The following is a 57,671-nucleotide window of genomic DNA, read 5'->3' as shown; positions in this document are numbered from 1 at the left end:
TTAGATTCCGTAATGAAAGTGGTGTAGTATGATTCAAGTTGAGCATTTATGTAAACAATATACAAACCACCATCATACGGTTCGTGCTGTTGATGATGTATCTTTTTCTGTAGCGGAGAATGAACGGGTAGGTATTGCTGGTGGTAGTGGTTCTGGTAAAAGTACATTGCTTAGGATGATTGCCATGCTAGAAAAACCTACATCTGGCATCTTGCGACTCTTTGGTGAGGAAATCCATTCCATTCAGAATCATACAGAAATATATCGCTCTATGCAGATGATGTTCCAAAATCCCTTGGCGGTGATTCCACTGAGGATGAACTTAGAAGCATTTCTCTTAGAGCCGTATATCAACTATGGGCTTATGGATATAGCCGCTGCAAAGGAAGATATCCGCAAATGGATGCAACGAGTAGACTTGCCAGAAAATATGGTGTATAAATACCCTCACGAAGTCAGCGGTGGTCAGCTACAACGTGTCGTATTGGCACGGATCATGTTGATGAACCCCAAGCTAGTACTCTTTGACGAACCTACATCAGCCCTTGATGCGGTGAATCAAAAACTAGTGTTAGACCTATTACAAAAACTCCATTCGGAACAACCCTTCGGCTACGTATTCGTCAGCCATGACATCGGACTATTACAAGCCGTAACAGACCGAATCATCGTTATGAAAGATGGGCAAATCGTAGAGACTATCGAATCAAAACGACTTAAAGAAGCGGTACACCCATATACAAAAGCACTTGTGGAAGCAAGTTTATAAAGAAATGCCCCTGTTTCAAACAGGGGCTTTTTTGTATAAAAAAGTGGTTATCTACAATGTGTAGATAACCACTCAATAGGTAATATTCTGTTTATAGTATTATACAATTTCTGCTTTCAAATCGATAATTTTTTTACATGCTACGCATGCATCACAGTCACAGAATTCAGCGCCTTCAGCTTTGATGTCTTTAGCGTGTTGTAATAGGTTAGCTGCGCCTTCTTCGCCAAGGCTTTGTATAGCACGTTCAGAGCGTGCATAGTCGATTACTTCGTCGATAAGTGCAATGTTTTGTTCTGCTACGGATACGAGCTGTTTTGTAAGTTCTGCTTGTTTTTCTGTGCCCTCTGCATCGAACCAAGATTGAGCGAATTCTTTTACAGTTGGATTGCTTTTTGGCGCATCTAATAAAGCTTGTACGAGTTGTGATAATTGTGTATGTGTCATGATAATCTCCTTAATATAACTAGTAAATATAAGTTTGAAAAGATGCACTTACTATCATATGAACACCTGTTCATTTTATAAGTTCATTATAGCACCTACAGTTATTTTGAATAGTAGAATGATTTACGATAGATACTATCAAATGTGATAGATTTATGATGATAACTGGTATAAATTTTTTGGGGAATAGAAAAGAGGAATGCTTTCACATTCCTCTTAAGCTTAGTTAGAATAAATCTGAGTGGCTGCCCGTGCGAGTTAAAGATAATACTAATATGTCATCTTTAATTGCATAAATTAGAAGCCAATCTGGCTCGACATGTAACTCTATAAATCCTCAATCATTTCTTTTACATTAGCATATGATTTTGCTTTTATTTTTCCTGCTAATATATCTTTCGTTTCTTGAATAGCAGCTTCTGTTTCTGCATTATAACGAGGTTGTTTAGGTTGAAATGGGAATCCGCCTTCCATTAGTGATGTGTGGAGAAAAATATTAATCGCATCAGTTACGGATATGCCAAAGCTAGCATATAGTGCTTCTAATTGTGCTTTTACAGCTGGCTCGATACGCAAACTGATAGAGGCCGTTTTAGCCATAGTATCACCTCCTGTTACTTATATTGTAATGCAAATGCTATATAATTGCAATCTTATAAGTGCGAATTGCAAGCATAATACATATCTTTTCCTGGACGAAAAATATTTCTGAATATAAGAATATTAGCTTTTTAGGTGATATAATTAATTTACTATATGTTGTTTATGGGCTTTGCATCTATTGGTTCTATATAAGTTTTTATATTGATATCAAGAAACAACGTAAAACTTTTAGCAAGCGATATATATAAAATGGCTCCTTATAAGGGAGCCATTTTATATATATTCTTATGCAATTTCCACTTTCAAATCAATAATATTTTTAGCAGCTACACAGCCAGGGCAGTCGCAGAATTCTGCACCTTCTGCTTTGATATCTTTAGCGTGTTGTAATAGGTTAGCAGCGCCTTCTTTGCCAAGGATTTGTGTAGCAAGTTCAGATCCTGCAAAGCCGATTGTTTCATCGATAAGCGCAATATTTTGTTCTGCTACGGATACGAGTTGTTTTGTAAGTTCCTCTTGTTTAGGTGTACCTTCTGCATTAATCCAAGATTGAGCGAATTCCTTTACTGTCTCATTGCTTGTAGGTGCATCTAATAAAGCTTGTACGAGTTGTGTTAATTGTGTATGTGTCATGATAATCTCCTTGATATAACTACTAAATATGGGTTTGGAAAGATGCACTTAGTATCATATGAGCACCTGTTCCTTTTGTTAAGTTCATTATAGCACCTACAATAATTTTGAATAGTAGAATGATTTGCGATAGATACTATCAAATGTGATAGATTTGTGATAAATGCAGGTGAAAAAATTTGATTTAGTTTATAAACAAATGAAGACTGCTGTTTTAAATAGCAGTCCTCTTGCTTTAAATAGTCGGAGATTTAATTATACTTTTATAAAATAATTTGAACGAGGGGATTCATATAATATATATCGTGATAAGGCTCTGTTATATTAAATGAATTTATTTAACTCGGATGTCCAATTTTTAGGTAACTTCATTTTACGAGTGACTTCAGAAAAAAGACTTGAAGGCAATTCATGTTCTAATTTATTTAATTCATCTAATAGTCGATGGAGTAATTGTTTATAGTCTCTCTTAGTTAGGAATAGTCGTAGGAGTAAGATAATATCAAAAATGCCGCCTTGGAATGCTGGTGTTGAGATGCCTATATAAAAGAAACTCGTTTGAATCGGTTTTCCATTCTTATTTTTAGCATAGTAGTCATAGAGTCGATCTTCATGTGCACAAACATTACGAAATGCTTTTATACAGTTTATTGCACTAATAAAATCTTTTAAATAATTTTGATGAATGATTTTGCTTGCTGCTATATTATTGGAATTGTTTTTGAACTCATAGAGCACTGCTTTTAAAATTTCTATTTGGGTGGATTCTTTTAAATTATAAAGAAGACTACATGTTTGCCCTAGGGTTAGCTTAGTTATTAGTACCCATAAGGGAAGTTCTTTATGTTCATTAAAGTAGTGGTAAAAGGGTCCTGACTTAGTGTTGGAATCAGTGTTTTGCTTAGTTACCGATGATAGCGTTGCAATTAGTGAAGTCGTTTGCTGGTGGTTAGTATCTCTATAATTATTGATATTAAAATAGCTGAATGCTTCTTTTGGATGTTCTGAGGAGAATTGATAGGCAATTTTGGATTTTATAGAGTTTTCTGTCATAAGAATATACTTCATGAGTATATTCCTTAAGTTTCTATCGAATTCATATAGGGCATATATTTGTTCAAAAGTAGTTCCATTTTTATAGTAATCATCTTGCCGTTTCTTGCTTTCGACTGTATCTAAAAATATATGTTTGTAACCATTAATTAATTGGTAGTAGTTTTCTCTAATTAATATGGCCTTTGCTTTACTGCCATTAGTAATAAGAATGTTACGCTTACGGAGCATTTTTAGTTGCTGATTATGAGTTTGGAATGGTTTTGCCATAAAGTTCATCCCCCCAATAAAAAGAGGCGAAGTAATCCGCAGATTGCTTCGCCTCCGTAATGTTCCCTCAGGTCCATTACTAACTCTTTGTATAGTTACTATAACAAATATTGCAATCTGTTGTCAATGTATGTTGTAATCCCTAATTAAAGTGCTGATATCTTATTTGTATTATACTACAAACATATGTACCTAGCTAGAGGGAGCGGTGGTATAGTAGTATTTTTACGGACTTTAATGATAAAATTTAGATGTTAAGTAAAAATTCTAATTTTGTATATGATTAATAGTCAGCTTTGAGATATTTTGAATAAAAGTTAGTAGCTTTTTATTGCTCTTTGATGTATACGTATGGAGGCATTATGAGTTTAAGTAGTCGTGTGAATGAAAAAGCATCCCTGATTTGGGCAATTGCAGATAAGTTAACGGGCGTGTATAAACCACATGAATATGGCGAGGTAATTTTACCGCTTACAGTTCTAAGACGTTTTGACTGTATTTTAGCAGATACAAAAACTGCTGTGCTTGATACATATAATAAATTAAAAGATCAGAATTTAGATTTATTAGATGGTTTGTTGTATGAAGTAGCCGGTCATAAATTCTATAACATCAGTAAATATACATTTAAGACTTTGCTTGATGACCCTGATAATATTGAAAGTAATTTCAGAGATTATATCAATGGTTTTTCTGATAATGTGCAAGATATTATTAGAAAGTTCAAATTTGATAATCATATTACAACGATGGCAGATAAGCATATTTTGTATATGGTAATAAAAGAATTTACTACTGATAAGGCTAATTTGCATCCGGATCATATCAGTAATCTTGAAATGGGTTACGTATTTGAAGAGATTATCCGTCGATTTTCAGAAGCTCACAACGAAGATGCAGGGCAGCATTATACTCCTCGTGAGGTAATCCGTTTAATGGTTAATATCCTCTTCCATGATGATAATGCTGTGCTAAGTGGACAAAATGTGGCTCGTACCATTTATGACTGTGCTTGTGGTACTGGTGGAATGCTTTCAGTAGCAGAAGAATATTTAGCGAATTTGAATAGCACATCTAAACTGATTTCGTTTGGTCAAGAATTGAATGATCAGACCTTTGCGATTTGTAAGGCAGATATGCTCATTAAAGGCAATGATGCTGAACGTATTAAAAGTGGGAATACACTATCTGATGATCAATTTTCAGGCGAAACTTTTGACTATATTATTTCTAATCCGCCATTTGGCCGAGAATGGAAAAATGAAGAAGCCATTGTTAAAAACGAAGCTAAACTAGGTTTTGATGGCCGATTTGGTCCTGGGTTGCCATCAACAGCTGATGGACAAATGCTATTTTTAGAAAATGCTATTAAAAAGATGAACCCTCAAGGCTCTCGCATTGCGATTATTCATAATGGTTCACCATTATTTACTGGTGATGCGGGTAGTGGCCCGTCTGAGATTAGACGATATATTCTAGAAAATGATCTGTTGGAAGCTATTATTGCCTTACCAAATGATATTTTCTACAATACGGGGATTGCCACCTATATCTGGGTGCTTTCAAATAAGAAAGCTGGCACACCTCGAGAAGGGAAAGTGCAACTCATTAATGCTAATGATTTATATGAAAAACGACGTAAGTCATTAGGCAATAAACGGAATGATATTCCTGAAAGCGCTATTAAGGAAATCACTAAGACTTATGGTGAGTTCAGAGAAACTGAAATCAGTAAAATCTTTGATAATGAAGACTTCGGCTATACAAAAATTACGGTAGAACGACCGATGCTCGATGAAGATGGTAAACCTGTACTAGTAAAAGGTAAGCCAAAAGCTGATACTAAACGTCGCGATACTGAAATTGTACCGCTTAAAGAAGATATAGAGACATATTTCAAACGTGAGGTACTACCTTTTGCTCCAGATGCATGGATTGATACTAAGAAGAATAAAATTGGTTATGAAATCCCATTTACACGATATTTTTACAAATATGTAGCGCCACGTCCATCTGATGAAATTATGGCTGAAATTAAGGCTTTAGAGATTGATCTGGATGGTGCTTTGGAAGAGGTGTTTAAATAATGCGAGAAATGAAAGGTAGTGATATTGAATGGCTAGGTTATATACCTGTAAATTGGAATATCCATAGTTTAAAAAGAGTATTATCAACCCCGATTACAGATGGACCACATGAAACCCCCATTTTATATGATGAGGGGATTCCATTTGTTTCGGCTGAGTCAGTTAAAGGTGGAGTTATTAACCTTGATTATAAACGTGGGTATATTTCATTGGAGGATCATAAAAGATTTCAAAGGAAGGTATCCCCTAAGAAGGGGGATATATTTATTGTAAAATCGGGTGCTACAACTGGAAATGTAGGTCTCGCTATTACTGATCAAGTATTTGATATTTGGTCACCTTTGGCTTTAGTGCGTGGTGACTCGAGTGTTGTGGAACAAGAGTTTTTATATTATCTATTACTTTCTAATATATTTAGAGTACAGGTTGAGCAAGGATGGTCATATGGAACACAGCAAAATATTAGTATGAAGACTCTAGGAAATATTAAGATTATAGTTCCTCCACTTGAGGAACAAAAAATTATTATTAAATATCTTCATAACAAATGCACTCAAATTGATACTATTATTGCTAAAGAGCAATCTGTTATTGAAAAGATGCAGGAATATAAGAAGGCTATTATTACTCAGGCTATAACTAGAGGATTAAATTCCAGTGCTAAAATGAAAAAAACTGGATTTGAGTGGATAGGCATGATTCCTAAACATTGGAATGTGAAAAAAATTAAATATTTGACTAGTAAAATAGGGAGTGGCAAGACACCAAAAGGTGGGAGCGATATTTACGTTGATGAGGGTGTTCTTTTTATTCGTAGTCAAAATGTATATGATGGATACTTTGATTTGAGTAGTGCTGTCTTTATTTCTCATGAGATTGATTGCACAATGAGTAATACTCGTGTCTATAGAGATGATGTCTTGTTAAATATAACAGGAGGTTCAATAGGTAGATCTTGTTTATATGAATCTGATGAACTTGCTAACGTTAATCAACATGTTTGCATTATAAGATGTAATAGCCAGATGAGACCTAAGTTTATGCAATACTTTTGGAATTCTAGTATTGGAAAAACATCAATAGATATCTATCAATCAGGTGCTAATAGAGAAGGGTTAAATTTCTTTGGAATAGGGAATACTGTAGTACCAACACCTGAGTTATATGAACAAGATAAAATAATTAGTTACTTAGATGATAAATGTGATTCTATTGATAGAGTGATTTCTCAGAAATTGACTATTATTGATACTCTTGCTGAATATAAACGCTCCCTAATTTATGAAGTAGTAACTGGTAAAAAGGAGGTGCCTCATGTCTGAATTTGACGTAAAAGAAAAGCGTTTTGAAAGTGATATTGAATCATTTTTATGTACTACAGGCGGATATGTAAAAGGCAGTCCAAAGGTATTTAATCGTGAATTGGCTCTTGATACCGAAACACTGTTGTCTTTTATAAAACAAAGCCAACCAAAGAAATGGGAACGGTATACGAAGTTATATGGAGACTCTTGTGAGCAGCAATTTTTAAAGCGTTTTAATGACTCTGTAGAGCATGATGGATTATTATCTATTTTACGTCATGGATTTAAGGATAGAGGTATTACATTCCGAGTTGTGTATTGGAAACCAGAAACCTCTATGAATGAAACTGCTAGAGCACAATATGAGTCCAATATATTCCATTGCACTCGGCAGTTACATTATTCTGTATCGAATAATAATAGTGTAGATATTGTCTTATTCTTAAACGGTATCCCTATTGTTAGTATGGAATTGAAATGTCAGTTCACTGGGCAGAATGCAACTAATGCGATTTCTCAATATAAATTTGATAGATCTAATAAAGATCAAATCTTTAAGTTTAATCGCCGTGTGTTAGTTCATTTTGCAGTAGATTTAACACAAGTGCATATGACAACAAAATTAAATGGCAGTAGCACGTACTTCCTTCCATTTAATCAAGGTTCCAATGGTGCTGGCAATGTCGGAAGTGCTGGCAATTCTACTAATTTGGATACGTATGATACATCCTACTTATGGGAATCTGTTCTTCAACGAGATAGATTGTTAGAAATTTTGCAAAAATATATGCATTTATCCGTTGTGAAAGATAGTGCTGGTAATATTACTGATGAAATATTGATTTTTCCACGCTTTCACCAGTTAGATGTAGTAACAAAATTGTTAGACCATGTAAAAGAGAATGGTGCAGGGCACAATTACTTGATTCAACACTCTGCTGGCTCTGGTAAGTCTAATTCTATTGCTTGGTTAGCTCATCGTTTGTCTAGTTTGCATGACAAGGATGATAAGAAGATTTTTCGGTCTACAATTATTGTAACTGATCGAAAGGTTTTGGATAGTCAACTACAGAATACGGTTTCTCAATTTGACCATACTCCAGGGGTTATACAACGTGTGGATAAGACCTCTAAACAGTTAAAAGAGGCTATTGAAAGTGGTACGCCTATTATCATTACTACATTACAAAAATTCCCTGTTATTTATGAAGAGGTGAAAGCGCAAAGTAGTAACTTTGCTGTAATTGTAGATGAAGCACATTCTTCTCAAACTGGATCCGCTGCACGTAAGTTAAAACAAGCCCTTGCAAATACAGAAAAGGCGCTTCAAGAATATGCTGAGTGGGCTTATGAAGATGAGGAAAATGCTTTAGATGAAGAGGATAAACTCGTTAAGGAGTTAGTTGCACAAGGCCAGCATGATAATCTGTCTTTCTTTGCATTTACTGCCACCCCTAAAGAAAAAACCTTACAGTTATTTGGTACTCGTGATGAAATGGGAGAATACCATCCGTTCCATATCTACTCTATGCAACAAGCTATAGATGAGGGTTTCATTCTTGATGTCTTAAAGAATTACATGACTTATAATACATACTATAAAATAGCGAGTCTTGTTGATGTAGATATTGAATTGGATTCAGCGGCTGGAATGAAAGCTATTCGTAAATTCCAAACCTTGCATCCACATAATATTACGCAAAAAACAGCGGTTATGTTACGCCATTTTATGGATGTTACTAGACATAAGATTGGTGGTCGCGCAAAGGCCATGGTTGTTACACCATCAAGATTACATGCAGTTCGCTATGTTCAAGAGTTTCGTCGTCAGATAGAGCAAATGGAACATCCAGATTTGGAAGTGTTGGTAGCCTTTTCTGGTGAGATTGATGATAATGGGAGAACCTATACGGAAGAGTCTTTGAATATAGATAAAGAAGGCAATCACATTAAGGAAAAAGCCTTACCAGGCACATTCCATAACGATGAATATGGCATGCTCATCGTTGCAGAGAAATATCAGACTGGTTTTGATGAGCCTTTGTTGCATACCATGTTTGTGGATAAAAAGCTTTCAGGGGTAAAAGCTGTTCAGACACTATCTCGCCTTAATAGAACTATGAAAGGCAAACAAGATACATTTGTATTAGACTTTGTTAATAGTGAAGATGATATTTTGAGCTCCTTCGCACCATTCTATCAAGAAACTAAGTTAGATAAAGAGACCGATCCTAATACGTTATATGATGTTAAGTCAACTTTAGATAAGTTCAATGTTTATGATGTACATGATATAGAACAATTTGGAGAATTATTCTATCAAAGCCAAAATCAAACGATGGGAGATTTAGGGAAGCTTCAATCGTATATTATGCCAGCGATTAAACGCTTTGAAGCATTAGAGGAAACTGATCGAGATATTTTTAAAGGGACTCTACAACACTTCAATCGTTTATACTCTTTCATCACACAAGTTTGCCGACTATTTGATAAGGAACTTCATACTTTCAGTATCTATGCTAAGTTCCTTGCTATTCAACTGCCAAAAGAACACCAAGACCATGTTGATTTAGATGATAAAATAATGCTCGAGTACTATCGTTTGGAAAAAGGCTCACATGGATCAATTGATTTGGTTCCAGAAGTAACTGGGTTACAACCTATTACAGGTAAAGTAGGTCGTAAAAATAGCTTGATTGCAACGATTAACGAGATCATTGAAGAGTTTAATAAGCGCTACGGTACTGAGTTTACAGAAATGGATAAAGTAATATTGCAAATAGAACAAGATATTGCAAAAGATCCTAAATGGCGTGACTATATCAATAATAATGGGTATAAAACATTTAAAATACTGTTTGATCAAGAATTCATAAGTATCGTTGCTAAAAGATTTAGAGCTAATGAAGAGTTCTTTAAGGCGTTGTTAAAAGATAAAAAACTATTTGAGGAAATTCGTGATGCTCTAGGAAGTGCTATTTATAGTCGTGTAGAAAATAATGTCATGAATTATGGCTTACCGGATAAGGTGATGCATGGGGTGTTTGATTTAGTACAACCAGAAACTACACAGCTAGTAGCAGATAAGAATATTGAAAAATAGTACTGTAAGGGGATAGTTATGAAAAAGGTTGTATGTGCATTAGCTACGCTAGCTTTTATAGGTTCCATTAATGTTGTGTCTGCAGATGATTTGATGAGATTCCGTCTTAATGGTAATTCGGTTTATGACAAACCCTATGGTGATCGGAATGAGTTTCCTTGTCCAGATAGACTTGGAAGTTGCACTATGACTGATGAGGATTATAGAAGCACTCGTAAAGGTCAATCGCTAGAGGTGTTTGATACTGTATTTGAGGCTAAGCAATATTTGAACTTTAAACCACAGTTGCCAAGTGGTTTAGAGGGATTACGTCCTGTACATGTATCCATTGTGGATCACGATGCACTACAAGTTGTGTATGCCTATCATGAGTTTTTAAAAGGAACATATTTTGACCGTGTAGATGATATGCCGCAGTATATTAAGTATCGTGTATCTACAGTATCGGGTAATATCGCAGGCGACTATAAGGATTACTTACCTCAGAAGACGGATGTTATAAATGGGATGATGGTAACCTATCGAATGGTGGATGACGCCGTTTACTTAGCATCTTGGGAACATGCGGGACAGAACCATGTGTTCTTATTTAATGACCCAGTTTCTGTTATGTGGGCTAGAGAAATGATTAATAGTGTTGTACTATCTTTTTAAGTAAGGTTAGCTTATTATATACATATAAAGAGAGCACATTAACGTGATTAGGGCATTAGGCTCATCTAAAACTGAACAAAATTATGATGGCGCCTAACGTGTTAGAGGACTGCACTCCTCTATACGTTAGGCGTTTATCGTTGTACTACTTAATTAGTGCAATGATAGTGACTACTGATAACAGAACTATGATAATTACATAGCTAACCTTTGTTGTGATTTATATTAAAAATAACGGAGTTTTTATGAACCTAAAAAATTACAAGATTTCAACATTGCCATATATAGAAAATGCTAGCAATGAGATAATGGAAAAGTACAATATAAAAGCACAATATGAAACAGAACCGCCTCATGGAGATGCTATATACTCTATTTCTATAAAGGGGAAAGCATTGCCATTTTGGATTTATGGTAGGGATGTTACTTTTATAGGGAGTAGTATGGTTATGGTGGAGTCTGTAAGATGCAAAACTTGGGATCCTATTGAAACCATGATTATTGATCTAGAGAATGAAGTGTATGCTAGTTTAAAGGAATGGTATACAGATATTTCATTTGTTAGTAATCAAATAGAGCTTACTAATCAAGTTATAAAAATGGATAAACGCGTTCTAAAAAATTTTGAGAATTTAGAGTGGATAAGCTTTTAAGATTGATTGTGTTAGTTACTAAAGATAATATATCATATTCATCTTATTTTAATTGACATGAGTCTATAGAATACAGTACAATACCCTTATATCTTAAAACAAGCTATGAATGGGTATAAAGGTTTACAGATCCTGCTTTCAGAGAGTTGCCGGTTGGTGCGAGGCAATAGAGGTTGTACGCTGACACTCTCCCGTGAGCTTTGGTGGCGAATGCAGCAGTAGTCATCGACGGTGGTTCCGTTATACCCGCAACGAGTCCCAATTAGGGTGGTACCGTGTTATGAATATAACGCCCCTTTGAGCAACAACAGTTGTTCTGAGGGGCTTTTTTTATTGTAAAAGTCTAGTAAAATTACTGATTTGATGTATCTACGTTGGCATCAGCCGGATAGTATTGAAATCGGCGGTTTTACTAAACTTTCACAATGGATAGATATAATACAGTGTTATGATTTATTAGTATAGAAAAGGTGAAGATTATGGATCAAAATCGCGTATATTTCTTCGATACAACCCTTCGTGATGGGGAACAAACACCAGGTGTATCTTTACAAACTCCTGAAAAAATTGAAATTGCGAAAGGCCTAGTACGTCTAGGCATCGACGTAATCGAGGCTGGCTTCCCAGCGGCATCCCCTGGAGATTTTGAAGCGGTACAAACGATTGCACGCGAAGTCAAAGGTGCAACAATTTGTGCGTTGGCTCGTGCCAATGAAAAGGACGTACAAAAAGCGATTGATGCGTTGAAAGATGCGGAACGTAGCCGTTTACATGTATTCATTGCTATTTCCGAACTTCATATGGAATATAAATTAAAAATGACTCGCCAAGAGGTATTGGATAAGGTTAAATCCGTATTAGCATATGCAAAAGGTAAGGTTGATGAAATCGAGTTCTCCGGTGAAGATGCGGCACGCTCTGATTTAGATTTCGCATGCCAAGTATTTGGTGTTGCAATTGCTGGTGGCGCTACAATTATTAACGTACCAGATACAGTAGGTTATATGAACCCTAATGAGTTCGGTGATAAAATTCGCTACATTAAAGAACATACACCAGGCATTGAAAATGCCATAATCTCCGTTCACTGTCATGACGACTTAGGTCTTGCTAATGCAAATACGTTAGCTGCTATTAAAGCAGGTGCACGCCAAGTAGAAGGCACAATTAATGGCCTAGGCGAACGGGCTGGTAACGTAGCGATTGAAGAAGTGGTAATGGCTCTTAAAACACGCCATGATTACTTCGGCGACCTTCAAGTGAACATCGATACAAAACAATTTACGAAAGTATCTAAACTTGTGAGCCGTTTAACAGGTGTTGTAGTTCCTCCAAATAAACCAATCGTTGGCTCTAATGCCTTTGCTCATGAGTCTGGTATTCACCAACATGGCATGATGAGCAACCCTGAAACGTATGAAATCATGACTCCTGAGTCCGTAGGGGCTGAAAAAACAGACCTCGTATTAGGTAAACACTCTGGCCGTCATGCCTTTGCTGATCATTTGGCAAAGCTTGGTTTCCAATCTTTTACAGAAGAGAAAATCAACGATCTCTTCGCTAAATTCAAAGAATTGGCAGACCGTAAAAAACAAGTATACGATGATGATATTATCGCTCTTGTAGTAGATAACTTACATCATAAAAAAGCATTCGAGCTCGTGGCTCAATATTACAAATTGGGCGAGAAAGGTTATGCCTATGCTGACGTTCGTCTCATGACCCCAGAAGGTGAAAAAGCTGATGCTGCCGTAGGTGACGGTCCAGTAGACGCGTCCCTTAAAGCGGTTGAACGTGTTGTGGGCTTGCCAATCAGCTTAAAAGACTATCAAATCCGTGCTATTACAGCCGGTAAAGATGCCCTTGGGGAAGCAACCCTTAAGGTAGAATACAACGGTCGTTTGTACCATGGTCGTGGTATCAGCACCGATATCGTTAAATCAAGTGTGAACGCATATATTAATGCAGTTAACTCAGTATTCCTAGCTATGGAGCTAGAACAACAGGAGGAAGAATAATATGGGTATGACCATTACTGAAAAGAATATGGCTCGCCACGCGGGTCTTGATGTTGTAAAACCAGGCCAAATCATCGAATGTCATTTGAACGCGGTATTGATGAACGACATCACATTCCCACCAGCGCGTAAAGAGTTCTTGAAAATCGGCAAACCTGTATTTGACCGTCATAAAATCTACTTAGTGCCGGATCATTTCACGCCAAACAAAGATATTCAATCCGCTACACAAGCGAAAGTAATGCGTGACTTCGTACGTGAACATGGCATTACAAATTACTTTGAAGTCGGTAGAATGGGTATTGAGCACGTTATTTTACCAGAAAAAGGTCTTATTGGCCCTGGGGAAATGATGATCGGTGCTGACTCCCACACTTGTACATATGGTGCGGTGAATGCATTCTCCACAGGCGTAGGTTCCACTGATGCGGGCGTTGCTATGGCAGAAGGTAAAACTTGGTTCAAAGTGCCTGAAACAATTAAGGTTGAGCTTATCGGCAAACCTAACAAATGGGTAACTGGTAAAGACGTAATCCTCGATTTAATCGGTCAAATCGGCGTAGACGGCGCTCGTTACATGGCTCTTGAATTCGCTGGCGACGGCGTACAACACATGACTATGGCTGATCGTCTTACAATCTGTAACATGGCTATCGAAGCTGGCGGTAAATGTGGTGTATTCCCTTACGATGAAATTACTGAAGCATACATTAAAGGCCGCGTAAATCGTCCTGTAGAACCTATTAATCCTGATCCTGATGCAGTATATGCTCAAACTGTGACTATCGATTTGTCTAAATTGCAACCAGTGGTAGCATTCCCTCATTTGCCATCCAACACACATTACATTAACGAGATTGACAAAGATATTAAAATCGACCAAGTTATCATCGGTTCTTGTACAAATGGCCGTTACGAAGACTTGGTGGCAGCTGCGGAAATCTTCAAAGGCCGCAAGGTAGCTCCATTCGTTCGTTGTATCGTAATCCCTGGTTCCCAAGATGTATATGATCAAGCTATGAAAGATGGTCTATTGGATATTTTCATTCAAGCTGACTGCGCTGTGTCCACGCCAACATGTGGTCCATGCCTTGGCGGTTACATGGGTATCATGGCTGAAGGGGAACGTACAGTTTCCACAACAAACCGTAACTTCCGTGGTCGTATGGGTCACGTTGATTCTGAAGTATATTTGGCAAGCCCTTACGTGGCGGCAGCAAGTGCTGTATTAGGCCGCATTGCAGGCCCTGAGGAGGTTTAATATGGATTTTGAAAGCAAAAAAATCTGGCGCTACGGCGACGATGTAGATACAGACGTAATCATTCCAGCTCGTTACTTGGCCATTGCTGACTGGAATGAATTGGCTGAACATGCGATGGAGGACATTGATACTACTTTCGCACCAAATGTGAAAGCTGGCGAAATCATGGTAGCTGGCAAAAACTTTGGTTGTGGTTCCTCTCGTGAACACGCACCAGGCGTTATCAAAGCAAAAGGTGTGCCCGTTATCATAGCACACTCCTTTGCACGTATCTTCTTCCGTAATGCTATCAACATCGGTTTACCAGTAGTTGAAATCGGTGAACAAGTTGATCGCATTGAAGCAGGCGATGCTATCGGCGTAGACTTGTCTAAAGGTATCGTGTACAACTTGACTAAAAACGAACAATACCAAGGGACTGAGTTGCCACAATTCATTCAAGATATTGCGGCAGCTGGTGGTCTTGTGAACTTTGCGAAAAACCGTAAGTAATAAGTACGTTGCCGATCCTCGGTGATGCGCTGCCGCTCCAGCTAGCTTAACGGTCTGCGGCATAGCCTTGACCTACTAAAGTCGCGTTAGCGCATGCACCTCGGATCTACGTGTTTATCTTTTACGGTTTTGAGCAAAATTAAAATCCCTTTAGTTAGCAATATGTTGAATGATTTGTGGCTGAGGGAAATTACATATATTGGAGAGGTAATATGAGCGAAAAGAATATCGTATTGATTCCTGGTGATGGTATCGGTACTGAGATTATTGCTGCAGCGAAGGCTGTGTGTGATGTGGCTTTTGAGAAAGCCGGTGTAAAGGTTAATTGGATTGATAAAAAAGCGGGCGGTGCGTCTATTGATGCATACGGTGTGCCTTTGACTGAGGATACTATCGAGGCTTGTAAAGCAGCTGATGCTGTTTTACTTGGCGCTGTAGGCGGTCCTAAGTGGGATAATGTAGATCCTGCTATCCGTCCTGAGAAAGCAATCCTTGGCCTTCGAAAGGAGCTTGGTTTATTCTGTAACTTGCGTCCTGTAAAAATCTATCCATCCTTGCAAGAGTATTCCCCTCTTAAAAAGGAACTCGTACAAGATGTAGATTTCGTTATCGTTCGTGAGTTGACTGGCGGTATTTATTTCGGCGAACGCGAAGAGGCACAAGGTGAAGGTGCTAACGAGTTCGCATGGGATAAAGAAACATACAGCCGTTACGAAGTAGAGCGCATCATGGACATCGCTATGGAAACAGCTCGTAAACGTAACAAAAAGGTTGTATCCGTAGATAAAGCAAATGTATTGGCTTCTTCTCGTTTGTGGCGTAAAATCGCTCAAGAGAAAGCGGCAGCTAATCCAGACATCGCAACAGATTACTTCTACGTAGATAACACAGCGATGCAACTCGTTGTAAATCCTGCACAATTTGACGTTATCGTCACAACAAACTTGTTCGGCGATATCTTGTCTGACGAAGGCGCTGTAATCTCTGGTTCCATTGGGCTTTTACCATCTGCATCCATGGGTACTGGCACGGCGTTGTACGAACCAATCCACGGTTCTGCACCAGACATTATGGGCCAAAACTTGGCGAACCCATTGGGCACAATCTTGTCCGCAGCTATGATGTGCCGTCACTCCCTTGATTTACCTCAAGTGGCTGATGCAATTGAAAAAGCTGTTGAACAAGTGCTTGTTGATGGTTATCGCACAGGCGATATCTACCGTGAAGGCTTAAAACGTGTAGGTACCACAGAAATGGCACAAGCTGTAATCGAACGTTTATAATAGGTGCGATTGAGTGCGTACTTATGTATTGAAGAGAGGGTAGTAAGGCCCTCTCTTTTTTGTAGGAGGCGTTATGTTATCTTATTTTTTACTTGCCTTATCTATAGGGCTTGAGCTATTTGCTACAACCATGTTGAAAGCCTCTGACGGCTTTACGAGGCCGTTACAGACTGTTGCTTGTGTGCTTGGCTATGTAGGATCTTTCTATACATTGACGCATGTACTGAAATATATTCCACTCAGTATTACCTATGCTACCTGGTCCGGCGTAGGCCTCGTGATGACAGCACTCATTTCTGTCTTTATCTTTAGTGAGGGCTATAATATTTACACTATATTAGGTATTGCTCTTATTGTAGTGGGTGTTGTCATCCTTAACTTGTGGGGTAGTGTAGGAAATTAAAGATATTTGTAGTCTGTATCTAATATATTAAAAATTTATGCATTAGAATATTGTAGATGTAATCAGTGGGCAAAACATTTCCAAGGAGGCCTTTATGAATTCTTCCATGTATCGAAATTTAACCATTACTGCTTTGTTGATGGCATTAGCTATCATGATTCCTATTATGATGCCTCTGAAAGTCGTCATTCCACCGGCTTCGTATACATTGGCTAGTCATGTACCTATATTCCTAGCTATGTTCTTGTCTCGTAAGATGGCTGCTTGCGTTGTTATCGGCTCTACGCTAGGTTTCTTTGTAGCTGGCTTCCCTATCGTTATCGTTATGCGCGCTGCCTCTCATATCATCTTTGCCTTGATGGGTGCTTATTATATAAAACATCATCCAGGTGTCTTAACAGGAGCCTTATCCTTTGCTGCTTTCAACCTTGCTTGTGCTATCGTTCACGCTATTGGTGAAGTGCTTGCGTGCCTATTATTCTATACGACAACTACGATACCAAATATCGATCTTATCTATGTCGTATTTGTCCTTGTTGGTGGCGGGACCATCATTCATAGTATAGTTGATGGATATATTGCGTTATATATCTATAAAGCTATCCCAGGATTATCTAAGCCTGAGAATAAATAATCGGACGTTATCCTAGCTTATCTAAGCTAGATAATAAACAACCCGCTATTAAAACTACATATGCTCGTAACCACTCTTAGGAAATCTATTGTACGCTAATGTATAGAATTTGATTATCTATGAGTGGTTTTTTAGAATAATTATCAAATCTGTACCTACAGATACAGACTTAATTATGCGATATGGTTATAATAAAACCATAGTTAATGACCGAGTTGTGATATATGCATAGGTATATAGATAGATACATATACACAAATACCACATAGGCCATACATATTGTTAATTGTGAAAGACTTTCACAAGAATTATGGAGGTTATTATGAGAAAGCATATAAAAAATAACGTATCTTGGGTTGGTAAAATTGATTGGGAATTGCAAGAATTCCACGGTTCTGATTACAGCATTAATAATGGATCTAGTCAAAATGCGTACTTGATTGAAGAGGAGAAAACCGTCCTCATCGATACCGTATGGAAACCTCATTCCTCAGAGTTTATCGATAATTTGGAATCTGAAATTGATCTAAACAAGATTGATTTCATCGTATGTAATCACGGCGAAGTCGATCACAGCGGTTCCTTGCCAGCTTTGATGGAAAAAATCCCTAATACGCCAATTTACTGTACAGAAAATGCCGTTAAGTCCTTGGTTGGTCAATATCATCATCCAGAATGGAACTTTAAAACTGTGAAGACAGGGGATTCCGTAGATATCGGCAACGGTAAGTCCTTGGTATTCGTAGAAATGCGCATGCTCCATTGGCCTGACTCTATGGCAACGTACATGACTGGCGACAATATTTTGTTCTCTAACGATGCGTTTGGACAACATTTCGCCGTAGAAGAATTGTGGGCCGATAAGGCTGATCAATGTCGTCTATGGGCAGAGGCGATGAAATATTACGCTAATATTTTGAATCCATTTTCTCCATTGGTAAAAGCTAAGGTTGAAGAAATTCAAAAGCTCAACTTGCCAATTGATATTATCGCTACAAGCCATGGTGCTATTTGGCGTGAAAACCCATTGCAAATCGTAGAGAAATACTATGAATGGTCCCAAGCATACCAAGAAAATCAAATTACAGTCGTATATGACACTATGTGGGATGGCACGAAGAAATTGGCCCATAAAATTGCCGATGAAATTGCGAGACAATCTCCTGATACACGAGTTAAGATCTTCAACATTAGTAAAACCAATAAAAATGATATTATGACAGAGGTATTCAAGTCTAAAGCCATTGCTGTTGGTTCCCCAACTGTAGGTAATAGTGTATTATCTGCCGTAGCTGGATGGCTTGACTTCTTACGTGAGTTGAAGTTTAAAAACAAAAAAGCTGCTGTATTCGGTACCTATGGTTGGTCGGGTGAATCTACAAAGGTACTTCGTGAAGAATTAACTAAATATGGATTCTCTGTTGTTGAACCAGAAATCAAATGTAACTGGAACCCAGATGCAGATGATTTTGGCAAAGCAGAAGAACTTGTAAAAGCCTTGCTAGCTTAATATATAAAAAGCTCCTAACGTTCATAGAACATAGGAGCTTTTTGGTTTTTATGATCCCTTTGGAATTATATGAGTATTATATATAGATTAAGTCTTATTATGTAAGCTTATACAAATATATGTAGTGATATGTATATACTAATCTTAAGTATTTACGTAGATGTGTTATGCTATTAAGCATAAAAATAAAAATAGTATAAAATTTATAAAAATGATTAAATATTCTATTTTATAAAAATTCAGAAAGTATTCATGAAATTAATGTGAATAAGGAATATCTGAAAAGCTCAGATATTTGTTTAACTTATTAAAGTAATAATTATTTATAAGCTATACAATATATATTCTGTAGAATCCTAAAAAAGGTGTGATTTTTTTACTCATAAGTAAAATCGATGAGCATATTAATACAACGAAGAATAGCAGTAATTACGCTATTATTTTGACATTATGAAGAGTTGTTAATGAACTTCGTATGGGAAAAGTCTTGTATGTATCGTAAAACTTTGATATTCTAGGCTAGTAATCAACAATATAAATTTTTCTTAAATTGAATTGAATATATTTCTTATGTGAGAAGTGAGGAGTATATTTTTCAGCCCGTGGAGAGAGGCGGAACTTAGAGAGGTTGAAAAATTGTATTGTGTTTGGTTAAGAATTTTAATTAAGTGAGGGTGTAAGATGAGAGAAAACAAACATTCCAAAAAATTAGTATTTGCTGTATTAGCTGCAGCTGCTGCGGTAGGTGCTACTGTTGCTCCTGTAAGTGCTGCTAATCCTGTAACTGAAGCTAATGGTTTCGTTACTGCTGCTGTAGGTGATCAAGCAAATCAAACTCCGGCTGCACACAATGCTGTAAACTATGGTTTTGTTGCAAATAATTCAGCTACAAGCATCGCCGTAGGTCAAGATAATAAAATTACAAGTGTTACTGGTTCTAGCAGTGCCTATGGTAACCAAAATACAGTTAATGGAGACCAAGCTAATGCATTTGGTGATGGGAATACTGTAGAAGGTGCTTACGCACAAGCATTTGGTGATAGCAATGTTATTAATGGTACACATGCTATCGGCTATGGTTATAAAAATACTGTGGGTGAATCTACTTCTAATTTCCGTGATCGTGATTATGATAATGAACCAGATGATGCTACATTACGTCCAGGAGATTGGAAAACTAATTCTGTAGCTATTGGTTCTGAAAATACTGCATTAGGTAGTTCCGCATTAGCCGTAGGTAATGGATCTCAAGCTAAAATGAGCGAAGCTATTGCTATCGGTCATGCTGCTACTGCTGAACGTACTTGGTCTACTGCAATTGGTACGCGTGCTAACGCATCTGAGGTTCGCGCTCAAGCTATAGGTTACGAAGCAGCGGCTGCTGGATATAAAGCTAATGCTATTGGTTCTGGTGCAAAAGCGACCGGAGCACATACTAATGCAATTGGCTCTTCCGCTATTGCTTCTGGTGATCATGCTCAAGCTTATGGTGCTGGTGCACAAGCTGAAGGTGTACGAGCTAATGCTTTTGGTTCTGATGCACATGCAAAAGCTAATTATGCCATGGCAATTGGAGATCATTCTGTGGTGACTGACGCAAACTCAGTTGCTATTGGATATCAATCCCAATCTGCTCCAGCAACAGCTGTAAATAGTGCTTCTGTTATGACCACTAGTATCACAAGTGGCGCTCCAATTGCAACTCATACATATGGTGGTTTTGCTGGTGTAGGTTCTTCTACAAAAGGTTCTGTATCTGTAGGTCAAGTTGGTCAAGAACGTCAAATTAAGAATGTAGCCGCTGGTGAAATTTCTGCTACATCTACAGATGCTGTAAATGGTAGCCAATTATTCTCTGTGGCAAAAGATTTACAAAATCAAATAGATAACTCCACACCTGGTCAAATTAATAACAATATCAATAACTTGAATAACCGTGTTGGTAATGTTGAAAAACGCGTTAATAAAGTAGGTGCAGGTTCTGCTGCATTGGCTGCATTACATCCATTGGACTTCAACCCAGATGACAAATGGACAATCGCTGCTGGTTATGGTCACTACCACAATGCTAACTCCGCTGCATTGGGTGCTTTCTACCGTCCTAACGAAGACACAATGTTCTCCGTTGGTGGTACTGTAGGTACTGGCGAAACTCAATTAAACGCTGGCGTATCTATCCGTCTTGGTAAACGTTCCCCTGAGTCCCGCTCTCGTGTAGCTATGGGTCGTGAAATTGCTGAATTGAATGCACGTCTTCAAGATATGGAAAACAAATACAACAACTTGTTACAAATCTTGACTCCACATGCAATTGATCCTAGCAAAACTGCTGAATTCCCAGATGTTCCTCGTAACCATTGGGCTTACCAATATATTAGTCAATTGGCTGGTAATGGTATCCTTGTTGGCTACCCTGATGGCACATTCAAAGGCGACGTTAAGATGACTCGTTACGAATTCGCTACTATGTTGTACCGTGCACTTCAAAATGGTGCTCCTATCGATGACAACATGAAACGTGCTATGAACGAATTTGGTCCTGAATTACAAAATATTCGTCTTAACCACTTCCGTGTTGACCGTATTTCTGGTGCTGACAATGATCGTCATAAAACAGAACGTGTTCGCGTTAACAACGAACCTAAAACTCAACGCGACGTATACGGTTCCCGTATTAATTAATAGTATATTGATAACTTCCCTTCGAGCTTGTGAAAGCTCAAAAACAGGATGTATCTCAGCGATACATCCTGTTTTTTGTGCTTATATAGATATTAATCTACTGGGTCTAAAATATTAATATTTATACAGCTTATGCATATTAGATAACTTTTATAATAGAGAGGTATTAGTGTTGTAATATATGATAGTATTACAATATATCATCTTCTATTTTCTTATTGGGTATCAAAACTTCATGCAATATTTATGTAAATATATTGAAACTTAATACATATAGGTGTATAATAACCCTCATAAGTAATAAATATACATAAGTTGCGAATAAAAAATAGATATGAGGGAAAGACCATGAAAGAATTTAGACAATTAACAGTAGCGGATACAGCGGAATACCATAAGGTATTAATTGACGGCTATGCTGCTATTAAAGACTATCCAATCACATTCGATGCTATCGATTTTACAGAAGAAGAATCCAAGGAGTGGATTGAAAACTATCCTGTATATGGCTTGTATATTGATGGGCAACTTGTTAGCTCCATTACATTGTGCATGCCTTGGGTGAAATATTCAACACCAGATAAGTTTCCGCATATTGCTCACTTTGTAACTGCTCCTCAGTTTAAAGGTAAAGGCTATGCTCGGGAAACATTAGGCTATGCGGAAGAGTTGTTGACTAATCTATTTAAAACTCCTGCCGTTACATTAGGTACTGCACAAGAACATCCGTGGTTACCTAAAATGTATGAATCCTTTGGCTTTAAAGCATATGATAAAGTTCATTTTAGAGGCAAACAACATACTACCATACTTTTCAAAAAAGATTTATTATAGAAAGCAAACCTTATACACTACTTACCTTTGATTTTGAATGTCTTTATAATGCGACATAATAACAGAATCAAATGTAATTGATGTATAAGGTTTATTTGTTTATGCAAAAAATATATGTTTGGGTATATAATGTAAACATATGTAGTATGTCTATGGACTATAGGGTAGGATCATAGATGTTTTTTTGAAAGGATGTGAGACTATGTTAGTCTTATCTGGTATTTTAGTGATGGTCATCGGTCTGATGCTGCGCTTTAATGCCTTGTTAGTTGTCGTAGCCGCAGGTTTTGTAACGGGCCTTGCAGGTGGTCTCAGTATCAACGATATCGTTGGTGCCATTGGTGAGGCCTTTGTTAAAAATCGTTATATGTCATTATTTATCTTGATTTTACCTGTTATTGGTCTTATGGAACGTCACGGCTTGCGTGAACGGGCAGAAATTTTGATAGGTAAGATCAACGCAGCTACTGCTGGTCGTATCTTTATGATTTACTTATTTGTACGCCAAGTAACAGTTGCCTTTGGTATTAACATGTCCGGTATGGTTGCCATGGTTCGTCCACTGATCGCTCCTATGAGTGAAGCTGCGGTAGCACAAGGTCGTCCAGTATCTCAACGTACACTTGATAAGGTGCGCGGTATAGCTGCTTCTGCTGATAATACAGGTAACTTCTTCGGTCAAAACTTATTCCTTGCTGCTGGTGGTTTATTACTCATCAAAGGCGTTATGGAACAATTAGGCTATTCTGTGGAATTAACAGATATGGTATTGTACGGATTGCCAACTGCTGTTTGTGCCTATATCGTTAACTTCATTCGCTTTATTATCTTCGACAAAACAATTCAAGCCTATGTAGCTCGTGACGAAGCAGATATGAAAGCTGGTAAATTAGTACCTAATGAATTTAATATCCTTGTTACACCAGAAGAATTAGCGAAAGGGGGCAAATAATATGTTAGAACTACTCTATAAAATGCAGCCCTTAGATTATGTATATCTTCTCGTAGGGATTATTCTATTTATCTTTGCCATTCAATCATTTTTAGATAAAGAACATAAATATCGCATTGGTACAGGCCTATTCTGGTTATTGTACAGCGTGTCCTTTATCTTTGGTTCTTATCTCTCCAAGGAAATCAATGGTTGGCTCGTAATTGCTATGGCAGTCATCGTGTTGGTAAAACAACTTGGCAAAGGCAATTACTTTGAATCTCCTATCGAATTCAAAAAGGGCGAAGCTGTTCGGATTGGCAATGTTATCTTTGTTCCAGCTTTGCTTGTTGGTATCATTACCTTCGTAATCGGCTTCTTTACTAAACTAGGTGCTCTTGTAGGTCTTGGTATTGCCGCAATTATCGCGATGTGTGCTGCTCTTTACATCACTAAGGGTTCACTTAACCAAGGTTTCCATGAAGGTCGTCGCCTTATCGATGCGATCGGTTGGACTGCTATTTTGTCCCAATTATTGGCGGCTCTCGGCTATCTATTTAATTTGGCTGGCGTTGGTAAAATTATCTCCAGTGCCGTCGCAAGTGTAGTACCAGCTGACAATGTATTCCTCGTTGTTGTAGCATACTGTATCGGTATGGTTATCTTCACCATGATCATGGGTAACGCCTTCGCTGCATTTGCCATGATTACAAGTGCCATCGGTATTCCAATGCTCGTCGTAGCTCATGGTGCGAACCCAGCTGCTGTCGGTGCTATTGCAATGCTTGCTGGCTATTGCGGTACATTGATGACTCCTATGGCTGCCAACTTCAACATCGTACCGGTAGCGCTCCTTGAAATGCGCGACCAATACGGCGTTATTAAAGCACAACTTCCAATTGCATTAATTATGCTCGTGTTGAACATTCTATTAATGTATTACTTTATTTAACCCTTTTCTGTGAAAGAACGATATTCTTATGAGAGCGGATGTTATATACAATCTGCTGTGATATGGTTTTAGTGTATGATTGTCCTTATGAAAACATGTGCTTATTGATATAAATCATAGAATATCGTTATGAGGTAATATGATGAAAACAATTTTGATTACCGGTTTTGATCCATTCGGCGGTGAACCTATTAACCCAGCTTGGGAAGCGGTAAAAACAATGGATGGTTATACCGATGGTGACTATAAGGTAGTGACTCAAATGGTTCCTACTGTACGTTATACATCTGTTGATACTGTGAAAGCAGCGGCTGAAGAGTGTCAACCAGATTTCATTCTATGTGTTGGTCAAGCAGGCGGTCGCCCGGATATTACAGTAGAACGTGTTGCTATTAACTGTGATGATTTCCGCATCCCAGATAATGGGGGCAACCAACCGGAAGATGAACCTGTTGTAGCCGATGGCCCTAGTGCATACTTTGCGACATTGCCTATTAAAAACATCGTTAACGCATTGCATCAAAATGGTATTCCAGCTAAGGTTTCTAATACAGCGGGTACCTTCGTATGTAATCACTTGATGTATGGTGTATGTCATTATGCAGCGCAAAAGGGCAACATCAAAGCGGGCTTCATGCATATTCCGTACTTGCCATCCCAAGTAGTGGATAAACCAAATCAACCAAGCATGGCTGTTCAAACTGTACGTGCCACATTAGAAACCATCGTTCACGTATTAGCTCATGGTGAAAGCTACAAGGCACAAGATATTAACTATACAACACCGCACGAATAAAAATCTCAGAAGTACTAGTGTTTACTTCTGGGGAGTGTGTAGTGATAGATTTAGCTTTCAATCGCTATATAATGTAAGATTTAGTTCTTGATTACTATGTTATTTCGGTATGTACTTGAGTACATAAAATAAATTTAATATATGAGATATTGTGTGATATCTATATGAGAGAAGGTCTTTTTAATGAATAAAAAGTTGGTAGCAAGTTTAGTTTCCTGTATGGTATTGGGTTCTGTAAGTGTGTATGCAGCCAATCCATTTTCCGATGTAGATGCTTCTAGTTGGGCGTACCAATCTGTTGAGCAATTAGCGAATGCAGGTATTATTAATGGGTACCCAGATGGAACTTTCAAAGGGAACAATCCTATTACGCGATACGAAATGGCTCAAATGGTAGCGAAGGCTATGGCAAATCAAGACCGTGCGAATGCGGAACAACAAGCTATGATTAATCGCTTGGCTGATGAATTTAGCAATGAACTCAACACATTGGGCGTGCGTGTAGCAAAATTAGAAGATCAAGTGGGCAATGTGAAGGTAACGGGTAATTACCGTTTACGTTATCGCGGCAGCCAATTGAAAGATGATACCTATGCGTATGGTACACATTCCTCCTTTGATTATCGGGCTCGTGTAATCTTTAATGCAAAGGTAAATGATAAAACCGATGCTGTTGTTCGTGTACAAGGTGCTGGTGAGCTCGGCAATAGCAATGCCAATGTCGCTAAGGTAAACCTTGCCTATGTAGACCATCATTTTGGTAAAGATACAACATTGCGCGTAGGTCGTCAATTATATACGCCTGCACTAGGTCTTATGTATGATGACCTTATTGATGGGGCACGCCTCATGTACAAACATGGTAAGTTGGACGTATCCGCAAGCTATGGTTATTGGTGGGGTGGAGCAGGCACATACCAAGATAAACAAAATACCATTACAGCAGCTATGCTTGAAGTAAAAGGTAAACTTAATAAACATGTTACCCTTGGCGGTATGTACGGCCGATTCCATAATGGTAAATTGTACCAAGGTCAAGATATTGATGCGGCTACAGGTAAACAAGTTAAATCCTTTATCGATTCCCCATATAAAAATATTTGGGGCCTTAACGCGAATATGAACTTTAACCGTTGGAACGTATTCGGTGAATGGCTTACAGCTCCAGGCATTTCCGATTCTCATGCTTGGATGGCTAGCCTTGGCTATGGTAACTATGACATTAAGAAAGCTCATACCTATAGCGTACGCGGTCAATACTACTACCAAGAAGGAAACTCTCCAATCTTCAGTAGTGCCTTTGCGCCTGCCTATAGCTTCTATAATCAACATTATGTAGATAATAAGGGCGTAGCTCATGTACGCAATGGGTTCAAAGGCTTCGTAGCGAATGTAAACTACGTACCATTCCAAAACGTATCTATCGGTGCTTACTATGGCTTCGGTAATAAAGATATGGACGGTAATAAATTAGGCGATTACTGGCGTACAGATGTAAACTTCATGTTCTAATATATGTAGTTTGCATATCACAAAAGGGTTATATAAGATACATAGTATTATACAACGGATCATGAACGCATCATGGCTATATAGCATGTAATATTTATATAACACATAATCTAAATAAAGCTCGAGTTATATCTAGAAAAGATATGACTCGTGCTTTTTTGTTTTCAATAATCATTATATTATTTAAATACCTACTATTGACATAGGTATTTAAATAATATATTATAAATACATAATCATATTAAGTTAGTAGGAATAAGTGAGGGATATCACAGTAGCTTTCAAAATAAGAATTGTAAAGCCAATAGAGATGACCTCCATAAGGAGTATAGAATGAGTGAACACGTAGATGTAAGCGACATCAAGGATCCTAGTATAGCGGCAGCTCGAAAAGAGGTTGAGTTCCAACGTGCTATGAATCCTTGTCCCATCGATTTTTCTGAGTTTCAATCTAGTAACCCTCGTTCTCAAGGGGAACAAAAGGAGTATGAAGGTAAAGATGCTTCGAATTTTAACCGTCGTCAAAAATATTCTGATAGCGAAGAACCTCAATTCACAACACCTTTTGGCAGTGAACCAGGGTTTTTACCTGTAGAAAAAGACCGTTACCGTCTAGTATGGTCTAAACATTGTCCTTGGGCTCACCGCATTGCGATTGCCATCGATTTACTTGGCCTAGATAAAGTAATCTCCAAAGGCACAGTCGATCCATTGCGTCCAGCAGGTGTTATTGCAGACTGGTTCTTCACCCTTGATAAAGACGAAAAGGACCCAGTACTCGGCATTCACTCCTTAGGTGAAGCGTACCGCAAAGGTGACCCTAACTACGATGCACGTTCCACAGTGCCAGCTATCGTAGATGTTACAACTGGTGCAGTAGTAAACAATGACTACCATGCGTTGACTACAGAATTAGCATTGGGCTTCAAAGATTTCATCTTCTCTGATGCTCCAGATATTTACCCAGAAGAATTACGTGCCGATATTGATGCATTGAACGTTATCATCTACGCTGACTTCAACTTGGCTGTAAACTTAGCGGCTCTTGTAACAAACCAAAAAGATTATGAATACTACTACGACCGTATCTTTGCTCGCTTAGACTGGCTCGAAGAACGCCTTAGCAAGCAACGTTACTTGATGGGCGATACTATTACAGATCCAGATATTCGTATCTTCCCAACATTGGCACGTTTTGACCTCGTATTCTACCAAAAATACTTGGTTAACAAAAAACGCCTCGTAGACTATCCAAACCTTGGGAATTACGCGAAAGACTTGTACTCCAATCCAGCATTCGGTGGTACCACAGACTTCGACTCCATGCGTAAACGTTTCTACTATGTAGACCATACGCCATTTGAAGATCTACCACGCCTTGTTCCAAAAGGTCCAGACGACTCCATTTGGTTAGAACCAAATGACCGTGCTGAAAAATTTGGTAAATAATTAGATAAATAAATATATCATTGTTAAATACTTGATAGATTACCTATTCAATTATAAATAGCTCAAAGGAGGACCCATGGATTTAGTAACACAGACGATTGTGAACTATATAGAACAAACGGATGTGACGAACCGTGAGGACCTCCTGTCAGTGGCTCGCATTGCTTTTCTAGATTATTTAGCATCCTTAGCCTCTGCTGAGGAGGAGCAAGCCGTTCAGGACTTAGCTCGCTTTATAGGGGCTAATCAAAATATAACTGTTAATCAGGATACATCTACTAATCAGAATAAAACAGCTCATGTAGATGGTTATGAGAGCAGTTCGACCGTTAGACGAGCCGATAAGGCTATGTATTATGGTTTTGCCTCCCATTATCTAGATTTTGATGATGCCCAGGCAAATTTGGCGGGTCACTTCAGTACTGTTTTATACTCTGCTTTACTGGCAGTGCTCGAGCCGAATGATACGTGGCGCGATTTCCTTCGTGCTTATATCATTGGTGCCGAGCTAGAGGGGATCATTGGTTCCCTCATCAATCCTGCCCATCGGACCCAAGGATGGCATTCTACGGGCACCGTTGGTGTTATTGGGGCAGCGGCCGCTATAGGCGCTTTGCGAGGCCTTCATGGTGAAAGCTTGGCTCAGCTCCTGTCTCTGGCTGCTACTCAATCGGCGGGCATGTTCTTTCAAAGTGGTACAGATGGTAAGCCTCTCCATGCGGGACTAGCAGCACGCAATGGCGTATGGGCTTACGAACTGTTACAACATACATCACTTCAAACAAGTACAAAATCATTTGATCCTGAACGGGGTTGGTTTAAGACCATCGGTAATATTACTGTTACATCAAATGACATCGCTAGTCGTTGGCTAGCGCCAGGGCAACTCATTGATCCTGGTTTATGGATGAAAGTCCACCCGTATTGCTCAGCAGCCATTTGTGGCGCTGAAGCAGCAGAAATCGTGGCACATAGAATATTTACTACATCTTCTTCGTATGTGTCTAAGCACTACAACGTTTCACCAGATGCAGAGGAGCAAGGTAAACGTAGACTATGTGCCACCCTCGTTTCTTCCCTTTGGGATGATATAGATAGAGTTACTGTTCATTTCCCACCTGGCGCTGATGCGGCATTGCGCTATACATCTCCAACAACAGGTCGAGAAGGGCAGTTTTCCATAGAGTATGTTGTGTACCAAGTCCTCGCGTATGGGGCCGTACAGGATGAACTATTTAAGATAGATACCATAGACCAATCAGTACGGGACTATATGTCGCGTATAGAGCGTGTCTATGACTTACCGAAGGTATCCCAAACGGAGCGGATTACGAAAGTAACCGTTACCTTGAAAAATGGTGATACTTTCACAGAAACGGTGAACAATCCGAAAGGATCGCCGAATAATCCTCTTACCTTGGAGGATATACGCATTAAATTAGGCCTTACATTAAAGGCTGATCAAATAGATAGAATGATTGAGGCTTTAACCCATACCAATGAGGTGGAACCATTCCTGCAAACATTGCGAAAAGAAGGAGTTTTACATGTTTAATACAAAGAAATTGACGAAATTATTCGCCATCGGCGCATTGGCACTAGGCGTGCTCGTTGTTGCTGGTTGTGGCGATGATACATCTAAGGACGCAAAGGTAAATCCTGATGCGAAAGTGATTAACGTAGCTACACGCGGTACAGTTCGCCCGTATTCCTACACAGATGATAACGGCAACCTTACAGGCTTTGACGTAGAATTGTTGAAAGAAATTGAACGTCGTAATCCAGACCTTCACTTCACCTTCAAACCGATGGCCGTTGATGCTGCTTTCGTAGCGATGGATGCAGGCCAAGTGGATATGATCGCTAACCAAATGCGTCGTAACCCAACTCGTGAAGCAAAATACTACTACACAAATGAACCGAACAACTACTCTACACGTAAATTAGTAGTTAAAAACGACCGCAATGACATTTCTAAATTAGATGATTTGAAAGGCAAAAAAATTGCCGTTACTACATCCTCTGAGTTCAACGAATTAGTAAAACAATTCAATGAAACAGCAAATCCACCAATCGACATTATCTATACAGATAAAGCGGGTGCTGAAACATTGAACCTCGTTGCTACAGGCCGTGCCGATGCAGCTGGTGAGTACGAATACGTTATTAACTCTGCTATTAAAGACCGTGGCTTGCCACTCAAAGCCGTAGGCGATGTATTGGCAGTAGTACCAACGTACTTCTTGTCTAAACGTACAGATGACATGAAACAAGTAAACGAAAAAATCGATAAAACAATGAAAGAAATGCGTGCTGATGGTACGTTGAAAAAACTTTCTGAACAATATCTTGGTGGGGATTACACATTCGATCCAACACAAAAATAACGAATAGGCCGCCTTGGCGGCCTTATTCTATTATGTCTAGAAGCGAGGTGCTATTGTGGGCAAGTATTTTGATGTGTCCTACATGATCCAAGCGTTTCCACAGCTCTTGAATTATGTGCACGTAACGGTGCTCATTACCGTTATTTCTGCCATCTTAGGTGTTATTTTGGGCTCTATTATAGCCATCATTCGCCTCAAGAAGGTTCCAGTATTAAACCAATTATTTATCGTATTTATCTCCTTTATGCGCGGTACGCCGTTCTTGGTACAGCTCTTCCTCATTTACTTTGGGGTACCAGAAATCATGTCCCATATGGGGCTTAACATGAAAAATGTGTCAGGCCTCGTATTCGTATACGCCGTATTTACCTTACATATCGCAGCGTATAGCGCTGAAATTATGCGCTCCAGTATCGATGCGGTGGCTCCTGGTGAGAAGGAAGCCGCTAAAAGTCTTGGTATGACCGAGCTCCAAAGCTATGTGCGCATCATCTTGCCGCAGGCTTTCACCATGAGCATTCCACCGTTGACGAACCTCGTTATCGGCATGTTGAAAGGGACAGCGCTCATCTTTAACGTCGGCGTTGTGGATATGATGCGTAAGGCGGACCTCATGGGCGGTAATAGTCAGCGCTACCTTGAATTATTCGTTGATGCAGCCATCATTTATGGCATTCTAATTATTATCGTGTCCCTCTTGGGCCGATTGCTTGAAAAACGTTTTACCGTTGCGGGCAAGGAAACGCAACGCATTTTGATCAGTGAGGAGTAGGGGCGTATGGGACATATAATTGATTCAACCTATATTTATGGCACCTTCTTTGCTGTCATTCCTTATGTGAAAGTAACCCTCATGATTACCTTCCTCAGCGTTGGTTTGGGTACAATCCTAGGATTATTAAGTTGCGTGCTACAACAAAACAAAGTACCTGTGCTCAGTCAGCTCAGCTACTTGTACGTATTATTGTGCCGTAGTATTCCAAACATGGTTCTCTTATACCTCGTGTACTATGGCTTGCCAATTCTATTCCTCGCCGTAGAGGATCAAACGGGCGTGCATGTGCCTTTTGAAAAGGTGCCTGCTACCTTCGTAGCCGTTGTAGGCTTAACCTTACACACAGGGGCGTATTTGAGTGAAATCTTCCGGGCTGCTTTACAATCTGTACCGAAAGGGCAAATGGAAGCGGCTCAAGCCATCGGCATGACTTGGTTCCAAGCGTTCCGTCGCATTGTATTGCCACAAGCGACAGTCTTTGCGTTGCCCCTATTTACTAACCAGTTCCTTAATACCATGAAGAGTACTAGTATTGTATTCGTTATTACCGTTATTGAACTATTTGGTGCTGCAAAGTTATATACAGAGGAAAATTCACAATATTTTGAGGCCTACATCGTGGTAGCCGGTCTATTCTGGGCGATGGGGATTGTCTTTGAGTTTATCTTCCATCGTTTAGAAATCTATGCAAGCAAATATAAACGAGGTAATGCATTATGATAGATATTAAACAAGTTCACAAATCCTTCGGGAACCGTGAAATTTTAAAGGGCATTGACCTACATGTGCCAACGGGATCTGTAACAGTTATCCTTGGCCCATCCGGCAGTGGTAAGACGACGTTCCTTAGAACGCTTAACTTCCTTGAAAAGGCCGATGCAGGGACCATGCAGTTAAATGATATTTCTGTAGATTTACATAAAGCATCTAATAAGGAAATCTTAAACGTCCGCCGTAACACATCCATGGTATTCCAATCTTATAACTTGTTCTCTAATAAAACAGTTATTGAAAACATCATGGAAGGCCTTGTAACGGTTAAAAAGATGAAAAAATCTCAAGCCCGTGAAATCGCTCAACGCTTCCTCAAGGAAGTAGGCATGGAAGGCTATGATGATTATTATCCAGTACAACTTTCCGGTGGTCAACAACAACGTATCGGTATCGCTCGTGCCCTTGCGATGGACCCAGAGGTTATCCTCTTTGACGAACCTACATCTGCTCTCGATCCAGAGCTGGTAGGTGAAGTATTAGCCGTTATTCGCAAGATTGCTAAAGAGCTCAAGGTTACGATGATTATCGTAACTCACGAAATTGGCTTTGCCAAAGAAGTCGCAGATCAAGTCGTATTCATGGAAGGCGGCGTCATCGTAGAACAAGGGGACCCTAAGGTTGTCCTTGAACATCCAACAGAAGAACGTACACGCAAATTCTTGAGCCGTTACCTTACACTAGATAGCGAACAACCTCTAGATAGCGCAGCGTTATAAACGAGGTACATAATGAAAGAATTTAGACAATTAACCGTAGATGATGCGGCGGAGTACCACGAGGTGTTGATTGCGGGCTATGCAGAGAATAAGAACTATCCTATATCCTTTGATGCTATCAACTTTAGCCAAGAAGAGTCGCGTGCGTGGATCATAAAATATCCTGTATTTGGTCTCTACGTAGATGGCTCCTTGGTATGTTCTATTTCATTCCGTATGCCTTGGATCCCAAAGGCTACACCAGACGTATATCCGCACATTGCACACTTCGTGACAGCCCCTGAACACAAGGGGAAGGGCTATGCTCGTGAGGTCCTTGCTGAAGCAGAAGACCTGTTGCGCAACGTATATAAAACACCAGCCGTAACACTAGGCACTGCTGCAGAACACCCATGGCTTGCCAAAATGTATGAAGGCTTTGGCTTTAAAGAATATAAACGAACACAACTACCTGGGAAGGTACATACGACCATATTCTTTAAGAAAATATTGTAAATACCAACGTTTATTGGGTTCTTCAAAGCATTTTTGGAACGAGAGCCGAAATAAAAAGAGTCGCGTCTTTAAGATGCGACTCTTTTTCTGTACCCAGTTTCTATATACAATTATTTTTTAACAACTTTAAGATCTACAGGGATTTTAGCTTCTACAGCTTCGCCTTTGATAACTTTTTGAGCTGTATCGATAGCGATTTTACCCATTTGGTCTGGTTGTTGAGCAATTGTTGCAGCCAATGTGCCGTCTTGAACAGCTTTGTCTGCGTCAGCAGTACCGTCGAAGCCTACGATAAAGATTGTTTTGCCTGCGGATTTAGCTGCTTGGATAGCGCCCAATGCCATTTCGTCGTTATGAGCGAAGATAGCTTGTACGTCTGGATTAGCTTGCAAGATATTTGTTGCTACGTTCAAACCTTTTGTGCGGTCGAAGTCAGCGCTTTGTTTTGCTACTACTGTTAAATCTTTGTCAGCTACGTTATGGAAACCTTGGCCGCGTTCACGAGTTGCGGAAGCACCAGGGATACCTTCGATTTCAGCTACTTTTGCAGCTTTGCCTACTTTGTCAGCAATCAATTGAGCTGCCATTTCGCCACCTTTTACGTTATCGGAAGCGATGTGAGCAACTACTTTGCCTTTATCAGCAGAACGGTCAACAGTGATTACAGGAATGTTTTTAGCATTTGCTGCTTCTACGGAAGTAGAGATAGCTGCAGAGTCTACAGGGTTGATGATCAATACAGAAACGCCGCTTTCAAGCAAGTCGGAAATATCGTTTGCTTGTTTTGCAGGGTCGTTTTGAGCATCAACGATTTTAACTTTAAGACCAAGTGCTTTAGCTTGAGCCTCAACGCCTTCCTTCATAGTTACGAAGAATGGGTTGTTCAATGTGGAAACAGAGAAGCCGATAGTGCCGGATTTTTTGTCGCCGCCGTTATCAGCGCTTTTACCACAGCCTGCTACAAGACCGATAACCATAACGGCCATCGCCAACAGTAACAATAGTTTTTTCATAGGAACCTCCTAGGCTTTCTTACGGTCTGCAAGAACAGCCAGTAAAATAACAATACCTTTTACAACTTGTTGATAGAAACTGGAAACGTCGAGAATATTTAACCCATTGTTGAGGGTACCGATAATTAGGGCACCAATTAATGTGCCAACGATATGACCACGACCACCAGCAAGGCTTGTACCGCCAAGAACTACCGCTGCGATAGCGTCAAGTTCGTAGCCTGCACCTGCTGTAGGTTGTGCAGAGTTAAGACGGGAAGTGATGATTGCACCAGCGATACCACAGAGCATACCAGTCAAGGCATACACGAAGATTTTAACGCGGTCAATCTTGATACCAGCAATGTAACTAACCTTTTCACTGCCACCTACGGCGTATGTTTTACGGCCTAAGGATGTGCGGCTCAATACGAACCAGAGGGCGATGAAAGCTAGGAACATTGTGATGGCTGGAACTGGAAGGCCTGCAATATCCCCTTGGCCAAAGCCGTGGAATAGAGGATCTTGTGTAAGGCCGGAGATTGGGTTACCGTCTGTGAATACTAGCGTCGCACCACGGTAGATTGTCATGGTCGCCAAGGTAGCGATAAATGGAGCTACGCGGCCATAGGTAATAACGAGACCGTTAATACCGCCCAATACAAGACCAGCACCGGCTGCTAATACGATAGCCAATACAGGGTCAGTACCAGTTACGATGAGGTTGGCCATAACTGCACTAGAGAGGGCGAGGATGGAACCAACGGATAAGTCGATACCGCCTGTTAAGATGACGAAGGTCATACCAAAGGCGATGATTGCATTGATGGATACTTGGCGCAATAAGTTACGCAAGTTAGAGAATTCTAGGAAACTGTCGTTCATGACAGAGATAATGATAAATAATAGGATGAGGCCGATGAGGGGGCCTAATTTTTTTACATATTGTAGCGCTTTGCTGTCCATTATTGTCCTCCTGTGGCTAATGTCATAATCGATTCCGGTGTTGCATCGCTGCGATCCAAGATACCTGCTACGCGACCTTCATGAATGACCATAACGCGGTCGCTCATGCCTAGCACCTCAGGTAACTCAGAGGACACCATGATAATGGACACACCATCGTTCGTTAATTCGTTCATTAAATCATAAATATCACGTTTTGCGCCGATGTCGATACCGCGCGTCGGTTCGTCCATGATGATAATAGATGGCTTTTTACCAACCCATTTCGCGATAACCACCTTTTGTTGGTTACCACCAGAGAGGGACGATGCCGGTTCGTGAATAGATTGTGTTTTAACGCCTAGCTTTTTAGACAATTCGTCAGCAAAGGAATTGAGCTTGCCGCTATCAAGTACATGAGATGGACAAATTTCGCCAAGGTTCGGCAATGTAATATTGGAACCAATGGAGAAATCGAGGATCAAGCCTTCGCTCTTTCTATTTTCTGTGATGAAAGCAATGCCAGCTTTGATGGCATCTTCTGGTTTTTTACAGTTCAGAACGGAGCCGTTAACAGTTACGGTACCGCCATTGTGTTTATCTACACCAAAGATGGCGCGCATGATTTCTGTACGGCCAGCGCCCATAAGGCCTGCTACGCCGAGGATTTCGCCTTTGCGCAAGGAGAAGGAAATTTCGTTGTCGAAGCCTTCTGGTTTAAGGTTATCAACACTCATCACAACTTCGCCTGGCGTTGTAGTACGAGCAGGGTAGAACTCGTCGATAGAACGACCTACCATGTGGCGTACTACTTCGTCTACAGAAATCTCAGCCGTTGGTTTTGTAATGATGGTATGACCATCACGCATAACCGTGATGGTATCGCATTCGCTAAATACCTCTTCCATACGGTGAGAGATATATACGATAGCCACGCCGCGGGCTTTCATTTTGCGCATCATTTTGAACAATGTCGCCGTTTCACGCTCTGTGAGGGCTGCTGTCGGTTCGTCCATGATGACAACCTTGGCATCTAACATCAAGATACGAAGGATTTCCGTCATCTGTTGGTGACCGACGGAGCAAAGGCCTGCTTCCGTTGTGAGCGGCAATTCGATGCCTAGTTCGTGGCATGTATTTTCTGCCTCAGCGAGCATCGCTTTTTTATCGAGCATACCGAATTTATTGCGCTTGGGTCTCATTAAATATAGATTTTCTAACAATGTTAGATTTGGCCAAATGTTGAGCTCTTGGTGGATGAACGCCACACCGTTTAGTTCAGCCTCTCTCGGGTTCGGGAAGGTCCGCTCTACGCCGTCGATGGTGATTTTACCAGCGTCTGCCTTGTGAATGCCCGTAAGGATATTCATGAGGGTGGACTTGCCGGCGCCATTTTCGCCCATCAAGGCGTGAACCTCGCCCTCCTTAAGGGTAATACTTACATCGCGCAGTACTTGGTTCGTACCAAATGCCTTTGCAATGCCTGACATAACAATTTCCATAACTACTCCTATATGATTGGTGAAAGTATCTCTAATGTATGTAATAGATTTAAGGGTCAGTTAATCTATTGCTCTAGGGACGATCGCTGAAAATACAATCGGCGCGCAAGATAATGTTCGCATACGGAGATGCTTCACCAGTTCTAATAATGCATTTGCATTGTTTTGTTGCTTCTTTGAAAGCTTCATGGCTCGTTTCAATCCATTCATATTGATTGGATGGGAAGGTAGACTCCAAGAAGTCATAAGCTTCAGGATTATTTTCCTTAATTTCTTTTGCCACATGAACTGCTTCGGATTTCATATGCTTAGCGATGATGGAAACTACTTGCTCGAAGCTTGGTACACCAAAATCTAAGGCTAAATCAATCTTTTGAACTCCTTCAGGTACTGGTAAACCGCAGTCGGATATACAAATTGTATCTGTGTGACCTAAATCAGCAAGCACCTTAGCGATATGACTATTTAAAATGCCGTGTCGTTGCATGGTAAACTCCTTATCTGTTCAATATGTTAATTCTCAGCCAAGAATGCAGCAACCTCGTTCTTTGTAGGCATACCGCCTTGAGCGCCCAAACGTTGGATGGAGAGGGCTGCTGCTGCATTGCCGTAGTGCAATGCGTCGGCTAAGCTTTTACCATTGACGATTGCTGTTGCAAAGGCCCCGTTGAAGGTATCGCCTGCGCCTGTTGTATCTACTGGTTCGACCTTGAAGCCTGATACAGTGTGAATTTCGCCATTATCTGCATAACCTACGCCCTTGCTACCAAGGGTAACGATGATTTTATTTTCGTTAGCTAACAATGTTTCCTCAGTAGATTGACTAGGGTAGAGGGCAGATAGCTCATGCTCGTTTGGCGTAATATAGGTTGCCAATTCTAACCACTCTGGATTTAGATCCGCCGCTGGAGCTGGATTTAAGAGGACTTTCACATTAGCCTCGTGGCAACGACGAACGATGTATTCGATGGTTGGAATAGGAATTTCGTTTTGCACCATTACGAGATCCGCTTGCTCGATAGCAGACCAAGCGTTATCTACAACGTTTTTGTCTACCTTAGCATTGGCGCCTGCAATGACTATGATGCTGTTATCGCCTTCAGCTAATGTAATGTGGGCTGTACTCGTTGTAGTATTCGGCACGGTAACGATGTAATCTGTATTGATGAAATTTTCTTTTAGATTATCTAAGATCATTTGGCCGTATGCATCTTCGCCGATGCAACCTACCATAGTAACCTCTGCACCGAGGCGAGCGGCAGCTACCGCTTGGTTTGCACCTTTACCGCCGTGGGCGATGTGCAATTCGTTGCCCATGATTGTTTCGCCTGCCGCCGGACGTTTATCCGCGAGCACTACAATATCCATGTTGCAACTACCAATAACAACAATGTGATTCATAATAACTCCTTAATCAGCCTCAGCCCTAAGTGGGACTAAAAATGGATATCGTTAATTTTTATACATATATTTCCTGATATTTTATGCGGAGAAATGTATATATAAATGGTATCGATAACCGCATAGGCGTTTACTTTCACATATCTATTAGTATAACTTAATCATTTATTAGTATAGCGTAAATAAGCAACTTTATCTATATAAATAACTATAAAATATGGGAATAAGAAAAGGTATACCCAAAATCTATGTTACATGAGTAAAAATGTACCGATTAGATTTTGGATATACCTTATTATTTAAGAATTAATATAGTTATATATTAGTGAAAGCTTGGTTTGTCGTAGTGTGTGCCTGGTTCGCCAATACCGATGCTTGCGCGGTGGAATGGGGTTTCATCATCTACATGTAAGATGTCGAAGATGGCTTTTACTACAGCTTCCCGTGTAACTTGGGCATCGTTAAATTGAACGCCTTCAGGGATGAGTTCATAATTTGTGTTTTCCGGATCATTGTAGAGCCATGTGAGGCGTAAGATTGTGTAGTTTAAGTTAGATTCGCGCAACACATTGCGTGCTTGACGTTCGCCTTGAACATAGCTAATAGGCAAGCTGTCGAAGGTCCATTTTTCAAGTGCTGCAGGGAATTCGCCAGAAAGACCAGCCATAGAAAGGCCGATAACACGGCGTACGTTTTTACGGCTCAATGCTTTCACAATAGCCGCCATATCGCTGCCAGATTCCATAGCGCCTACAAATACGATCTCTGCATTTGTTACCGCTTCCTCTAATTTAGCAGGGTTTTGGAAGGAACCTTCGATGACAGTAACCCGTTCATGCTCTAAAATCTCTGGATGCAAACGAGTACTCAATTGGCGACCATATAATGTAAGGTGCATATCTGTATATGTTAATAATGTAGCAGTCAACTTTTGTGCAATTTGGCCTGCGGCCCCTAAAATTGTAATATATTTGTACATATAGACCTCCGATGTCCTAGGCATAAGTATTTGTATGCATTATATCACAACTATATGACGAGAAAGTGAGAATATAAATTTAATTATAGAGAAGGCTAGTTTTATGAGCTGTAAAATAAAATTAGATGTGGTATAATACAAAACAAGAAGAGCCAATTAACGTTCTGGAATGCGTTAGGCTCATCTCCTGAAAAATTGGAAAATGAGAAATGGCCTAACGTCCCATTTGGGGTGTTAGGTCATTCTTATTTTACAATAAGAACGACTAATGTTGCGAACGCAATCATCAATGATATGGCTTCAAATACAGTCATATCACCATCTCCTTTCAATGTACGAAGGAGATGAACCAACACACGTTAATTGGCTCCTAGTAGTATCGTATATTAATTGTATTATAAAGAAAAGTGACTAATAGTCACCTAGGTGACCAATAGAGTCATTAGAAGTTTTGAACGTTATACAATCTGCTAGTGCGTGCAAAAGTCCTCGAAGAATGTTACAATAAACACTATATATTCATTTTTAGAAAAGAGGCTATTTATGGAACGGATTCAAGATCTTGTGTACACGCATGTGCAGGGTGGCCAGTTTAGATGGGTTACTGTCAGCACATTGATGCTCGCATTGGGCACGATATTGCATTTGGTGAGCCCTAGTGTGGCTGGGGTAACGCCGAACTGGACAATTGCTACGTACTGCGTAGCTATTTTATTGACACGTCCTAGTTTGAGCCAAACATTGGGGATTGGCCTTGTAGCGGCCCTCATTAACGTATTGACGTCTAAGTCAGCATTTCCTTATGGTAACTTGTTGTCTGAACCAGGTGGTGCGTTGACAGCGGCTCTCGTAACACGTGCAATGTTGTCTATGAAGTTCCGTAAGATCGGTGGTTTCGATTTAACACCAATCGTATCTGGTTTCTTAGCGACTGTTGTATCTGGTGGTATCTTCGTTACCCTCTTATGGCAAGTGCTTGGTTTGCCTAATAATGTATACATGTACGGCATGTGGCCATTGGTACTTATCGTAGGTGCTTTGAATGGCGCTATTACGCCAATTTTATACATTCCGGCGCAACGTTTATTCTCTAAACGCGGCATGTTGCCAAGTGCGGATCAATTGACGTCTGACCATAGTCATATGACAATCTTGCCTGAGCGCCAAGCTAAAATTTCTATTGAGCACGTAAATTACTACCATCCAAAGGCGACTACACCGTCTCTTGAAAACATCAATCTCGACGTACATGATGGGGACTTCCTCGTTGTGACTGGTCCTGCTGGTTGTGGTAAAAGTACTCTTTGCATGGCTATGGTAGGGGCTGTGCCTAAATTCTACGGCGGTCGCCTTGAAGGCATGGTGTTCGTAGATGGTAAAGCGACTACGCAAATGGAAATTCCTGAATTGGCTAATCACATCGGTGTAGTTCTTGCCGATTACGATACACAACTCGTAACGATGACTGTTCGTGAAGAAGTGGCCTTTGCCATGGAAAATCGCGGTTATGACCGTGAAACCATCAAAGCACGTTCTGAAGAGGTGTTTGCACAAGTTGGTCTTATCGGCTTAGAAGATCGCAAAATTACTAGTCTATCCGGTGGTCAACGCCAACGTTTGGCGATTGCTTCCGTATTGGCTACGAACCCAACTGTTCTTGTTCTCGATGAACCAACGAGCTCCCTTGACCCAGATGGGACTGCCGAATTATATCGCCTCGTAGGTGATTTGAACAAGAAACACGGTATTACCGTTGTCGTTATCGACCATGACTTACACGCTGTATTGCCGTATGCAAACCGCATGGCTCTCATGGTGGATGGCTCTATTGCATGTGACGACGATGTACCAACTACGCTTCGTTACATGTACGAACACAATATTCACGTTGATGCGTTGCCATCCGTGTTCACTACGTATATGGAACTTGAACAAGCGGGCTTCCACAGCGATGAGCCTTGGCTTAGCATCGAGTCTGCTATCAAGGGCTTGCACCAAATTGAAATGGCTCACGCCATCCAAACTGAGGTGCATGGTGAAAGCAACTCTAGAGTAAATCAATCTAAAACAGTAGAAAATTCTACTAATCAATCCAATACAGTAGTAAATAAACAACCAATTCAACGCGTTGATGATGTACAAGGAAAGGACGGTGGCGCTCATGCTTAAGGTTGAAAATATCCGCTTTGGCTATGTGCCATCCGTAGACATCTTCCGAGATGTGACTTTCACCATCGAAGGTGGCGAATATATTGCCATCGGTGGTCGTAATGGTTGTGGTAAAACGACGATTACTCGTTTGCTCGTAGGCCTTGAAAAGGCTAGCGAAGGCCGCATGTACTATAACGGCACAGATATTACGTCTATGCCACCATCTAAACGTGGTCAATTCATCGGTTATGTATTCCAACAACCGGATCGCCAAATGTTCAGACCTACTGTAGCGACAGAGGTTGCTTTTGGCCCTGAGTCTTTGGGCCGTAGTAAATCCGAAGTGAAACAAATCGTCGACGAAGTGTTGGAACGCACAGGTATTGCTCACTTGCGTGATGCGTATCCTCCAACATTGCGCCGCGGCGAAAAGCAACGCGTTGCTATCGCTTCTGCATTAGCGATGCAATCTAAAATCCTCATCCTCGACGAACCAACAAGTGGTCAAGATGGTAAGGAAACTAAAGAGTTGTTAGCGTTATTGCGCCAACTCAATCAAGAAGGCATTACGATCCTTCTCATTACACATGATATGGAAATCATGGCTAGCGAATGTAGCCGTGCGCTTATCATGGGTAACCAAACAGTTGCCTTCGATGGCAATCCAGAAGAATTATTCAAGAAATCTACAGATGAACTGCAAGACCTAGGCCTTACAAAACCGCCAAGTGTGGAACTTTCACTAGCGGTACCATCTCTAGGCTATTGCAAATCCATGGATGAATTGAAATCTAAGTTAGTGGCTCAGTTGAGCGGGAAATAGGAGGGACATATGGAACGTTTAGTACCGTTAACAAAAATCTTGATGACCCTCGCTGTATCCGTGTGGGCCATTCTATTACGCGACTGGCAATCTCTATTGGCCTTAGTCGTTGTAGAACTTGTCGTGTTATTTGTAGCAGGTTTATTGATCAAACAACGTAAGGCCGTAGTGGCATTGACTAGCTTTGCCGTATTCCTTGGCATTGTTCAATTCCTCGGCAGTGGCGATGTAACATCCGCTATCGTATCTGGCTTGCGTATGCTCGCCATGACACTTGTATTCATCTGCTTATTAGCAACTACAAAATTGCAAGATCTTACAGCGGCTCTCGTAACACAATGCAAAATTCCTTATGAATATGCATTTATGTTCACTGCTGCACTTCGCTTCGTACCTGACTTCATTGCTGAAAGCCATGCTGTACAAGAGGCACAAGCGTGCCGTGGTTTATCCTTAGAAGGCAACTTCATTAAACGCATCAAATCCTATGCATCTGTTATTCAACCATTGCTCTTAAAATCCTTGGGCCGCTCCGAAACAATGGCGCTCTCTCTAGAACTACGTGGCTTTGGTGGTCCAACACATAGCTTTGCTGCATCTGTAGGATTGAAAACTATGGACTACGCAGTAATTGGTGCTTTGATTGTTATTACAATACTACTATTTGTTATTGTGTAATGAATAAATTAGACAAATTTATAGAGTTAATTGTGTTATAATTAACTTGAAGAGTATGGGGTGCCTCAATTGGTACACCTGAAAAGACACCTGGAAATGGCCAAATTTCTAGGTGTCTTTTGTTTATCTTTTGTACATTTATTTATGGTATACTACTAATTGGTAGTAAAGCGTACAAAATATTGCCTACAATATAACAAAAGGACGAGTTGCAGCTCGTCCTTTTTCTTGCGTATTAGCGTTATTTTTATATATTATGTTATATAGATATAATATATAAATAATTTTAGTTTCGGATACCGGATTTTGGATACCCACAATTTTGAGGAATTCTTATGAGTGAATTAGTAATTCGACCAATTACAAAGGATGATATCGCAGCTTGTTTAGATATTTATAACTACGAGGTTGTGAACGGTGTAGCAACGCTTGATCTTGAGGCGCGTACGTTGTTAGAGTGGCAGGAGTGGTATGAGGCTCATCAAACTTCAGAGCATTGCATTTTTGTAGGTCTTATAGATGATGTAGTTGTAGGCTATGCATCGCTTTCACCATATAGAACAAAGGATGCTTTCAAAAGTACTGTCGAATTATCTATCTACATTCATCAAGAATATAGAGGCAGAGGTGTGGCATCTAAGTTGATGGCCCATATTTTAGACCACGCAAAAGAAACGGATACATTGCATACGGTGGTGTCTGTTATTACTGCAGGGAATGCAGCGAGCACGGCATTACACGAGCGTTTTGGATTTACTTATTGTGGGCTAACACCTCAGGTTGGTTTCAAACATGGTAAATATCAGGATACCGAAACATACGCATTATTGGTATAATAAAACGTAGATATTAAAGTAAAGACTAATAATGTACAGATGATAGATAAGGGTTCGTCATGGGTTAGGGCGAATAGGGTGATTGAATGAACATGAAAGATGAACGGCAGTTCGTTGGATACAGCAAGTATCGCAGCCGTCTTGTAGATGGTCATGTGCATACAGAATTGTGTCCCCATGGTAGTGGGGATCGAACTGCATTGATGATTGAAAAGGCCATCGAGTTGCGCATTGAAAAGGTATGCCTTACAGAGCACGCGCCGTTGCCAAAGGCTTTTGCAGCTGAATACGGTGGTGACCAAAAGGCTTATGACACAGCGTCTTTGAAATTGAACCAAGTAGATACCTACTTAGAATTAGGTCGTCAATTGCAACGTGCTTACGGCACGCATATCGATATCTCCCTCGGCTTTGAGGTGGATTACATTCCAGGCTTTGAGACAGATATTCAAGAGTTCCTCGACCGTTATGGTCCATTAACAGATGACAATATTTTGTCTGTTCACTTCATGGAAGGCGTTAATAATGCCTTTTATTGCTTAGACTATAGCCCTGAAGAATTTGAAAAGGGCTTTGGTCCATGGATTCAAAAGCAATATGAGTTATATTACAAATATTACTCCACCGTGCGCCAAGCAGTGCGTGCTGACCTTGGCGAATATACGCCAAAACGAATTGGTCACTTTGATTTGATTAAGAAATACCAACACCACTTTGGCTTTGAGCGTCACTTGGATCGCCGCAATGCGCAGGTAGTGAGCGATATTTTGCATATCATGCGCGTACAAGGGCGCGAACTAGACTACAACATGAGTGGCTTCTTTAAACCAGACTGCCGTGAAATGTACCCAAGCCGCTTTATTCAAGGCATGGCTGCTATCATTGGGGTACCATTTGTACTAGGCTCTGATGCGCATAGCATAGCAGACATAGGACGAATTTGGGGCTAGATTAATGAGAAAATTATTATTTTATCTGATCATTTTGATTACCCTGATAACAGCTTTTGTAGCTTATATGTTTTATCATGAACCATCATCAGATGAGCTGGTTGGCCGTAGTGTAGTTTTAGAGTTTGGGCCTAAGAATGAAATTCATATTAGCAAATTGGGTAGCCAATTTATTGTATCTGATACTAGTTTCTCTAACTCTAAATTTCCTTATTTCTTTGATGCCTTTGTAGAGAAAGATAAGGCTGGCAGCTCGTATCTATACTTATTATGTAAGGATAATATGATTGTCTTTGATAATAATATGAATTGTGTTCTATTTCTCTCCAAACAAAACCAAGAGTCTAATGCTTTATTGGATCATGTTCGGAAGTATTATCATTTTAGTGATACTAAAACGAAGTATAAAATTGAAGACTTAGATGAAGCTGATAAGTCTATATATCTATCGTTACAAAGTCAAAACTAATCCTTAAATATATGTATGTAACTATCATCTATAAAAGAATATAAACTATAGGCGGATTATCTTTATATTAATAACGTGAAATCATAACGGTTCTATTGACAATTCTATAGAACCGTTATATTATAATTTCATACTTTAGTTAGATAAAGCGATAAAATAGAAAAGTATCGATATAGGTAAATTTTTTCTCATAGATAAATGAAAGCCATTCAACTCGTTTGAAACTGATTATATGATGCTTTCACAGATATGAGAAATGAAATGATAGAAAGGATGTTTACGATGATACAGCAGCAATTACCTACGGGGTTCCGTGATGATATAGGGGCCGTAGCGGAGCGCAAGGATGATGTGAGCCAATATGTGCTCGGTCTATGTCGTAGCCGCCAATACACAAAGATCTCTACACCTCTTGTGGAGTACAAGGATGTATTTAATGGCTATGCAATGGGGCGCGGTCAGCATATGTACGAGTTCATGGATAGTTCTGATGAGTCCGTCGTAATTCGTCCTGATTTGACCATGCCAATCGGTCGTTTCTTGGCGACTACCAATATTGAATTGCCTCGTACGTTCTACTATTTAGGCGATGTGTTCATGAAAAATAAAAAGCACCGCGGTGATGTGAACCAAGTAACACAAGGCGGCATTGAGCTGGTCGGCTATGAAGGCATTGAAGCCGAGCAAGAGTGCTTTGCCATCATTAAAGAGGTAAACGAAACGCAGCTCGGTAACAATTTGCTATTAGAAATTGGGGATGCTCGTTTCTCTCGCGCTATTACTGATGCACTTGGTCTTAGTGATAAAGAAAAATCTGAGCTCCTCGATGCTTTGTTTACTAAATACTTGCCACGTTATAACGAGTTGATTTCCGACTTTAAAAATAGTGCGTTATATCCATTCTTGACTGTATGGCCTCGTTTATTTGGTACGGTACAAGATATCAAGGATGAGCTCAACAAAATCATCTTGCCTGCAGCGGCGCAACGTATTTTAGATAATCTCGTAGATATGGCGAACCAAGTGGCTCAAACAGGCCAGCAGGTTCGCATCGACGTCTCTACTGAGCCGCTTCAATCCTACTATACAGGCCTCACATTTAGAGGCTATGTGGATGGCGTGTCCCAATACATCGTCAGCGGCGGTCGTTATGACGGCTTGTTATCTAGCTTTGATGGTACACCAATGCCTGCGGTTGGGATGGCTTTCAACATCGACGTGTTGACCGATGTAACTTTGAATGGTGAAAGCAACAATCAAGATAATGGTAAATTGCGTATCGCTCTTACAAAGGGCCGCGTAGAGAAAGATTTTATTCCTCTCTTGGAGTCCTGTGGCGTAGATTATGAGCCATTACGGAACAAGGCGCGTAAGCTTATCATTCCGTTGGGCGATGCTATTGAGGTTATCCTCGCTAAAGGCCCAGATGTAACGACATACTTGAAAAACGGTGTGGTAGACCTCGGTATCGTTGGTAGTGATGTACTAGATGAACAAGACGATACAAGCTATGAAATGCTAGATTTACAAACTGGTAAATGCCAATTTATCTTGGCCTCTCTTGCAGGCTATGATCCTAAAGAAGGTCGTCGTCAGCGTATCGGTACAAAATATCCAACCATTACAAAACAGTATTTTGGTGCCCAAGATGTAGAAATCATCAAAATTGAAGGCTCCGTTGAGTTGGCACCTCTCGTAGGACTCGCTGATGCCATCGTAGATATTACAGAAACAGGCACAACCTTACGGGAAAATAACTTAGAAATCTTCGACTGGTTACAAAAGATTTCTACTCGTTTAGTAGCTAATCCATTAGCGCTAAAACAAAAGAGAAATACTATTTTTAAACTTATAGACCAGCTTTCAGAAGCCATTAATAAATAAGAGATAGAACTAATAGTGCGAAGAGCATAGATAGGAAGAAGGATAAAACATGAAAATTTATAAGGAATCATTAGATACGATGCTTAGTATCGTTCGAAATTACACTCAACAAACTACAGACATGGAAATTGAGCGTCGCGTGTACGATATCATCGACGATGTTCGCACCAATGGTGATGCGGCTTTAAAGGCATACTCTGAAAAATTTGATGGTGTATCCATCGAAGATTTCAAGGTGCCTCAAGAGGAAATCGATGCTGCTTATGAGTCCTTATCTGATGATTTGAAGGCTGCCTTGTTAAAGGCAAAGGCTAATATTACTGAGTTCCACAGTCGTGAAATTGAACAAGGTTTTGTGGATATGGATACACCGGGCATCATCCGCGGTCAAAAGGTTATTCCATTGGCTTGCGTTGGCCTTTATGTTCCTGGTGGTACAGCAGCGTATCCTTCTACTATTATCATGACTGCGTTGCCAGCTAAAATTGCAGGCGTTAAAGAAATCGTTATGGTTACACCTCCTCAAAAGGATGGCATTAACCCTGCTGTACTAGGTGCTGCAAAACTTGCTGGCGTTGATGCAGTATACCAAGTTGGTGGTGCTCAAGGTGTAGCGGCTCTTGCGTATGGTACGGAAAGCATTCCAAAGGTTGATAAGATCGTAGGCCCTGGCAACATTTACGTTGCCACAGCAAAACGCCAAGTGTTCGGCCAAGTTGATATCGACATGATTGCAGGCCCTAGTGAAATCGGCGTTATCGCTGACGATAGTGCTAATCCAGTACACCTTGCAGCAGATCTTTTGTCTCAAGCAGAACATGATCCTCGGGCGCGCGCTATTATGGTTACTACTAGTGAAAGCTTAGCAAATGCGGTATCCGATGAGGTTGAACGTCAATTAAAATTATTGCCTCGTGAAAGCATCGCTCGCCCAGCTATTGAAAATAACAGTTATATTGCTGTTATGGATAGCGTTGAAGACATGTTTACGGTCATGAACGAAGTAGCGCCAGAGCATTTGGAAATCCAATTGCCAGACCCAATGGGTTACATGAGTCTCGTTCAAAATGCGGGCTCCGTATTCCTTGGTGCCTATGCATCTGAGCCATTGGGAGACTACGTAGGCGGTACAAATCACGTATTGCCTACCAGTGGTACAGCACGCTTCTCATCTCCACTTGGTGTGTATGATTTCGTAAAACGTACATCCTTTACACAATTTACAAAAGAACGATTAGAAGACGTGGCAACACACATTACTACATTAGCTCGTACAGAAGGTCTTGAAGCACATGCTCGCGCCATCGAAGTACGTTTTGAGAAATAGATTTGAGGTATAGAGGTCGTTATGATACGCACAGGTACGGTGCAACGCACCACTCAAGAAACAGATATTAAAGTAGAACTTACCCTTGATGGGGCGCAAACGAGCTCCATCTCCACAGGCATTGGCTTTTTTGACCACATGTTGACGCTGCTGGCTAAACACGGACGCTTTGGCCTTGTAGTAGAGGCAAAGTGCGATACCTATGTAGATGCTCACCACACTGTGGAGGACATCGGCCTGGCATTAGGGCAGGCCTTGGTGAAAGCTTTAGGCGATAAGGCTGGCATTGAGCGTTACGGTGATGCGTGGGTTCCTATGGATGAAGCTTTAACACAAGTTGTAATCGATTTGAGCGGCCGTCCATACCTCGTATTCCAAGGCGAATGGAGCACTCCTGTTCTAGGTGGAAACTTTGAAACTGAGCTAGTAGAGGACTTCTTCCAAGCCCTTGCTATGAGTGCTGCTATGAATTTACATGTTCGCAATTTATATGGTCGCAATACGCACCACATCATTGAAAGCATGTTTAAGGCTACAGGCCGTGCTTTGCGCAAGGCCGTTACGATTAACCCAGATATTCAAGGGGTAAACTCTACAAAGGGCGTTATTTAATATAGTCATTTAATAAAGGAGAATCTATGATTTTTCCAGCTATAGATTTACAAGATGGTCGCAGCGTTCGTCTCTATAAAGGTGACTTCGCACAGGAAACGGTTATCAATCCTGATCCAGTAGACCAAGCAAAACAATATGAAGCAGCCAAGGTGGGGGCGCTACACCTCGTCGATTTAGACGGTGCTAAGGAGGGCAAACCTGTTAACGTAGACATTGTAAAAGCAGTGCGTGCAGCTTTCACAGGCATTCTTGAAATCGGTGGAGGCATTCGCGATAAAGAGGCCGTTGACCTCTATTTAGGCTTAGGCGTTGACCGTGTTATCCTCGGCTCTGTGGCCCTCAAAAATCCAGAGCTTACCAAACAAGTGATTGCTGAATATGGTGCAGAGCGCATCGTCATCGGTGTAGACGGTAAAAATGGCAAGGTCGCTGCTGAAGGTTGGCTCGATCAATCTGATGTACCTATGACCGATTTGATTGGCGCCATGGTTGAAGGCGGCGCAAAGTACTTCATCGTTACCGATGTGGACCGCGATGGTACCATGCAAGGCGCTAACGAGGACTTGCTTGGTAATTTGCAAAAAGAATTCCCTACAGCGCGCATTGTTGCGTCTGGGGGCGTTCGTAATTTAGAAGATATTAAATCCCTTGAAGCCAAAGGCGTTATGGATAGCATCGTTGGTAAGGCTTTGTATGAAGGAACGATTACATTAGAGGAAATTGCCGGGTACAATCAACGGTAACTTGAACACTTAGTGGGGAGTAGAATTATGTTAGCGAAACGGATCATTCCGTGCCTTGATGTGGATGATGGGCGCGTTAAAAAAGGGGTTAACTTTGTTAACCTCATTGATGTAGGTAGTCCCGTAGATATTGCGGCGTCCTATGAACAGCAACAGGCTGACGAATTAGTATTCTTAGATATTACGGCTACTGTCGATGCACGGACCACCATGCGCGACGTGGTGCAAGAGATTTCTTCCCAGGTATTTATGCCGCTCACCGTTGGTGGTGGTATTAAGAGCGTTGATAATATGACGGCTTTGTTGAAAGCTGGCGCCGACAAGGTATCTTTGAATTCGGCAGCTCTTGCAAATCCTGAACTCATCACAGAAGGAGCTCAAAAGTTTGGTAACCAATGTATGGTAGTGGCTATCGATGTAAAAACAGACGAAGAGACTGGCGAATGGTACGCTTATACGCATGGTGGTCGTAAGCGCACCGAATGGAAAGCCCTCGATTGGGCTAAGGAAGCTGTCTCTCGTGGAGCAGGGGAATTGCTTGTAACGAGCATGGATAAGGACGGCACTAAATCTGGCTTTGATATCGAACTATATAAGGCCATTGAAGCCTTTGTAGATGTACCTATTATCGCATCTGGCGGAGCCGGCAAGGTTCAAGATTTTATAGACCTCTTCGAGCAAACTGGCGTTACTGGTGCACTAGCTGCATCTATCTTCCACTTTGGAGAAATTAAAATTCCTGATCTTAAAAACGAATTACGAGCTCGAGGAATTACCGTACGATAAAAGTAATTTACATAATTAGAGTATGGTAAACGGCTTAAATGCCTCCACTATGGTAAAGGTACTAAACAAAACATTGAATTTTGAAAAGATTACTTGTATTAAAGGATTACTATATGAAACCGGATTTTGAAAAAGGAAATGGCTTATTGCCAACGGTTGTGCAAGACGCAGACACAAAAGACGTGCTCATGGTGGCGTGGATGAACGAAGAAAGCTTTCACAAAACCCTAGAAACAAAGGAAACGTGGTTTTGGTCTCGTTCTCGCCAAGAACTATGGCACAAGGGCGGCACGAGTGGCAATGTGCAGCATGTGGTGAGTATGGCCCTCGATTGCGACGGAGATACATTGCTCATTCAAGTTAAGCCAGAAGGCCCTGCGTGTCACACAGGAAGCACAAGCTGTTTCTTTAATGATGTAGATTGGAGTTAGTTATGGCACAACAAACATTGAACGAATTATACGAAATTATTAAGAACCGCAAAGCGCAACCTAAGGAAGGTTCTTATACGAATTATTTATTTGATAAAGGTCTCGATAAAATCTTGAAAAAGGTAGGCGAAGAGGCGACAGAGGTTGTCATCGCTGCAAAGAACGAAGACCCTCAAGAGTTGATTTACGAAACAGCAGATGTGTTGTATCACTTGCTCGTATTATTAGCAGAGAAAAATATTCCTTACGAAGCCATTGAGGCAGAACTTGCGAGCCGTGAAGGCGTAGTGAGCAAGACTACAGATCGCCCAGAGATTACGAATTTATAATGCACGCTATTGTATGAGCTTACATCAGTTCATATGAGTTTTAATAAATGTATTTGCATTGAAATACGTACATATGAGTTTAGACGAGTATATAAACAAAAAATGAGTTTGAACGCGTGTATATACGTTAAGAAAATAGTTAGAAAGGATAGCCTATGAAAGAGATAATTCGCACATTGAAACCCTATATACCAGAGGAGCCTGCTACAGCGGTAAAGGAACGCCTTGGGGTAGACCGATTAGTGCGCTTGTCAGCCAACGAAAACCCATATGGTACATCTCCATTAGTGCGTGAGGCTATCCTTAGCTATGTCACACATAATGATGCTAACTATTATCCTGATGGTAACGCCACTGATTTGCGTATGAAATTAGCTGCGTATTGGAATGTACAACCGGAGCAACTCGTTATCGGTGTAGGCCTTGATGAGGTTATCGCCATGGTCAATAAAACCTTGATCAGCGTGGGTGACTCCATTGTGGTAAGCGTACCAGCCTTCTCCGAGTATGCTTTAAATGGTCTCGTTGAGGGCGCTGAAATTCGCGAGGTCCAAGCTGATTTTGAAACAGGTCACTATGATTTCGCCGCATTGTTGAAAGCTGTAGATGACACAACACGCCTCGTATGGATTTGTAATCCTAATAACCCTACAGGTACCTATGAGACTGTTGAAGATATCCGTAACTTTATTGCAAAAGTACCAAAAGAAACATTAGTTATCATCGATGAGGCCTATATTGACTTCGTTACGTCCGTAGATGTTCCTACAGCACGTGCATTGCTAGATGAGTTCCCAAATGTAGCTATTATGCGAACTTTCTCCAAAGCGTATGGTCTTGCAAATTACCGTGTAGGCTATATGATGACGCCTTTAGAGCTTGCTAACTATATGCAAACTATCCGCTTGCCATATAATCTCAATACTTTATCCCAAGTAGCAGCAGAAGCAGCCTTTGATGATCAAGCATTCTTAACAAGAACGATATCTCAAAATGCAGAAGAGCGGGCTAAATGGGAAAACTTATTTGATGAATTAGGCATTCACTACTACAAGAGTGAAGCAAACTTTATTTTCTTTGCTGTACCTGATGCAGAAGGCTTAGCCGATGCATGGCTAAAAGAAGGATATCAAGTGCGCCGTGGACAACGAGAAGGTTGGTTGAGACTTACTATTCCAATGGCTCAAGATGGAGCTGTTATGCGCGGTATATTAAAACAATTCATGAATTAATCAATATGGGATATATCATATATACTAATGATTCGCGCCTTATGATATCAACTTTCATTCTATAGAATGGAGTTTAGCTTTTACCTAATTGAATGGCAGGAGTTTGTATCCTGTTTAGAGAATATATATAACGAAAACGACGTGAACGACGAGCCCTAGTAATGACTGGGGCTCATTAAGGCTGTTGAAAGGAGTATATTATGATTGCCATTATAGATTATGATGCGGGCAATACATTTAATGTCCAGAAAGCGTTGGCCTACATCGGACTTGATGCAGTGCTAACAGCAGATCCTGAGGTTATACTAAATGCTGATGGCGTTCTCTTGCCAGGTGTAGGCGCCTATGCATCGGCAGTAGCCGTTCTTAAGGCGCGTGGTCTCGTCGATGTCATTCATGAAGTGGTAAAACGAGAAATACCATTATTAGGTATTTGTTTAGGTATGCAGCTATTATTTGAAGAGTCCGAAGAATATGGTCCAACACTAGGTTTAGGACTTATTCCAGGCAAGGTAAAAGAAATCCCTCGTGACCTTGGCCTCAGTGTACCTCACATGGGGTGGAACAAAAATACAGTGCACCATCCAGACAGTGCTTTCAGCAATGTAGACAATCAATATACCTATTTCGTTCATTCCTATTATGTAGATACAGACCCTGAATTTATTACATCCACTGCAAATTATGGCATCGATGTACCTGGCGTTGTGGAGCGCGGTAGGGTGTATGGAATGCAATTCCATCCTGAAAAAAGTGGTGTAGTAGGCCTAAACTTGTTGCGTACATTTGGCAATATTACAGAAGCCTACGCAGCGGTGAAATAATAGGAGGGCTATTCTATGTTAGCGAAACGTATTATTCCTTGCCTTGGCGTAGCAAATGGTCGCGTTCAGAATGGTGTGCAATTCCGTGATATGGTTGATGCTGGCGATCCCGTTGAATGTGCGGAACGTTATGAGATACAAGGGGCGGACGAACTTGTATTATTAGATATAACGGCTACAACAGAAGCCCGTAAAACCTTTACTGATATAGTACTCAATGCATCGGATAAGGTATTTATGCCGTTAACTGTAGGTGGTGGCATTACGTCTGTGGAGGATATGACGCAGCTTATGAAAGCTGGTGCCGATAAGGTTTCTATTAATACAGCGGCACTATCTAATCCATCCCTTATCACAGAAGGGGCAAAGAAGTTTGGCAATCAAGGCATAGTCGTGTGCTTAGACGTAAAATATAATCCTTTTGAAAAAATGTGGTATGCTTATGGACATGGCACATCCAATGATCCGGGGGCACAATGCAAAAATGCTTTAGAATGGGCGAAAGAAGCGGTTGACCGTGGTGCAGGTGAGTTATTGGTAACGAGTATCGATAGACACGGTACAGGTCTCGGCTTTGATATCGAATTATATCAAGCCTTGGCAGAGGTTGTAGATGTGCCTGTAACAGCCTTTGGCGGAGCTGGGAATATACAGCATTTTGTGGATTTATTTACAAAAACAAATGTAACTGGAGCCCTCGCTAGTGCCTTGCTACATAATAAAGTATTAACAATAAAAGATATTAAAAAAGCACTTCACGCAGCAGGCATCGTGGTAAGACAATAGATAATTACTATCAAAATAAAACGCTAAAAGCATTCTCTTATTAACGGAGAATGCTTTTTAATTATGCTTTTAACTCATAATGTACATTCAAAATGAGAAATCGATAATTGACACTTTTATGTTTAGATATACAATAATTATTGTAAGTACTAAAAGTTTAGAGAGCCAATGTGGCATGGATGTGCAAAAGATTTATCAGATATTTTTATATAACACCATGTCACACAAGACAATTGGAGGTGTTTATATGGTTATGAATGGTATTTACTTAGTTATAGCCTCCGCGTGTATTCTAATTTTAGCGTACCGCTTTTATGGGGCTTTCATAGCGGCTAAGGTGTTGACCTTGGACCAATATCGTCCGACGCCGGCTATGGTTCACAACGATGGTCACGATTACGTGCCAACTAACAAATGGGTAACCTTTGGTCATCACTTTGCAGCCATTGCAGGTGCAGGCCCTCTCGTAGGTCCTGTTATTGCAGCCCAGTTCGGGTATTTGCCTGGTGCCTTATGGATCCTAATCGGTTCTGTATTGGCTGGTGCTGTACATGATATGGTTATCTTATTCGCTTCAGTTCGCTATGACGGTAAGTCAATCGCGGATATTGCGCGCGAAGAAATCAGTAAATTAGCTGGTTTCGGTGCGATGCTTGCTACATTGTTCTTATTGATTATCACCCTTGCGGGTATGGCTGTAGTAGTAGCTAACGCATTGCATAACTCCCCATGGGGGTTCTTCTCCGTATTTGCTACAATTCCAATTGCAATTTTCATTGGTATTTATTTGAAATGGTTGCGTCCTGGTAAAATCCAAGAGGCTACTATCATTGGTGTAGCGTTAATCTTCGTAGGCATTATCTACGGTCCTAACATCGCAGCTAGCGAATATGCTTCTTGGTTCACATACGACTTGCAAACTATTGAAATTATGCTTGCCGTGTATGGTTTCTTTGCAGCAGCATTGCCAGTATGGTTATTGCTCGCTCCTCGTGATTATTTGTCTACATACCTTAAAATCGGTACAATTGGCGCCTTGGCTCTCGGTATTATCATCGTAATGCCTGAAATCCAAATGCCAGCTGTTACTCCTTATATCTGGGGTGGCGGTCCTGTATTGAAAGGTTCTGTATTCCCTTACATCTTCATTACTATTGCATGTGGTGCGTTATCTGGTTTCCATACTGTTATTGCAACTGGTACAACACCTAAAATGCTTACTAATGAAAGAGAAATCTTACCTATCGGTTATGGCGCAATGTTAACAGAAGGCTTCATCGCTATGATGGCGTTGATCGCAGCGACTGCATTGCATCCAGACGATTACTTTGCTATTAACTCCACAGTAGAATCCTTCAAAGCGTTAGGACTTCAAGTTCATGAATTGCCAGCGTTGTCCGCAATGGTTGGTGAAGACTTGATGCACCGTCCTGGTGGCGCCGTATCCTTAGCAGTAGGTATGGCTCATATCTTCTCCAGATTGCCTAACATGGATCACTTGATGGGTTACTGGTATCACTTCTGTATCATGTTCGAAGCCTTGTTCATCATGACTTTGATCGATGCTGGTACTCGCGTAGGTCGTTACTTACTTCAAGAATTATTAGGTCATTTCCATCCTAAATTCAACGACCAACATTGGGCTCCTGGCGTATATGGTTGTGCAGCTTTAATTTGTATCTTGTGGGGCTACCTAGTTCTACAAGGTAACATCGGTATTATTTGGCCTCTATTCGGCGTATCTAACCAATTATTAGGTACTATGACATTGGCTGTAAGTACTACAGTTATTATGCGACTTGGCCGCAAACGCTATGCATGGGTTACAGGTATTCCATGTATCCTAATGGCTATCGTTGCTATTGCTGCAGACTTTGAAAACGTATTTAACAGCTATATCCCAGCTGGTAAATGGATCCTAGTAGCATTCAGTGCTGCCATGTTCCTCATGATCCTTATCGTATTAGTAGAAGCAGTTCGCAGCTGGATTCGTTTGTCTGACATTCCTCAAGACTATCGCACTCAAGAAGAAATTGAAGCTGAAAGCCTTGTAAAATACGGTAAACAAGCAAAAGCATAACATCTTAAAGATTAAATAGAAAAGACGAGGTTTAACCTCGTCTTTTCTATTTCTTTTTTCTAGATAATGCTTTATAGCCTTATTATTTTTAAAGATTAGTGGAGCTATTTTATTTTAATGGGACACTCCTTTCAATATTCAGGCCGATATGTTTTGGGGCCCCATTAAAATAAAAATATAAATGCATCATGATATAATAATGCTATGAAATATTACATACGTTCCTATTGGACAAAATATAAACAATTGTATAAGAAAGGCCTAAAAGGCATTGCTGCTTTTCTTGCCATTGGAGCGATTATTTTCTTTGTATTGGCTACAATAGCGAGTCGTGGGATGGGTGTTATCTTCAACGAGGTTATGGCGCGACAAACGATGATGCGTGGTTCTGTAACCGTAGAGAGTTTAACTGCAACGCCGTGGGGGACATTATCCTTTACCGATTTGGTGTGGAAGGACCCTGAAGGTCGTGAATTGCTCACCGTTCCCAGTGGTAAGATACGCGTTAATATGTGGGACGTAGTCACTCGTAACTTTAAGGCTTCTGCCATAAACGGAATCGAGCTAAATGATGCGACCATTGTAGTCGATTTAGATGATAACAACCGGCTCGACTTCGTGCCTGCCTCACCTGATGTGAATAAGCCTCTTGATGAGGTGGAGCCGCGACCTAAGCCGCCTAAAAAGACGACGCAAGATCGGCAAGAGGAATTGGCTAAAAAGGTTCGTAATTTTAATTGGGAAGGTCAACATTTGGACCTTACCATTACACTTAGAAATAATCAGCTAGAAATCTTTCAGAAAAATCGTCACTATGTGATGAAGAATGTAGAGGCTAAAATCCATCTTGATAGTAAGCGCGCTATTCGCATTGATATGGAAACCGGTAAGTTTGGTGGAACCGCTATTGGTGATGGAATGACACTAAAAGGTCGCGTTGATTTAAAGGATGTGTTAAAGCATCGCATGCCTCAGTTAGATTTACAGTTTGATGTGAAAGGTGTGGACCCCGCCTCTCTTGGTTTTGGCGATGATATTCACGATGCTATGACCTTGCTGACGCGAGTAACTGGTGATTTTAATCGACCGTTGGCTAAAGGCCGTGTAACGATGCCTATTTTACGTATTCCTGCGCTTACCTTTGAAAACGTAGTGGGTGATGTGACGTACCAAGATGGCATTTTAAATTTTGAAAATGTTAATGCTAATGTATATAGTGGCAAATTAGAGGCAAAAGGTGTATATAATCTAGATACAAGAGCCTATACGATTACAGGGATAGCAAAGGACCTTGATAGTAGTGAGGCTCTTAAAACACCTGAATTTGTTGTACCGGTGTCGGCTAATTTGAACTTTAAAAGCGAAGGCTTGCCTCGTGATATGGAGGTGTGGGGTAATTTCTGGTCTGGAGAAGGCCACTATATGCT

General features: G+C 40.4%; 57 protein-coding genes and 1 other annotated feature (2 of these 58 cut by a window edge). Of the genes, 45 read left to right on the top strand and 12 right to left on the bottom strand.

Going from position 1 to position 57,671, the window contains the following annotated elements; all coding sequences use genetic code 11:
• Positions 1 to 27, top strand: partial view of an ABC transporter ATP-binding protein gene (locus tag LKD20_RS01640; protein WP_227720687.1) — the end only. 741 nt of this gene lie to the left of the window's left edge; the window shows 27 of its 768 coding nt (coding positions 742-768); the start codon falls outside the window, past its left edge; its stop codon occupies positions 25 to 27.
• A 1-nt stretch (position 28) separates the two neighbouring features.
• Positions 29 to 769 carry an ABC transporter ATP-binding protein gene (locus tag LKD20_RS01635; RefSeq protein ID WP_227720686.1) on the top strand — a complete coding sequence of 247 codons (741 nt, stop codon included), beginning with the start codon at positions 29 to 31 and terminating at the stop codon, positions 767 to 769.
• Positions 770 to 868: 99 nt separating this feature from the next.
• Here the strand turns inward: LKD20_RS01635 and LKD20_RS01630 are convergent, their stop codons facing one another.
• From LKD20_RS01630 to LKD20_RS01610, 5 genes are all read right to left on the bottom strand, one after another.
• Entirely contained in the window at positions 869 to 1,216 is a 348-nt protein-coding gene (locus tag LKD20_RS01630; RefSeq protein ID WP_227720685.1) for a hypothetical protein, read from the bottom strand.
• Positions 1,217 to 1,442: 226 nt separating this feature from the next.
• Entirely contained in the window at positions 1,443 to 1,505 is a 63-nt protein-coding gene (locus LKD20_RS09635; protein WP_432049323.1) for a hypothetical protein, read from the bottom strand.
• 38 nt (positions 1,506 to 1,543) lie between these two features.
• On the bottom strand, positions 1,544 to 1,816 hold the full coding sequence (locus LKD20_RS01620) for a type II toxin-antitoxin system RelB/DinJ family antitoxin (protein ID WP_038125280.1): 273 nt from the start codon (positions 1,814 to 1,816) through the stop codon (positions 1,544 to 1,546).
• 288 nt (positions 1,817 to 2,104) lie between these two features.
• The gene (locus tag LKD20_RS01615; RefSeq protein WP_227720684.1) at positions 2,105 to 2,452 is read right to left on the bottom strand and encodes a hypothetical protein; all 348 of its coding nucleotides are present in this window, start codon (positions 2,450 to 2,452) and stop codon (positions 2,105 to 2,107) included.
• A gap of 324 nt (positions 2,453 to 2,776) precedes the next feature.
• Positions 2,777 to 3,775, bottom strand: a complete 999-nt coding sequence (locus LKD20_RS01610; RefSeq protein WP_227720683.1) for an Abi family protein — start codon at positions 3,773 to 3,775, stop codon at positions 2,777 to 2,779.
• A gap of 362 nt (positions 3,776 to 4,137) precedes the next feature.
• Here LKD20_RS01610 and LKD20_RS01605 point away from each other — a divergent pair, with 362 nt between their 5' ends.
• The 25 genes from LKD20_RS01605 (at position 4,138) to LKD20_RS01485 (ending at position 33,481) form a co-directional block, all read left to right on the top strand.
• Entirely contained in the window at positions 4,138 to 5,862 is a 1,725-nt protein-coding gene (locus tag LKD20_RS01605) for a type I restriction-modification system subunit M (protein WP_227720682.1), read from the top strand.
• Positions 5,862 to 7,184, top strand: a complete 1,323-nt coding sequence (locus LKD20_RS01600) for a restriction endonuclease subunit S (protein ID WP_227720681.1) — start codon at positions 5,862 to 5,864, stop codon at positions 7,182 to 7,184. Before LKD20_RS01605 ends, LKD20_RS01600 begins: the two co-directional genes overlap by 1 nt.
• Positions 7,177 to 10,269, top strand: coding sequence for a type I restriction endonuclease subunit R (locus LKD20_RS01595; RefSeq protein ID WP_227720680.1), 3,093 nt, complete (start codon positions 7,177 to 7,179; stop codon positions 10,267 to 10,269). Before LKD20_RS01600 ends, LKD20_RS01595 begins: the two co-directional genes overlap by 8 nt.
• Positions 10,270 to 10,287: 18 nt before the next feature.
• On the top strand, positions 10,288 to 10,923 hold the full coding sequence (locus LKD20_RS01590; protein ID WP_227720679.1) for a hypothetical protein: 636 nt from the start codon (positions 10,288 to 10,290) through the stop codon (positions 10,921 to 10,923).
• A 245-nt stretch (positions 10,924 to 11,168) separates the two neighbouring features.
• On the top strand, positions 11,169 to 11,576 hold the full coding sequence (locus tag LKD20_RS01585; RefSeq protein ID WP_227720678.1) for a hypothetical protein: 408 nt from the start codon (positions 11,169 to 11,171) through the stop codon (positions 11,574 to 11,576).
• Positions 11,577 to 11,672: 96 nt separating this feature from the next.
• Positions 11,673 to 11,876, top strand: a binding site (T-box leader).
• 179 nt (positions 11,877 to 12,055) lie between these two features.
• Positions 12,056 to 13,594 carry a 2-isopropylmalate synthase gene (locus LKD20_RS01580; RefSeq protein ID WP_005381515.1) on the top strand — a complete coding sequence of 513 codons (1,539 nt, stop codon included), beginning with the start codon at positions 12,056 to 12,058 and terminating at the stop codon, positions 13,592 to 13,594.
• A gap of 1 nt (position 13,595) precedes the next feature.
• Positions 13,596 to 14,855 carry a 3-isopropylmalate dehydratase large subunit gene (gene leuC / locus LKD20_RS01575; RefSeq protein ID WP_227720677.1) on the top strand — a complete coding sequence of 420 codons (1,260 nt, stop codon included), beginning with the start codon at positions 13,596 to 13,598 and terminating at the stop codon, positions 14,853 to 14,855.
• Position 14,856: 1 nt separating this feature from the next.
• On the top strand, positions 14,857 to 15,348 hold the full coding sequence (locus LKD20_RS01570) for a 3-isopropylmalate dehydratase small subunit (protein ID WP_105086335.1): 492 nt from the start codon (positions 14,857 to 14,859) through the stop codon (positions 15,346 to 15,348).
• Between the two features lie 212 nt (positions 15,349 to 15,560).
• A complete protein-coding gene (leuB, locus tag LKD20_RS01565; protein WP_059361100.1) occupies positions 15,561 to 16,631 on the top strand; it encodes a 3-isopropylmalate dehydrogenase in 1,071 nt (356 codons plus the stop codon).
• A 73-nt stretch (positions 16,632 to 16,704) separates the two neighbouring features.
• Positions 16,705 to 17,034, top strand: coding sequence for a DMT family transporter (locus LKD20_RS01560; protein WP_227720676.1), 330 nt, complete (start codon positions 16,705 to 16,707; stop codon positions 17,032 to 17,034).
• A gap of 94 nt (positions 17,035 to 17,128) precedes the next feature.
• Entirely contained in the window at positions 17,129 to 17,668 is a 540-nt protein-coding gene (locus LKD20_RS01555) for a hypothetical protein (RefSeq protein ID WP_227720675.1), read from the top strand.
• Between the two features lie 322 nt (positions 17,669 to 17,990).
• The gene (locus LKD20_RS01550; protein WP_227720674.1) at positions 17,991 to 19,178 is read left to right on the top strand and encodes an oxygen-binding di-iron domain-containing protein; all 1,188 of its coding nucleotides are present in this window, start codon (positions 17,991 to 17,993) and stop codon (positions 19,176 to 19,178) included.
• A gap of 681 nt (positions 19,179 to 19,859) precedes the next feature.
• Positions 19,860 to 21,860, top strand: a complete 2,001-nt coding sequence (locus tag LKD20_RS01545; protein WP_227720673.1) for an S-layer homology domain-containing protein — start codon at positions 19,860 to 19,862, stop codon at positions 21,858 to 21,860.
• Positions 21,861 to 22,208: 348 nt separating this feature from the next.
• Positions 22,209 to 22,694, top strand: coding sequence for a GNAT family N-acetyltransferase (locus LKD20_RS01540; RefSeq protein WP_227720672.1), 486 nt, complete (start codon positions 22,209 to 22,211; stop codon positions 22,692 to 22,694).
• A gap of 202 nt (positions 22,695 to 22,896) precedes the next feature.
• Positions 22,897 to 23,646 (top strand): DUF969 domain-containing protein, encoded by a 750-nt coding sequence (locus LKD20_RS01535; protein ID WP_039969492.1) that lies wholly within the window; start codon positions 22,897 to 22,899, stop codon positions 23,644 to 23,646.
• 1 nt (position 23,647) lies between these two features.
• The gene (locus LKD20_RS01530; protein ID WP_227720671.1) at positions 23,648 to 24,577 is read left to right on the top strand and encodes a DUF979 domain-containing protein; all 930 of its coding nucleotides are present in this window, start codon (positions 23,648 to 23,650) and stop codon (positions 24,575 to 24,577) included.
• A 142-nt stretch (positions 24,578 to 24,719) separates the two neighbouring features.
• Entirely contained in the window at positions 24,720 to 25,373 is a 654-nt protein-coding gene (gene pcp, locus LKD20_RS01525) for a pyroglutamyl-peptidase I (RefSeq protein ID WP_227720701.1), read from the top strand.
• Between the two features lie 183 nt (positions 25,374 to 25,556).
• Positions 25,557 to 26,885 carry an S-layer homology domain-containing protein gene (locus tag LKD20_RS01520; protein WP_227720670.1) on the top strand — a complete coding sequence of 443 codons (1,329 nt, stop codon included), beginning with the start codon at positions 25,557 to 25,559 and terminating at the stop codon, positions 26,883 to 26,885.
• 333 nt (positions 26,886 to 27,218) lie between these two features.
• Positions 27,219 to 28,334: a glutathione S-transferase C-terminal domain-containing protein gene (locus LKD20_RS01515; RefSeq protein ID WP_227720669.1), complete on the top strand. Its 1,116-nt coding sequence runs from the start codon at positions 27,219 to 27,221 to the stop codon at positions 28,332 to 28,334.
• 76 nt (positions 28,335 to 28,410) lie between these two features.
• Positions 28,411 to 29,889, top strand: a complete 1,479-nt coding sequence (locus LKD20_RS01510) for an MmgE/PrpD family protein (protein WP_227720668.1) — start codon at positions 28,411 to 28,413, stop codon at positions 29,887 to 29,889.
• Positions 29,882 to 30,721, top strand: a complete 840-nt coding sequence (locus tag LKD20_RS01505; protein WP_227720667.1) for a transporter substrate-binding domain-containing protein — start codon at positions 29,882 to 29,884, stop codon at positions 30,719 to 30,721. Before LKD20_RS01510 ends, LKD20_RS01505 begins: the two co-directional genes overlap by 8 nt.
• Positions 30,722 to 30,776: 55 nt before the next feature.
• The gene (locus tag LKD20_RS01500; RefSeq protein WP_227720666.1) at positions 30,777 to 31,493 is read left to right on the top strand and encodes an amino acid ABC transporter permease; all 717 of its coding nucleotides are present in this window, start codon (positions 30,777 to 30,779) and stop codon (positions 31,491 to 31,493) included.
• A gap of 6 nt (positions 31,494 to 31,499) precedes the next feature.
• Complete coding sequence (locus LKD20_RS01495) at positions 31,500 to 32,216, top strand: amino acid ABC transporter permease (RefSeq protein ID WP_227720665.1); 717 nt, start codon at positions 31,500 to 31,502, stop codon at positions 32,214 to 32,216.
• Positions 32,213 to 32,986, top strand: a complete 774-nt coding sequence (locus LKD20_RS01490) for an amino acid ABC transporter ATP-binding protein (protein WP_227720664.1) — start codon at positions 32,213 to 32,215, stop codon at positions 32,984 to 32,986. Before LKD20_RS01495 ends, LKD20_RS01490 begins: the two co-directional genes overlap by 4 nt.
• Positions 32,987 to 32,998: 12 nt before the next feature.
• Positions 32,999 to 33,481 carry a GNAT family N-acetyltransferase gene (locus tag LKD20_RS01485; RefSeq protein WP_227720663.1) on the top strand — a complete coding sequence of 161 codons (483 nt, stop codon included), beginning with the start codon at positions 32,999 to 33,001 and terminating at the stop codon, positions 33,479 to 33,481.
• Between the two features lie 110 nt (positions 33,482 to 33,591).
• Here the strand turns inward: LKD20_RS01485 and rbsB are convergent, their stop codons facing one another.
• The 7 genes from rbsB to LKD20_RS01450 all read right to left on the bottom strand — a co-directional run bounded on the left by rbsB (position 33,592) and on the right by LKD20_RS01450 (position 39,656).
• Positions 33,592 to 34,494 carry a ribose ABC transporter substrate-binding protein RbsB gene (gene rbsB / locus LKD20_RS01480; protein ID WP_227720662.1) on the bottom strand — a complete coding sequence of 301 codons (903 nt, stop codon included), beginning with the start codon at positions 34,492 to 34,494 and terminating at the stop codon, positions 33,592 to 33,594.
• A gap of 9 nt (positions 34,495 to 34,503) precedes the next feature.
• Positions 34,504 to 35,439 carry an ABC transporter permease gene (locus LKD20_RS01475; RefSeq protein WP_105097599.1) on the bottom strand — a complete coding sequence of 312 codons (936 nt, stop codon included), beginning with the start codon at positions 35,437 to 35,439 and terminating at the stop codon, positions 34,504 to 34,506.
• Entirely contained in the window at positions 35,439 to 36,920 is a 1,482-nt protein-coding gene (locus LKD20_RS01470) for a sugar ABC transporter ATP-binding protein (RefSeq protein WP_227720661.1), read from the bottom strand. The genes LKD20_RS01475 and LKD20_RS01470 overlap by 1 nt, the downstream gene beginning before the upstream one ends.
• A gap of 73 nt (positions 36,921 to 36,993) precedes the next feature.
• The gene (rbsD, locus tag LKD20_RS01465; protein ID WP_038149051.1) at positions 36,994 to 37,407 is read right to left on the bottom strand and encodes a D-ribose pyranase; all 414 of its coding nucleotides are present in this window, start codon (positions 37,405 to 37,407) and stop codon (positions 36,994 to 36,996) included.
• Between the two features lie 26 nt (positions 37,408 to 37,433).
• The gene (gene rbsK / locus LKD20_RS01460; protein WP_227720660.1) at positions 37,434 to 38,321 is read right to left on the bottom strand and encodes a ribokinase; all 888 of its coding nucleotides are present in this window, start codon (positions 38,319 to 38,321) and stop codon (positions 37,434 to 37,436) included.
• 322 nt (positions 38,322 to 38,643) lie between these two features.
• Positions 38,644 to 39,300, bottom strand: a complete 657-nt coding sequence (locus LKD20_RS01455; protein WP_005387476.1) for an NAD(P)H-binding protein — start codon at positions 39,298 to 39,300, stop codon at positions 38,644 to 38,646.
• Between the two features lie 245 nt (positions 39,301 to 39,545).
• Positions 39,546 to 39,656 carry a putative holin-like toxin gene (locus LKD20_RS01450; RefSeq protein ID WP_227720659.1) on the bottom strand — a complete coding sequence of 37 codons (111 nt, stop codon included), beginning with the start codon at positions 39,654 to 39,656 and terminating at the stop codon, positions 39,546 to 39,548.
• Positions 39,657 to 39,843: 187 nt separating this feature from the next.
• Here LKD20_RS01450 and LKD20_RS01445 point away from each other — a divergent pair, with 187 nt between their 5' ends.
• From LKD20_RS01445 to LKD20_RS01360, 18 genes are all read left to right on the top strand, one after another.
• Positions 39,844 to 41,469, top strand: a complete 1,626-nt coding sequence (locus tag LKD20_RS01445) for a tryptophan transporter (RefSeq protein WP_227720658.1) — start codon at positions 39,844 to 39,846, stop codon at positions 41,467 to 41,469.
• On the top strand, positions 41,462 to 42,274 hold the full coding sequence (locus LKD20_RS01440; RefSeq protein ID WP_005387480.1) for an energy-coupling factor ABC transporter ATP-binding protein: 813 nt from the start codon (positions 41,462 to 41,464) through the stop codon (positions 42,272 to 42,274). The genes LKD20_RS01445 and LKD20_RS01440 overlap by 8 nt, the downstream gene beginning before the upstream one ends.
• 9 nt (positions 42,275 to 42,283) lie before the next feature.
• Positions 42,284 to 42,952, top strand: a complete 669-nt coding sequence (locus LKD20_RS01435; protein ID WP_005387482.1) for an energy-coupling factor transporter transmembrane component T family protein — start codon at positions 42,284 to 42,286, stop codon at positions 42,950 to 42,952.
• 335 nt (positions 42,953 to 43,287) lie between these two features.
• A complete protein-coding gene (locus LKD20_RS01430) occupies positions 43,288 to 43,788 on the top strand; it encodes a GNAT family N-acetyltransferase (protein WP_005387484.1) in 501 nt (166 codons plus the stop codon).
• Positions 43,789 to 43,874: 86 nt separating this feature from the next.
• Positions 43,875 to 44,738, top strand: a complete 864-nt coding sequence (gene hisJ, locus LKD20_RS01425; protein WP_005387486.1) for a histidinol-phosphatase HisJ — start codon at positions 43,875 to 43,877, stop codon at positions 44,736 to 44,738.
• A 4-nt stretch (positions 44,739 to 44,742) separates the two neighbouring features.
• Positions 44,743 to 45,207, top strand: a complete 465-nt coding sequence (locus tag LKD20_RS01420) for a hypothetical protein (RefSeq protein ID WP_005387487.1) — start codon at positions 44,743 to 44,745, stop codon at positions 45,205 to 45,207.
• A gap of 282 nt (positions 45,208 to 45,489) precedes the next feature.
• A complete protein-coding gene (gene hisG / locus LKD20_RS01415; protein ID WP_039969496.1) occupies positions 45,490 to 47,091 on the top strand; it encodes an ATP phosphoribosyltransferase in 1,602 nt (533 codons plus the stop codon).
• Positions 47,092 to 47,140: 49 nt separating this feature from the next.
• A complete protein-coding gene (gene hisD, locus LKD20_RS01410; protein ID WP_227720657.1) occupies positions 47,141 to 48,418 on the top strand; it encodes a histidinol dehydrogenase in 1,278 nt (425 codons plus the stop codon).
• 21 nt (positions 48,419 to 48,439) lie between these two features.
• Positions 48,440 to 49,030, top strand: coding sequence for an imidazoleglycerol-phosphate dehydratase HisB (gene hisB / locus LKD20_RS01405; protein ID WP_227720656.1), 591 nt, complete (start codon positions 48,440 to 48,442; stop codon positions 49,028 to 49,030).
• A 26-nt stretch (positions 49,031 to 49,056) separates the two neighbouring features.
• Complete coding sequence (hisA, locus tag LKD20_RS01400; RefSeq protein WP_227720655.1) at positions 49,057 to 49,776, top strand: 1-(5-phosphoribosyl)-5-[(5-phosphoribosylamino)methylideneamino]imidazole-4-carboxamide isomerase; 720 nt, start codon at positions 49,057 to 49,059, stop codon at positions 49,774 to 49,776.
• Between the two features lie 27 nt (positions 49,777 to 49,803).
• On the top strand, positions 49,804 to 50,562 hold the full coding sequence (gene hisF, locus LKD20_RS01395; RefSeq protein ID WP_227720654.1) for an imidazole glycerol phosphate synthase subunit HisF: 759 nt from the start codon (positions 49,804 to 49,806) through the stop codon (positions 50,560 to 50,562).
• A 113-nt stretch (positions 50,563 to 50,675) separates the two neighbouring features.
• Entirely contained in the window at positions 50,676 to 50,993 is a 318-nt protein-coding gene (gene hisI / locus LKD20_RS01390) for a phosphoribosyl-AMP cyclohydrolase (RefSeq protein ID WP_227283425.1), read from the top strand.
• A gap of 2 nt (positions 50,994 to 50,995) precedes the next feature.
• Positions 50,996 to 51,322, top strand: a complete 327-nt coding sequence (hisE, locus tag LKD20_RS01385) for a phosphoribosyl-ATP diphosphatase (RefSeq protein ID WP_005387497.1) — start codon at positions 50,996 to 50,998, stop codon at positions 51,320 to 51,322.
• Positions 51,323 to 51,477: 155 nt separating this feature from the next.
• Positions 51,478 to 52,554: a histidinol-phosphate transaminase gene (gene hisC / locus LKD20_RS01380; RefSeq protein WP_227720653.1), complete on the top strand. Its 1,077-nt coding sequence runs from the start codon at positions 51,478 to 51,480 to the stop codon at positions 52,552 to 52,554.
• Between the two features lie 200 nt (positions 52,555 to 52,754).
• The gene (gene hisH / locus LKD20_RS01375) at positions 52,755 to 53,378 is read left to right on the top strand and encodes an imidazole glycerol phosphate synthase subunit HisH (RefSeq protein WP_227283427.1); all 624 of its coding nucleotides are present in this window, start codon (positions 52,755 to 52,757) and stop codon (positions 53,376 to 53,378) included.
• A 15-nt stretch (positions 53,379 to 53,393) separates the two neighbouring features.
• Positions 53,394 to 54,164 (top strand): imidazole glycerol phosphate synthase subunit HisF, encoded by a 771-nt coding sequence (gene hisF, locus LKD20_RS01370; RefSeq protein WP_005387501.1) that lies wholly within the window; start codon positions 53,394 to 53,396, stop codon positions 54,162 to 54,164.
• A gap of 247 nt (positions 54,165 to 54,411) precedes the next feature.
• Positions 54,412 to 56,244 (top strand): carbon starvation CstA family protein, encoded by a 1,833-nt coding sequence (locus LKD20_RS01365; RefSeq protein WP_081442687.1) that lies wholly within the window; start codon positions 54,412 to 54,414, stop codon positions 56,242 to 56,244.
• Between the two features lie 204 nt (positions 56,245 to 56,448).
• Positions 56,449 to 57,671 carry the 5' portion of an AsmA family protein gene (locus LKD20_RS01360; RefSeq protein ID WP_009351863.1) on the top strand. Its footprint extends 391 nt past the window's final position, so only the first 1,223 of its 1,614 coding nucleotides appear in the window; its start codon is at positions 56,449 to 56,451; its stop codon lies off the right edge, out of view.

The sequence above is a fragment of the Veillonella fallax genome (genome assembly GCF_020687175.1).
GTDB classification, from domain to species: domain Bacteria; phylum Bacillota; class Negativicutes; order Veillonellales; family Veillonellaceae; genus Veillonella; species Veillonella fallax.
Note: the sequence above shows the minus strand (reverse complement) of the source record. Positions and strands in the feature narration are given on the sequence as shown.

Excerpts from the sequence above, each read along its gene's own strand:
- LKD20_RS01365 (WP_081442687.1), top strand. The coding sequence starts at position 54,412 with ATGGTTATGAATGGTATTTACTTAGTTATAGCCTCCGCGTGTATTCTA.
- LKD20_RS01520 (WP_227720670.1), top strand. The coding sequence starts at position 25,557 with ATGAATAAAAAGTTGGTAGCAAGTTTAGTTTCCTGTATGGTATTGGGT.
- LKD20_RS01475 (WP_105097599.1), bottom strand. The coding sequence starts at position 35,439 with ATGGACAGCAAAGCGCTACAATATGTAAAAAAATTAGGCCCCCTCATC.
- hisE (WP_005387497.1), top strand. The coding sequence starts at position 50,996 with ATGGCACAACAAACATTGAACGAATTATACGAAATTATTAAGAACCGC.
- rbsK (WP_227720660.1), bottom strand. The coding sequence starts at position 38,321 with ATGAATCACATTGTTGTTATTGGTAGTTGCAACATGGATATTGTAGTG.
- LKD20_RS01535 (WP_039969492.1), top strand. The coding sequence starts at position 22,897 with ATGTTAGTCTTATCTGGTATTTTAGTGATGGTCATCGGTCTGATGCTG.
- LKD20_RS01610 (WP_227720683.1), bottom strand. The coding sequence starts at position 3,775 with ATGGCAAAACCATTCCAAACTCATAATCAGCAACTAAAAATGCTCCGT.
- LKD20_RS01635 (WP_227720686.1), top strand. The coding sequence starts at position 29 with ATGATTCAAGTTGAGCATTTATGTAAACAATATACAAACCACCATCAT.
- rbsD (WP_038149051.1), bottom strand. The coding sequence starts at position 37,407 with ATGCAACGACACGGCATTTTAAATAGTCATATCGCTAAGGTGCTTGCT.
- LKD20_RS01600 (WP_227720681.1), top strand. The coding sequence starts at position 5,862 with ATGCGAGAAATGAAAGGTAGTGATATTGAATGGCTAGGTTATATACCT.
- LKD20_RS01595 (WP_227720680.1), top strand. The coding sequence starts at position 7,177 with ATGTCTGAATTTGACGTAAAAGAAAAGCGTTTTGAAAGTGATATTGAA.
- LKD20_RS01440 (WP_005387480.1), top strand. The coding sequence starts at position 41,462 with ATGCTTAAGGTTGAAAATATCCGCTTTGGCTATGTGCCATCCGTAGAC.
- LKD20_RS01505 (WP_227720667.1), top strand. The coding sequence starts at position 29,882 with ATGTTTAATACAAAGAAATTGACGAAATTATTCGCCATCGGCGCATTG.
- LKD20_RS01555 (WP_227720675.1), top strand. The coding sequence starts at position 17,129 with ATGAATTCTTCCATGTATCGAAATTTAACCATTACTGCTTTGTTGATG.
- hisD (WP_227720657.1), top strand. The coding sequence starts at position 47,141 with ATGAAAATTTATAAGGAATCATTAGATACGATGCTTAGTATCGTTCGA.
- hisG (WP_039969496.1), top strand. The coding sequence starts at position 45,490 with ATGATACAGCAGCAATTACCTACGGGGTTCCGTGATGATATAGGGGCC.
- LKD20_RS01615 (WP_227720684.1), bottom strand. The coding sequence starts at position 2,452 with ATGACACATACACAATTAACACAACTCGTACAAGCTTTATTAGATGCA.
- LKD20_RS01540 (WP_227720672.1), top strand. The coding sequence starts at position 22,209 with ATGAAAGAATTTAGACAATTAACAGTAGCGGATACAGCGGAATACCAT.
- LKD20_RS01580 (WP_005381515.1), top strand. The coding sequence starts at position 12,056 with ATGGATCAAAATCGCGTATATTTCTTCGATACAACCCTTCGTGATGGG.
- hisF (WP_005387501.1), top strand. The coding sequence starts at position 53,394 with ATGTTAGCGAAACGTATTATTCCTTGCCTTGGCGTAGCAAATGGTCGC.
- hisC (WP_227720653.1), top strand. The coding sequence starts at position 51,478 with ATGAAAGAGATAATTCGCACATTGAAACCCTATATACCAGAGGAGCCT.
- LKD20_RS01430 (WP_005387484.1), top strand. The coding sequence starts at position 43,288 with ATGAGTGAATTAGTAATTCGACCAATTACAAAGGATGATATCGCAGCT.
- LKD20_RS01485 (WP_227720663.1), top strand. The coding sequence starts at position 32,999 with ATGAAAGAATTTAGACAATTAACCGTAGATGATGCGGCGGAGTACCAC.
- LKD20_RS01605 (WP_227720682.1), top strand. The coding sequence starts at position 4,138 with ATGAGTTTAAGTAGTCGTGTGAATGAAAAAGCATCCCTGATTTGGGCA.
- hisH (WP_227283427.1), top strand. The coding sequence starts at position 52,755 with ATGATTGCCATTATAGATTATGATGCGGGCAATACATTTAATGTCCAG.
- LKD20_RS01420 (WP_005387487.1), top strand. The coding sequence starts at position 44,743 with ATGAGAAAATTATTATTTTATCTGATCATTTTGATTACCCTGATAACA.
- hisI (WP_227283425.1), top strand. The coding sequence starts at position 50,676 with ATGAAACCGGATTTTGAAAAAGGAAATGGCTTATTGCCAACGGTTGTG.
- hisF (WP_227720654.1), top strand. The coding sequence starts at position 49,804 with ATGTTAGCGAAACGGATCATTCCGTGCCTTGATGTGGATGATGGGCGC.
- LKD20_RS01490 (WP_227720664.1), top strand. The coding sequence starts at position 32,213 with ATGATAGATATTAAACAAGTTCACAAATCCTTCGGGAACCGTGAAATT.
- LKD20_RS01620 (WP_038125280.1), bottom strand. The coding sequence starts at position 1,816 with ATGGCTAAAACGGCCTCTATCAGTTTGCGTATCGAGCCAGCTGTAAAA.
- leuB (WP_059361100.1), top strand. The coding sequence starts at position 15,561 with ATGAGCGAAAAGAATATCGTATTGATTCCTGGTGATGGTATCGGTACT.
- LKD20_RS01510 (WP_227720668.1), top strand. The coding sequence starts at position 28,411 with ATGGATTTAGTAACACAGACGATTGTGAACTATATAGAACAAACGGAT.
- pcp (WP_227720701.1), top strand. The coding sequence starts at position 24,720 with ATGAAAACAATTTTGATTACCGGTTTTGATCCATTCGGCGGTGAACCT.
- LKD20_RS01455 (WP_005387476.1), bottom strand. The coding sequence starts at position 39,300 with ATGTACAAATATATTACAATTTTAGGGGCCGCAGGCCAAATTGCACAA.
- LKD20_RS01630 (WP_227720685.1), bottom strand. The coding sequence starts at position 1,216 with ATGACACATACACAATTATCACAACTCGTACAAGCTTTATTAGATGCG.
- LKD20_RS01495 (WP_227720665.1), top strand. The coding sequence starts at position 31,500 with ATGGGACATATAATTGATTCAACCTATATTTATGGCACCTTCTTTGCT.
- hisJ (WP_005387486.1), top strand. The coding sequence starts at position 43,875 with ATGAACATGAAAGATGAACGGCAGTTCGTTGGATACAGCAAGTATCGC.
- rbsB (WP_227720662.1), bottom strand. The coding sequence starts at position 34,494 with ATGAAAAAACTATTGTTACTGTTGGCGATGGCCGTTATGGTTATCGGT.
- hisB (WP_227720656.1), top strand. The coding sequence starts at position 48,440 with ATGATACGCACAGGTACGGTGCAACGCACCACTCAAGAAACAGATATT.
- LKD20_RS01445 (WP_227720658.1), top strand. The coding sequence starts at position 39,844 with ATGGAACGGATTCAAGATCTTGTGTACACGCATGTGCAGGGTGGCCAG.
- LKD20_RS01435 (WP_005387482.1), top strand. The coding sequence starts at position 42,284 with ATGGAACGTTTAGTACCGTTAACAAAAATCTTGATGACCCTCGCTGTA.
- LKD20_RS01560 (WP_227720676.1), top strand. The coding sequence starts at position 16,705 with ATGTTATCTTATTTTTTACTTGCCTTATCTATAGGGCTTGAGCTATTT.
- LKD20_RS01545 (WP_227720673.1), top strand. The coding sequence starts at position 19,860 with ATGAGAGAAAACAAACATTCCAAAAAATTAGTATTTGCTGTATTAGCT.
- LKD20_RS01530 (WP_227720671.1), top strand. The coding sequence starts at position 23,648 with ATGTTAGAACTACTCTATAAAATGCAGCCCTTAGATTATGTATATCTT.
- hisA (WP_227720655.1), top strand. The coding sequence starts at position 49,057 with ATGATTTTTCCAGCTATAGATTTACAAGATGGTCGCAGCGTTCGTCTC.
- LKD20_RS01470 (WP_227720661.1), bottom strand. The coding sequence starts at position 36,920 with ATGGAAATTGTTATGTCAGGCATTGCAAAGGCATTTGGTACGAACCAA.
- LKD20_RS01585 (WP_227720678.1), top strand. The coding sequence starts at position 11,169 with ATGAACCTAAAAAATTACAAGATTTCAACATTGCCATATATAGAAAAT.
- leuC (WP_227720677.1), top strand. The coding sequence starts at position 13,596 with ATGGGTATGACCATTACTGAAAAGAATATGGCTCGCCACGCGGGTCTT.
- LKD20_RS01515 (WP_227720669.1), top strand. The coding sequence starts at position 27,219 with ATGAGTGAACACGTAGATGTAAGCGACATCAAGGATCCTAGTATAGCG.
- LKD20_RS01550 (WP_227720674.1), top strand. The coding sequence starts at position 17,991 with ATGAGAAAGCATATAAAAAATAACGTATCTTGGGTTGGTAAAATTGAT.
- LKD20_RS01590 (WP_227720679.1), top strand. The coding sequence starts at position 10,288 with ATGAAAAAGGTTGTATGTGCATTAGCTACGCTAGCTTTTATAGGTTCC.
- LKD20_RS01570 (WP_105086335.1), top strand. The coding sequence starts at position 14,857 with ATGGATTTTGAAAGCAAAAAAATCTGGCGCTACGGCGACGATGTAGAT.